This is a genomic window from Sandarakinorhabdus cyanobacteriorum (assembly GCF_002251755.1).
Taxonomy (GTDB): domain Bacteria; phylum Pseudomonadota; class Alphaproteobacteria; order Sphingomonadales; family Sphingomonadaceae; genus Sandarakinorhabdus; species Sandarakinorhabdus cyanobacteriorum.
Window position 1 is genome coordinate 1 of sequence record NZ_NOXT01000102.1, and the last position, 56,594, is coordinate 56,594.

Below are 56,594 nucleotides of genomic sequence, written 5' to 3' on the forward strand. Positions count from 1 at the left end.
AACCCGAAATCACCCGGCCGGTGAATAATCCGGGCTAAACGGCGCGGGCGGCCGCGGCCACGCTGGCAAAGCCGTCGCGGCGCAGACATGCAGCCAGATCGGCTTTGATGCGGGTGACAAGGCCGGGCCCTTCATAGACCAGCGCCGAATAAAGCTGCACGGCCGATGCCCCGGCGCGGATGCGATCATAGGCATCCTCGCCACTTGCGATGCCGCCCACGGCGATCAGTGGCAACTGGCCGCCGGTTTCGGCGCGGAAGCGCTTGAGCGCGGCCAGCGCCAGCGGCTTCAGCGGTGCGCCCGACAGGCCGCCGGTTTCGCCGGCATGGCGGCTGGCCAGCGCTGGCCGCGAAACCGTGGTGTTGGACACGATCAGGCCATCCACCCCGCCGTCGATGCAGGCCCGCGCGATGGTGGCCCAATCATCCGCCCCCTGATCGGGGGCGACCTTGACGAACAGCGGCACCCCAAGCCGGCCGCGCGCCTCCATCACCCTGGCGATCAGATCAGCCAACGCCGCACCATCCTGCAGGGCGCGCAGGCCCGGCGTGTTGGGGGAGGAGATGTTGACCGTCACATAGGACGCATGGGGGCCAAGCGCCCGCAGGCCGCTGACATAATCGGCGGTGCGGTCTTCACTGTCCTTGTTGGCGCCCAGGTTGATGCCAACCACACCCGGCCGGCCGGCACGGGCGGTCAGGCGGGCGTAGGCAAATTCCACCCCCTTCGAATTGAAGCCGAAGCGGTTGATGACCGCCTTGTCCTCCACCAGGCGGAACAGCCGCGGCTGCGGATTGCCCGGTTGCGGGCGCGGGCAGACGCTGCCGCATTCGACAAAGCCGAAGCCCAGACGCAGCATGGCATCGGGCACCTCGGCATCCTTGTCGAACCCGGCGGCAAGGCCAATCGGGTTGGGCAGGGCAAGGCCGGCGAGGCTGGTCGCAAGGATGGGATCATCGGCCGGCGCACGGGGGACGAGCCCGGTCTTCAGCGCCGCCAAAGTGAGATTGTGCGCCACCTCGGGATCGAGCGCGAACAGCCAGGGCTTGATGAGGGCAAACATGGCCATCGGCCATGGCAGGCACGGGCGGCCGGTTCAATCCCCCTCGTCATCGCGGCCGACGAGGGCGAGCGCGCGGGCGCGGCGCTGGTTCAGCGCGCACCAGTGCATCAGCGCCTCCTCGCGGCCGTGGGTGACCCAGACTTCGCCGGGGTTGAGATCGGCGATGGTGGTGGTCAACTCGTCCCAGTCGGCATGGTCGGAAATGATCAATGGCAGCTCGATGCCGCTCTGCACGGCGCGCTGGCGCACCCGCATCCAGCCGGAGGCCATGGCGGTGACGGGATCGGGCAGGCGGCGGCTCCACACATCGCGCAGGGCCGACGGCGGTGCGATGATGATGCTGCCCTTCAGCGCATCGCCCTTCAATGTGCCCACGGGCCTGAGATCGCCCAGCGCCACGCCATGGGCCTGGTAGAGCGCGCACAACGCCGTCATCGCGCCGTGCAGATAGATGGGCGCATCATGGCCGGCGCGGCGCAGCTCGGCGATCACCCGCTGCGCCTTTCCGAGGGCATAGGCACCCACCGCAACACAGCGATCAGGATTGGCGGCGAGCACGCCGAGCAGCTTGGCGATTTCGCTGGCCGTGTCGGGATGGCGGAGCACCGGCAGGCCGAAGGTGGCTTCGGTGATGAAGATATCGCATGGCAAGGGCTCGAACGGGGGGCAGGTGGGATCGGCCCGGCGCTTGTAATCACCCGAGACAATCAGGCGGGTGCCGGCCTTTTCCAGCACGATCTGTGCCGATCCCAGCACATGGCCGGCCGGCAGCAGATGCACGGTGATGCCATCGCCCAGCGCCAGGCGCTGCCCATAGGCCAGCGCCTGCCCGCCAGCCTGCGGGCCAAAGCGCTGCGCCATGATGGCCAGGGTCTCGGCCGTGGCCAGCACATGGGTGTGACCGGCGCGGGCGTGATCGGCATGGCCATGGGTGATGATGGCCCGATCGACGGCGCGGCCGGGATCGATCCAGGTGTCGATGCCTGGCAGATACAGGCCATGGCCGTGCGGGATGATCCAGTCAGGATTGGGCATCGAACGGGTTCACCAGCGGCACATCCAGCCCGTGGAAATCGCCGATGTTGCGGGTGACGATGCCCATGCCGTTGGCCAGGGCGATACCGGCGATCATGGTGTCGTGAATGCCGGCAGGCTTGCCGATGGCCGCACGCGCGGCCAGCAGCAATCCCGCCTGCTCGCCCGCTGCCTGGTCAAACGCCAGCACCCGCGCCGTGAACCGTTCGGCCAGCAGCCGGCCAAAGCCCCATTCCAAACCAGCCCGGCGCTGGCTATCGGGCAGGCGGGCCAGCCCATGGCGGATTTCCATGACGGTGATCGCAGTGGTGAACAGGCTCTGCCTCGGCTGCGCATCGATCCAATGCAGCACATTGGCGTCGCAGGGGACCCGCATCAGTTCGGACAGGATGTTGGTATCGAGCAGCCAGCCGGCAGCCGCGCGCAAACGAAAGTCAGTCAAAGCTGACCGGCCGCGCCGCCTGTCCCTTGAGTTCGGCAATCGGCTCATCAAGGCTGCAATCGGCAAACAGGCTCTGCATGTAACTGCCCAACCCCTGCTCGGGCGGCGCCACCGCTTCCGCCAAGATGGCGCGGGCTTCCGCTTCCAGGCTGCGGCCATGGCGGGCGGCGCGGCGGGCGAGGCCGGCCTTCACATGCTCATCCAGGTTGCGGACCAATATTTGTGCCATGTGGCTGTGATATCATGACAGCATTGCTGCAGCAAGGCTGGCCGCCGCGCGCCGCTGGGCTATAGGCTGGGCCGGTGAGCCTGCCGCCCATCACCGCCAACTGGTTCGCGCTGCGCGGCTGGCGGCCCCGCGCGCACCAGATGGCCATGCTGGATGTGGCCACGAAGGGCCGCCATGCATTGCTGACAGCGCCCACCGGCGCCGGCAAGACGCTGGCCGGATTCCTGCCCAGCCTCGCCGATCTGGCGACCACGCCGCACGACGGGCTGCACACGCTCTATATCTCGCCGCTGAAGGCGCTGGCGGTGGATGTGCAGCGCAATCTTCTCACCCCTATTGCCGAAATGGGGCTGGACATCACGGTTGAAACCCGCACCGGGGACACGCCGTCGGATCGCAAGGCCCGGCAGAAGGCGCGGCCGCCGCAGATCCTGCTGACCACGCCGGAAAGCCTGGCCATCCTGCTCTCCGCGCCCGAGTCCCTCTCCATGATGGCGGGCGTGCGGCGGGTGATCATCGATGAAATCCACGCCTTTGGCACCACCAAGCGTGGCGACCAGCTGAGCCTGTGTCTGGCCCGGCTGCAGAAACTGGCACCGGCCCTGCAGCGGGTTGGCCTGTCGGCCACCATTGCCGATCCGGAAAGCTGGGCCGGCTGGCTGGCGCCCGATGCCGATGCGGCGGCGGTGGAGATCGTCCGCGCCGAAGCCGGGGTGGACCCGGAGATCGATATTCTCGCCATTGATGACCGCATCCCCTGGGGCGGCCACAACGGCCGCTATGCCGCGCGCGCCGTGATGCAGCAGATTGCGCGCAGCCGGCTGGCGATCGTGTTCGTCAACACCCGCGCGGTGGCCGAACTGGTGTTCCGCGATCTGTGGGCCGAAAATGATGAGGCCCTGCCCATCGGCATTCACCACGGCAGCCTGGCGCCCGAAGCCCGGCGCAAGGTGGAGGCCGCCATGGCTGCCGGGCGGCTGCGGGCGATCGTGGCCACGGCCAGCCTCGATCTCGGTCTGGATTGGGGCGATGTCGATCTGGTCATCCAGATGGGCGCGCCCAAGGGGGCATCGCGCCTGTTGCAGCGCACCGGCCGCGCCAACCACCGCATGGACGAGGCGAGCCGCTGCCTGATCGTGCCGGGCAACCGCTTTGAATTTCTGGAGGCGCTGGCCGCCCGCGATGCGGTGGCGGCAGGCGAGCTTGATCCCGACGGCTTTCGCCCCGGCGGGCTGGATGTGCTGGCGCAGCATGTCGTCGGGCTGGTGGCAGCTGCACCCATTCATCCCGATGAACTTTATGCCGAAGTGCGCAGCGCTGCGCCCTTTGCCGGGCTGACCCGCGACGCCTTTGACCGGGTGCTCGATTATGCCGCCACAGGCGGATACGCCCTGAAAGCCTATGAGCGGTATCAGCGCATCGTGGCCGGGCGCGATGGCCTGCTGCGGCTGCGCAGCGCCGCGCTGGCCCGGCAATGGCGGATGAACAGCGGCACCATCGTGGAGGCCGTGGCCATGAACGTGGTGTTCGGGACCGGCAAGCCGGGGCGGCACGGGCGCAAACTGGGCCAGGTCGAGGAATATTTCGCCGGGCAGCTTCGGGTGGGGGACAGTTTCATGTTCGCCGGCCAGACGCTGGAGGTGACCGGCTTTGACGGCGCCGATATCCATGTGCGGCTGGGGCGCGGCAGCCCCAAGGTGCCGGTCTATGCTGGCGGGCGCATGCCGATGACGACGCGGCTGGCCGCCCGGGTGCGCGGCCTGATGAACGCCCGCGATCGCTGGGCCGCAATGCCCGATGATGTGCGCGAATGGCTGGAGCTGCAGGCGCGCGTCTCCCGCCTGCCCGGCCATGATGATGTGCTGGTCGAAACCTTCGCGCGCGATGGCCGCTGGTACATGGCGGTCTATGGCTTTGCCGGCCACCCGGCGCACCAGACGCTGGGCATGCTGGTGACCCAGCGGATGGAGCGCGCCGGGCTGATGCCGCTGGGCTTTGTCGCGTCGGATTATGCCATGGTGTGCTGGAGCCTGGAGCCGGTGGATGATCCACGGCCGCTGTTCGATCCCACCGTGCTGGAGGATGAGCTGGCCGACTGGCTCGCCGCCTCGCCCTTCCTGCGCCGGGCGTTCCGCGAAGTCGCCATCATCGGCGGGCTGATCGAGCGGGTGCAGCCCGGCGTGCAGAAATCAGGCAAGGCGATGAGCGTCTCGGCCGATCTCATCTATGACGTGCTCAGGAAGCATCAGCCCGACCATCTGCTCTTGACCGCCGCCTGGACGGATGCGCGCGGCAAGCTGACGGATGTGGCGCGCCTCGCCGATCTGCTGGAACAGGCGCACGGCCGCCTGACCCATGTTCGCGCCGCGCATGTGACGCCCTTGGCGGTGCCATCGATGCTGACCATCGGCCGCGAACGGGTGGGGGCGGAGGCGGATTCGGCGCTGCTGGCCGAGGCGGAAGCGCTGATTGCCGAAGCGCTGCGGCTGGATTGACCGCAGGCGGCCGAGCGGGCATCAGCCGGCCATGGATGTTGCCTTTTCGTTCGCCGGCGAAACGCTGGTGCCGCTGGCCAGCGGCGCGCTGTTCTGGCCGGCCGAGGCGACCTTGCTGGTCGCCGATCTGCATCTGGAAAAGGCCAGCCATTTCGCGAAGAAGGGCTGGCTGCTGCCGCCCCACGCCACGGCCGACACGCTGGCCGCCCTGATCGACGCGGTGGAGGCCAGCGGCGCCACGCGCCTGATCTGTCTGGGCGACAGTTTTCATGACCAGGGCGGGCCCGACCGGCTGCTGCCCGAAGCCCGCAGCGCCCTGCAGTTGATGACCCGCAATCTCGACTGGTGGTGGATCACCGGCAACCATGACGAGGACGCGGCGGCGGCATTGGGCGGGCGGGTGATGACGGAAACGCGGCTGGGCCCGTTCGTGCTGCGGCATGAGGCCGATGCCGCCGACCGTGCGCCGGAATTGTCGGGCCATTTCCACCCCAAGCTGGTGATCCGTGTGCGATCCCGCCACATCGCCCGCCGCTGCTTTGCGTTGAGCGCGACCAAGCTGATCCTGCCGGCCTTTGGTGCCTTCACCGGCGGGCTGGATGTCGCCGATCCGGCGCTCAAGTCTGCGCTGGCAGGCCCGGCCGAGGCGCTGGTGCTCGATGGCGGGCGCCTGCTGCGCTTTCCGGTAGTTTGACGGCGCGGGCGGAGCGCGAGACGCTTCGCGCCATGGACCATGATCTTGTCATCCGCGGCGGCACCATCATCGATGGCAGCGGCGGCGCGCCGTTTCAGGGCGATGTGGCTGTAAAGGCGGGCCGCATCACCGCCGTGGGCCAGGTGGCGGGGCGCGGCGCAGAGGAACTGGACGCCGGCGGCCTGGCGGTGACGCCGGGCTTTGTGGACATCCACACCCATTATGATGGCCAGGCGACATGGGAACATCGGCTGCAGCCATCGACCCTGCACGGCGTCACCACGGTGATTTCCGGCAATTGCGGCGTCGGCTTTGCGCCGTGCCGGCCCCAGGATCAGGACCGGCTGATCCGCCTGATGGAGGGGGTGGAGGATCTGCCCTTCCCGGTCTTGAAGGCCGGGCTGCCGTGGAACTGGCAGAGTTTCCCCGATTATCTCGACAGTCTTTCTGGCCGGGCCTTTGATGCCGATATCGGCCTGATGCTGCCGCACGCCGCCTTGCGGGTGTTCGTGATGGGCGAGCGCGGGGCCAATAGCGAGCCGGCGACGGCCGAGGATATTGCTGCCATGGCGGCGATTGCCGAAGCCGCCGTCCGCGCCGGGGCAATGGGCTTTTCCACGTCGCGCACGCTCAACCACCGCACCAGCGATGGCCAGCCGACGCCAACCCTGACCGCGGCCGAGGATGAACTGGCCGGCATTGCGGCAGCATTGGGCCGCGCCGGGGCCGGGGTGTTGCAGTTCGTGTCCGATTTTGGCGACCCGGTGGCCGAATTCGCCATGCTGCGCCGGCTGTGCGAAACCTCCGGCCGGCCGTTGAGCTTCAGCCTGGCGCAATCGCCGCGCGCGCCCGACGGCTGGCGGGTGCTGCTCGATCTGCTCAGCGAAGCCACCGCCGCCGGCCTGCCGATGAAGGCGCAGGTGGGCGCCCGGCCGGTCGTCGTGCTGCTGGGGCTGGATCTGACACTGAACCCGTTCAGCCTGCACCCCGACTGGCAACCGCTCAAAGGCGCAAGCCCGGCCGATCAGGCCCGGGCGCTCGCCGATCCGGCCTTTGTCGCCCGGCTGGTCGCCAATCCGCCGGAACCCGGCAATGCGCTGGGCACCGCCCTGTTGCACCGCTGGGGCGACATGTACCGGCTGGGCGATCCGCCCTGTTACGAACCGCTGCCCGAAACCAGCCTGGCGGCCGAGCCGATGCGGCGCGGCGTGGCATATGAACAGGTGGCGGCCGAATGGCTGTGCGGCGATGGTGGGAACGGGATGATCTATGTGCCCTTCCTCAACTTTGCCGATGGTGACCTGGATGCGGTGCACGCCATGCTGTCCCACCCCGATGCCATTCCCGGCCTGTCGGATGGCGGCGCGCATGTCGGCATGATTTGCGACGGCAGCTTCCCGACCACGCTGATGACGCACTGGGCGCGGGACCGGATGGGCGCGAAGCTGCCGCTGGAACGGCTGGTGAAGGCGCAGGCGCATGACACGGCGCGGGCGGTGGGCCTCCATGATCGCGGTCTGCTGGCGCCGGGCCTGCGCGCCGACATCAACCTGATCGACACGGCCGCCCTGCGCCTGCACGCCCCGCAGGTGGTGCATGATCTGCCGGCTGGCGGACGCCGCCAGATGCAGCGCGCCAGCGGCTATGTCGCCACCCTGGTGGCCGGGCAGGTCAGCTATCGCGATGGGGTCGCCACCGGGGCGCTGCCGGGCCGCCTGCTGCGCAGTTGAACGCATGTGGGGGGCGATCCATCAAAGTTTGACTTGACCGGCCGTATGCAATGGCAATGGATGCACCCCAATAGGACGGGGGTCTGAATGACGATCAAGCCAGTGAAAACCGCGGTGTTTCCCGTGGGCGGCCAGGGCACGCGCTTTCTGCCGGCCACCAAGGCGGTGCCCAAGGAAATGCTGCCGGTGGTGGACAAGCCGCTGCTGCAATATGCCGTCGATGAGGCCCTTTCGGCCGGGATCGAGCGGCTGGTGTTCGTGACGGCGCGCGGCAAGGGCGCGCTGGAGGATTATTTCGACATCGCCTGGGAATTGACGGAAAGCCTGAAGGCCAAGGGCAAGCAGGCCGAGCTGGCGACGCTGGAGAACACCCAGCTGGAGCCCGGCCGCATCACCTATGTGCGCCAGCAGGAACCGGCCGGCCTTGGCCATGCCGTGTGGTGCGCCCGGCATATGGTTGGCCAGGATGCCTTTGCCGTGCTGCTGCCCGACGAGCTGTTGTGGAACCCGGCCTATCCGGCGCTGAAGGAAATGCACGACGCCTATCAGACGCTGGGCGGCAACGTGATTTCGGTGCTGGAGGTGCCGGCCGAGCACACCCACCGCTATGGCATCGTCTCGCCCGGTTCGGCCGACGGCCTGGTGACCGAGGTGAAGGGCCTGGTGGAAAAGCCGCCGCAGGGCAGCGCCCCGTCGCGCCTTGCTGCCATCGGCCGGTATATCCTGCAGCCCGAGGTGATGGACGTGCTGGCCGCCGGCAAGCGCGGCGCCGGCGGCGAAATTCAGCTGACCGATGCCATGGCCGAGATGATCGGCGTGCAGCCGTTCCACGCCGTCACCTTCACCGGCACCCGCTTTGATTGCGGCGACAAGGCCGGCCATATCATGGCCAATGTCGCGCTGGCGCTGGAACGGGATGATATCGGCCCGGCGGTGCGCGACTGGCTGCGGGCGCAGACGTTCTGAGGGTCAACTCTCGATCCGGTCGAGCCGGTAGCCAAAGCCATAGACCGAGCTCAGCCGCCAGCCATCCTCCGGCCGCAATGACAGGCGCTTGCGCACCTGGGCGATGTGCGCATCCAACGTGCGGCTGCCCGGCAGATCGGCGCGGCCCCACACCGCGCCCATGATGGCATCGCGCGACAGCGCCACGCCGATATTGTCCACCAGCAGGCGGGCCAGGGCGAATTCCTTGGCGGTCAACTGCACGGCATGGCCGCGCACCACCACCTCGTGATTGACCCGGTTGAACTGCAGGCCATCAACCCGTTCGTTGTGATCAATCCGGCGGGGCCGGGCGCTGGTGATGGCTGCCACCGCGGCCACCACACCATCATCATCCAGCGGATCCGGCAGCAGCAGATCGGCCTGTTCGGCAATGCCGCCGGGCGCATCGGCCGACATCAGCATGATGATCACCGGCAGGCGATCATGGGCGGCGCGCAGCCGGTGCATCACCGCCACGCCGCACAGATCGGGGCCATCCCAGCGCATCACCAGCGCGTCAAACCGTTCATGCTGCACGGCTTCCACCACGGCATCGCCCGTTACCATCGCCATCGGCTTGTGGCCCAGGCGCGCGAACGCCACCGAAAGTCGTCCGGCTTCCTGGGCTTGGTGATGGAAAATCCCGATCTTCATGACAATTGGCGCAATGACCTCTACAATGTTGGCCACAATTTACGGAAGAGAAATGCTTCTGCAAGCACAACAGACGACATTCGTCCTGCCGATATCGCGCCTGCGCCCGCCGGGCCGGCAAAATCAGCGCAATTGTTCCACCCGCAAGGCCACCAACTGGCGGACCGAGCGCGCCGCGCGGGCTTCGCCGGGCACCACGAGGCGCAGTGGGCCGTCACCGGCGGCCATCGGTTTGCCATCACAGCGATCAGCGATCAGCACCGGCCGGTTGCCCAGCTTGCGGTCAAGCTCGGCGAGGGTGAAGACGACGCGGTAGCCATCGGCAGCCTCTGCCCGGATCAGGATCGACAGCGCCGACCCGCTCACCGCCTGGCCGGCCGGCAGGCCGCTGGCCGCCGCCAGATCCGTCAGCCACACGCCCTCGCAGGCCCTGGTTTCGCCATGAGCGGTCAGCGTGGCGGTGGCGCGCGGCAACGGCGCTAGGCTGGCGGCGTCCAGCGGCAGAGCGGCGGGCAGGGTTGCAAACATCAGGGCAAGGGCAGCGAGCATCAGCAATATCCTTCGCATGGGCGAACCGCCTGTGGCCGGCAGGCCGCAGCCGGCGGGCGATAACAGCGCATGGGGAATGCGCAACATTGACGGCACCGGGAATCACACTAGGGGACGCGGAATGACTGCTGCCACAACTTGTGCTCCCCGTCTTGCCACGGCGCCGTTCGAACCGCGCCTGCTGCGCGATGCCTTCGGCTGTTTTGCAACGGGCGTGACGGTGGTGACGGGGCAGACCGCCGGCGGTCAGCGCGTGGGCCTGACCGCCAACAGCTTCACCTCGGTCAGCCTTGATCCGCCGTTGCTGCTGTTCTGCCCGGCCAATGGTGCCTCCGCCCTGCCGGCGCTCAGGGAAACCGCGCGCTTTGCCATCAACATCCTTGATCTGGATGGCCAGGCCGTCGCCGATCGCTTTACCCGCAAGGATATCGACCGCTTTGCCGATCATGACTGGCAGGATTGGGATGGCGTGCCGGTGCTGGCGGCGGCCAAGGCGGCCTTTGCCTGCGAGTTGCACGCCGATCATGATGGTGGTGATCATCGCATCATCGTGGGCCGGGTGACGCGCCTGGCGCTGGACCAGTCGCGTGAGCCGCTGCTCTATCTGCACGGCCGCTATCGCCGGGTGCATGTTGGCTGATCCGGCGGCCTCGGCCCGGCCATCCGGTGACGCGGCGGAAACCGCGGCCCTGGCCAAGGGCGGGCGCACGAGTTTCTTTGGCTATGTGCTGCGGCTGGCCGCGCGCCTGCCCTTCCTGTTCATCGCCGGCCGGCTCTATGGCGCCGAGGCGCTGGGTCATTTCGCCTATGCCACCATGGTGGTGGAACTGGCGGCGATGCTGGCCACGCTGGGTCTGAAGCGCGGCCTGGCCGAAGACATGGCCCGCCGCCCGGATGACGAGGCCGGCGCCCTGTTCGATGCCCTGCTGCTGGCGCTGCTGGCCTCGCTGGCCGGATCGGCGCTGCTGCTGGCCATGCCCGAACTGATGTTCCCGGCCGCCCCGCTGCAACCGGTGGACCGCTGGTTTGCCTTGATCATCCCGTTCATCGCGCTGGCTGATGTGGCGCTGGCGGGCCTGGCCTATCACCATGATGTCGGCGCGCAGGTGCGGGCGCGGGCGATCATCGAACCCTGGATGCTGTCGATCGCGGCACTGGCGCTGGCCTTCACCGCCCTGAAGGGCAACGGCATGCTGATCGCCTATCTCCTGTCGATGGTGGCGGCCTGCGTGGCGGCGCTGATGCCGGCGTTCCGGCGCTTTGGCTGGCCGCAGGGCTGGCGGCCGCAACCGGCGCGGCTGTGGGCCATCGCCCGGGCCAATGTGCCGCTGGCCGGCGCCGATGTGGCGGAATGGGGCGCGCGCCGGCTCGATATCTTCATCCTGGGCCGCTTTGCCCCGGCCGAGGTGGTTGGCATTTATTATGTGGCCCAGCAGATCGCATCCCTGCCGCAGCGGCTGAAATCCAGTTTCGATCCGATCCTGGGCCCGGTGCTGGCGCGCAACCTGGCCGCCGGGCTGCTGGCCAAGGCCGCCGCCCATGTGCGGCAGATCAGTTTCTGGGTGGCATCGGTGCAGCTGGCCGTGGTGCTGGCGCTGGGCATTCCGGGGGCGGCGTTGATGGGCCTGTTTGGCCCGGCCTTTGCCGCCGGCGTCGTGGTGCTGGCCGTGCTGCTCACCGTGGAGCTGTTTGCCGCGCAGGCGGCGGTGGCCGAAGGCGCGCTGATCTATGTGGCGCGCGGGCCCAATCTCGTGTGGTCGCTCATCGGCCTTGCCGTCCAGCTGGGCTTGAGCCTGTGGCTGGTGCCGCTGGATGGGCCATTTGGCGGCGGCGTTGGCGCGGCTCTGGCGCTGGCGCTGGCCGCGCTGCTGCAATCGGTGGCCAAATCGCGGCTGCTGGCGGCGCGGCTGGGCCATGATGTGGCCGGCTGGCGGTTCAGCCTGGTGCTGGCCGGGGTGCCGGCGCTGGGCACCGGCCTCCTGGTGCTGCGCACGCCCGAACCGATCCAGCTGTCCATCGGGCTGATCGCCATCCTGGGCACCTTCGGCTTCATCATCTGGCGCTTCGGCTTCAAGGGCGCCGATCGCCTGTTGTTCAGCCGCGGCCTCAAGAAGATCGAGGCCGAGGCCGCCGCTATTCCGCTGGCCCCCACCCTGCCCGATCAGGCGAGCTGACGGCGCAGCAGCACCTTGAACAGCCACCAGCTGCCCACGGCATAAAGCACCGCGTTGACCGCCACCACCATCGTCCAGAAGCTGACCGGATCAAACCCGTCGACAATGCCGAAGCGGTGGTTGGTCAGCACCTGGCTGATGCCGGCCATCATCAGGCCCAGCCAGCTATAGGCCATCTGGATCTTGTGGGTTTTCAGCGCACCGGCATCGCGGCTGCGCAGCCATTTGCGCAGGGCCCACATGCCGCTGCCCAGCGACCAGAGACTGACAAAGGCCAGGATGTGAAAGGGCAGGAAGGGCGTGCCCGGCCGAAAGCTGGCCAGCGCGCCGATGTTGCACACCAGCATCGCCGGCACATAGAGCCGGCCAGCCAGCGCATGGCCCGGCGTGCCCTGGCGGGCGAGCAGCTGATACAGGCCCAGGGGCATGGCCAGGCAGGCGGCAGCAAGATGGGCGAGCAGCAGCGGCGAGAGATTGTCGAGCATGGGAAAATGGCTCCGTTGTGGGTGGCGGCCCCGCTGTGGCAAGCCGCCACCGCTTGCCGCAACGCCGCTTTCGCCTATCATGCCGGCCGCTTCGTCAACCCTGCAGCCGCCGGATTCACGCTTCGTGGAATCAACGCTTCGCCTTTCGGCCGATACGGCGCCGCCGCTGCGCCCGCTGCTGGCCGGCACGCTGTTTGCCATTGCCGTGTGCGTGCTGGCCGCGCCCTTCGACACCGGGCGGCTGCCGCTGCCCAGCCGGCTGGTGTTCTGGCTGGTGCTGATCGGCTGGAACAGCGCCAAATGGTGGATGTGGTATGCCTGGGTGGGTCCGCGCGCGGTGGGCCGGCGCGGCGCGCTGCTGCTGGCGCTGGCCGGCACGCTGCTGCTCAACGCGACGCTGCCGCTGGAGATTGACCTGATGTTCCGCGCCATCGGTCAGCCGGTGGCGCTGCGCTGGCTGGGCCTGTATCTGTCGGCGCTGGTCATCGCCGGATCGATTTCCGCCTTCATCGCCATCCTGCGCGGGGGGCGGCCCCTGGCCGCACCAGCCCCGGATGCGCAGCCGGTCGCCCCGCCTGCACCGCCACCCACGACATCGCTGCTGGCCCCCTCACTTCTGGCTCAACGCGCCGGCCTGCCGGATCTGGCCGATGTGCGGCACGTGGTGGCCGAGGATCATTATCTGCAGCTGGCCGATGGCAGCGAACAGGCGGTGAGCGAGACCCATCTGCCGGTGGTGCGCGCCGCCGGCTGGCTGCGGCGTGGGTGAAGGCGGCGTGCTGGCGCGGCCGGTGTGGCAATCGCTGCACGCCGGCTGGGCGGGGCGGGCGGTGCGCCATGGCAGCGCCGTGCGGCTGCACCGGGATTTCGGGCCCTTTGCCGCCGTCGATCCCGGCGGTGACCCGGCCGATCTGGCGGCGCTGGCCAATGCCGGCGAAGAATTGTGGCTGGTGGAGCCGGAGCCATTGCCGCCGCCGCCGGGCTTTGCCCTCACCCGGCAAGGGCAGTTGTTGCAGATGGCCTGTGACGGCCTGGCCGGCAGCGCCCGCAGCGTGACTGCCCGGGTGCTGGGCGATGCCGATGCGCTGGCCATGCAGGCGCTGGCGGCCGTGACCCGGCCCGGCCCGTTCCACGCCCACACCCACCGGCTGAGTGATTTCCTGGGCGTTGAGGACGGCGGCCGGCTGCTGGCGATGGCGGGTGAGCGCATGCAGCCGCCCGGCCATGCCGAGGTGAGCGGCGTGTGCACCCACCCCGATGCGCAAGGGCGCGGGCTGGCGGCGGCGCTGAGCTGGCAGATCGCCGCGCGCATCGTCGCGCGCGGGCAGCGGCCGTTCCTGCATGTCTGGCCCGACAATGCCCACGCCGTCGCGCTCTATCAGCGGTTGGGCTTTGCCGAGAGCGGGCGGCCCTGGCTCAGCCTCTACACAAAGCTGTAGGGATCGACATCCACCACCACGCGCACCGATGAGGGCAGCGCCACGCCGGCCAGCCAGCCGCGCAGGATGGCGGGCAGCGGCAGATCACGCCTCGCCTGCACCAGCAGGCGGTGGCGGTGGCGGCCGCGCAGCATGGCGAGTGGGGCGGGCGCCGGGCCGAGCACCATGAGGCCATCGGCACGCGGCGCGGCGTCGCCCAGCGTGTCGGCGGCGGCCTTGGCGGCGGCGGCATCCTCGGAACTGATCACCAGCGCCGCCAGCCGGCCGAACGGCGGCAGGCCCAGATCGCGGCGGGCGGCGATTTCGGCAGCGAAAAACCCGTCGGCGTCGCCCTTGGCCAGCGCCTGCATCAGCGCGGCGCCCGGCTGGTGCGTCTGGATCAGCACGCGCCCCGGCTTTTCGCCGCGCCCGGCCCGGCCCGATGCCTGCACGATCTGCTGCCAGCAACGCTCCCCGGCGCGCAGATCGCCGCCCGACAGGCCCAGATCGGCGTCGACAATGCCCACCAACGTCAGATCGGGGAAATGATAGCCCTTGGTCACCATCTGGGTGCCGATGATGATGTCCACCGCGCCCGCCGCCACCGCCTGCACCAGGGCGGCGGCGCGGGCCGGGCTGGTGATGGTGTCGCTGGTCACGATGGCGGTGCGCGCCGCCGGAAACAGCCGGCGCACCTCCTCGCCGATGCGCTCCACGCCCGGCCCGCAGGCGGCCAGGCTGTCGGCCGCGCCGCATTCGGGGCAGGCATCGGGCACCGGCATCTGATGGCCGCAATGGTGGCAGGCCAGCCGGCGCGACAGGCGATGTTCCACCATCCAGGCGGTGCAATTGGGGCACTGGATGCGGTGGCCGCAGGTGCGGCACAGGGTGAGCGGGGCGTAGCCGCGCCGGTTGAGAAACAGCAGCGACTGTTCGCCTTTCGCCAGCGTCTGGTCCAGCGCCGCCACCACCAGCGGGCTGAGGAACTGGCCACGCGCCGGGGGATGCCGCGTCATGTCCACCAGTTGCACATCGGGCAGCTCCGCCCCGCCAAAGCGGCCGGGCAGGTGGAGGTGGCGATAGGTGCCGCGGCTGGCCAGCACCTGGGTTTCAATGGCCGGAGTGGCGGTGGCCAGCACCACCGGCAGCGCTTCCATGCGGCCCCGCATCACCGCCACGTCGCGCGCGTGATAATGCACGCCCTCCTCTTGCTTGAAGCTGGCCTCGTGCGCTTCATCGACGATGATGGTTTTCAGGTTGGCATAGGGCAGAAACAGCGCCGATCGCGCCCCCACCACCACGCGCGCCCGGCCATCGGCAATCGCGGCCCAGGCGGCGCGGCGCTCGCTGGTCTTGAGGTCGCTGTGCCAGGCCAGCGGCTGACAGCCAAACCGCGCGGCAAAGCGCGCCAGCCACGGCGCGGTGAGCGCGATTTCCGGCACCATCACCAGCGCCTGGCCTTGCACCCGGATGGCCTCAGCCACCGCTTCGAAATAGACTTCGGTCTTGCCCGAACCGGTCACACCTTCCAGCAGCATCGGCGCAAACTGGCCGGCGCTGACGGCGGCGATCAGTTCATCGGCCACATCCCGCTGCTCGGCCGACAGCGCCGGCGGGGCGAAATCAGGATCGGGCACCGGCGGGCTGGCATCGCCCGAGACTTTTTCCGCAATCAGCGTGCCGGCGCCGACCAGCCCGCGAATCACCGCGTCTGACACGCCGGCCATGCGGGCCAAATCGCGGGCCGTCCCCTGCCGGCCCTCCAGCTTCTCCAGCGCCTGGGCGCGTTCCGGCGTCAGGCGTTTGGGCAGCGGGCCGCCCAGGCGATATTCGGTGAATTCGCGTGGGGACAGGAACGCCACCGACGGCCAGGCCATGCGCACCACCGATTGCAGCGGCGCGACATAATAATCCGCCGTCCAGTCGATCAGCCGGCGCAGGGGCTCGGCCAGCGGCGGCAGATCCAGCCGGGCGATGACGGGGCGCAGCCTTGCCGCCGGCACATCGGGGGCGGCCAGTCGCTCCGCATCCCACACCACCCCGATGATGCGGCGCGGGCCCAGCGGCACCTCCACCGCATCACCGGCCGCCAGCACCATGCCGGCCGGCACGGCATAATCCAGCGCCCCCAGCCCATGCTGGAAGGGGATGATGCGCACGCGTTGAAGGGGGTTACCGGTCACCACGCCACAGATAGGCAAGTCGGCCGCCGCGTGCTAGGCGGCGCGGCCATGATCCCGCGCTATTCCCGCCCCGCCATGGTTGCCATCTGGGAACCGGAAACCCGCTTCCGCATCTGGTTCGAGATCGAGGCGCACGCAACCCAGAAGCTCGCTGACCTTGGCGTCGTCCCGCAAAGCGCCGCGAAAGCGCTGTGGGACTGGTGGGCAACCAAGCCGGCCATTGATGTTGCCGCCATCGACGCGATCGAGGCGGTGACCAAGCATGACGTGATCGCCTTCCTCGATTGGGTGGCGAGCCAAGTTGGCCCCGAAGCCCGCTTCATGCACCAGGGCATGACCAGTTCGGATGTGCTCGACACCTGCCTGGCCGTGCAGCTCGCCCGCGCCGCCGATCTGCTGCTGGCCGACATGGATGCCCTGCTCGACGCCATCAAGCGCCGCGCCCATGAGCACAAATACACGCCCACCATGGGCCGCAGCCACGGCATCCATGCCGAGCCGACCAGCTTTGGCGTCAAGCTGGCCCAGGCCTATGCCGAGTTTGCGAGGCAACGCGACCGGCTGGTGGCGGCGCGCAAGGATATCGCCACCTGCGCCATTTCGGGCGCGGTCGGCACCTTTGCCAATGTCGATCCGCGTGTGGAGGAACATGTCGCCGAGCAGCTGGGCCTCGCGGTCGAGCCGGTGTCCACCCAGGTCATCCCGCGTGATCGCCACGCCATGTTCTTTGCGACGCTGGGCGTGATCGCCAGCAGCATCGAGCGGCTGGCCACCGAAATCCGCCACCTGCAGCGCACCGAAGTGCTGGAGGCGGAGGAATATTTCAGCCCGGGCCAGAAGGGTTCGAGCGCGATGCCGCACAAGCGCAACCCGGTGCTGACCGAGAATCTCACCGGCCTTGCCCGGCTGGTGCGCGGCTATGTCACCCCGGCGCTGGAGAATGTCGCGCTGTGGCACGAGCGGGACATTTCCCACTCCTCGGTGGAGCGGATGATCGGCCCGGATGCCACCGTCACGCTGGATTTCGCCCTCGTCCGCCTGACACAGGTGGTCGACAAGCTGCTGATCTATCCCGACCGGATGGACCGGAATCTCAACAAGATGGGCGGCCTCATCCATTCGCAGCGCGTGCTGCTCGCCCTCACCCAGGCCGGTGTCACCCGCGACGGCGCCTATCGGCTGGTGCAAAGGAACGCCATGAAGGTGTGGGAGGCCGATGGCGCCTTGAACCTGCTCGATCTTCTGAAGGCGGATGACGAGGTGACCGCGCATCTGCCGCCGGCCCAGCTGGAAAGCCTGTTCGATCTTGGCTACCACTTGAAGCATGTCGACACGATCTTTGCCCGCGTGTTCGGCTGAACTGCGAAAGGAATGCCCCCGATGAAGCTGATCCTTGCCCCCGCCCTCGCCTTCGCCCAAGCGGCCCTGCCGGCCGCCGCCTTCGCCCAAACCGCCGCGCCCGCCGCGCCTGCAGCGCCCGCCGCTCCGGCTGCGCCCGCCGCCCCGGCCGCGGTCAATCTCGACACGCCGATCGAGGTGCTGATCGCCAATGAAAAAACCAAGGCAGTCCTCGATGCCCGCATCCCCGGCCTGACCAGCCACCCGATGCTGGACCAGTTCAAGGCGATGAGCCTGAAGCAGCTGCAGCCGATGTCGGGCGGGCAGCTGACCGACGCCCAGATGGAAGCTGTGGCCGCCGATCTCGCCGCCGGCAAGTGATCCCGCCTCTTGCCCGGCCGGTGCCGATGGTGGCACCGTGCCGGGCATGAGCGACATTACCAAGATCTGGCTGACCGCCGACGCCTTGCTGGCCGACAGTTTCCGGCTGGCGCGCGCCGTGCTGGAATCGGGCTTCCGCCCCACCCACCTGGTTGGCATCTGGCGCGGCGGCGCGCCCATCGGCATCGCCGTGCAGGAATTTTTCGATGTGCACGGCGTGGAATGCGATCATATCGCCATCCGCACTGCCAGCTATTCCGGGATCGACCGGCAGGCCAGGAGCGTGAAGGTCTATGCGCTGGGCTATCTGATCGACACGCTGAACGCCGATGACCGGCTGTTGATCATCGATGATGTGTTCGACAGCGGCCGCAGCATCGAGGCGGTGCTGGCTGAGCTGAAGGCCCGTTGCCGCGCCAATCTGCCGGCCGATATCCGCATCGCCACCGTGTGGTACAAGCCGGCGCGCAACCAGACGGCGCTGACGCCGGATTATTTCATCCACGAAAGCAACGACTGGCTGGTGTTCCCGCACGAGATTGACGGACTGACCGCCGATGAGATCCGCGCCCACAAGCCGGCGGCCGACGTGATCCTGGCCCCGATCAAGGGATTGACCGCATGACCGGATTTGCCTCGGCGGCCGACCGCGCCGCCTTCATCGCCGCCCTGCCCAAGGCCGAGTTGCACCTGCACATCGAAGGCAGCCTGGAGCCGGAGATGATGTTCGCGCTGGCCCAGCGCAACGGCGTTCGCCTGGCGTTCGACAGTATCGAGGCCATCCGCGCCGCCTATGAATTTTCCAACCTGCAGGATTTCCTCGACATTTATTATCAGGGCATGGCGGTGCTGCGGTGCGAACAGGATTTCTATGACCTGACCGCCGCCTATCTGGCTCGCGCCGCCGCCGACAATGTGCGCCACGTCGAGATTTTCTTTGATCCCCAGGGCCATACCGAACGTGGGCTGGCCTTTGCCGATGTGGTGGGCGGCATTGCCCGCGCGCTTGCGGATGCCGGCGCCAGGGGCATCAGCAGCCGGCTCATCATGTGTTTCCTGCGCCATCTTTCGGAGGCCGACGCCGAAGCCACTCTCGATCAGGCGCTGCCGCATCTGCACCTCATCCACGGCGTTGGCCTTGATTCGAGCGAGGTCGGCCATCCGCCGGACAAGTTCGCCCGCGTCTTTGCCCGTGCGCGCGGCCTTGGCCTCAAGATCGTCGCCCATGCCGGCGAGGAGGGGCCGCCCGACTATGTCTGGCAGGCGCTGGATGTGCTGGGCGTGGACCGCATCGATCATGGCAACCGCGCGCTGGAGGATGACGCGCTGGTGCAGCGCATCGTGGCGGACGGCCTGACGCTCACCGTCTGCCCGCTGTCCAACCTCAAATTGTGCGTGGTGAAGCAACTTGCCGCCCACCCGCTGCGCCGCATGCTTGCGGCCGGGTTGAAGGCGACGGTGAACAGCGATGATCCGGCCTATTTCGGCGGCTATGTGAGCGCCAACTTCATCGCGGTGGCCGATGCGCTTGATCTGGAGCGCGACGAGATCATCACGCTCGCGCGCAACAGCTTCACCGGCAGCTTCCTTTCGCCCGCAGAACAGGCCCCGCATCTGGCCGCCATCGCCGCGCTTGGTTGACGGCGCGGCCGCGTGCCTCCACACAGGCCCCCTGCTCTGGGGAGGGTGACATCATGGTGAAGGCGGATATCGGGCTGGCCAACTGGTTCATGCGGCGCGTGGCACAGACGCCGCAACGCCCGGCGCTCAGCTTTGACGGCACCACGCGCAGCTATGCCGAGATGGGCGACGCCATCAGCCGGCTGGCCAGTGCGCTCCGGGCCGGCGGTGTCTGCCGGGGCGACCGGGTGGCCTATCTGGGCCTCAACAACCCGGTCTATTTCGAGGTGATGTTCGCGGCGGCGCGGCTGGGCGCCATCTTCGTGCCGCTGAACTTCCGCCTCACGGGTGCGGAGCTGGATTATATCATCAACGATGCCGGCGTGCACACGCTGGTGGTCGATGCCATGCACCGCCCGGTGATCGACAGCGTGCGCGAGCGCCTGTGCTGCCGCCGTTTCCTCAGCGCCGATGCCGCCGCCGATGGCTGGATGGCACTGGCCGATTTCGTCGGCGATGCGCCGCCCCTGGCCCAGGGCGAGGCGACGGACGAGGATGATGTCGCCGTCATCATGTACACATCGGGCACCACCGGCCGGCCCAAGGGCGCCATGCTCACCCACGGCAATTTCTGGTGGGCCAACATCAACGGCGCGCTGGGCGCCGATGTCAGCGAGAATGACATCACGCTGGTGATGGCGCCGCTGTTCCACATTGGCGGGCTGAACGTCACGCCCTTGAGCTGCTGGCAAAAGGGCGGCCATGTCGTGCTGCACCGCGCCTTTGATCCGGCGCGCTTCATCGCCGACGTGAAGTCCTATCGCGTCACCACCAGCTTTGCCGTGCCGGCCATGCTGCTGTTCATCGCCCAGCAGCCGGATTTTGCCGAGGCCGACCTGTCGTCCATCCGGGTGATCATGTGCGGTGGCGCCCCGGTGCCGGAGCCCTTGTTGCGCCTCTATGCGGCGCGCGGCATCCCGCTGAACCAGGGCTATGGCCTCACCGAAACCGCACCGTCGGGCAGCTATCTCGGCCCCGAATTCGCGCTGGCCAAGCTGGGTTCGGCCGGCAAGCCGATGTTCTTTGTCGATCTGAAGATCGTGGGCGATGATGGCCGCACGCCGCTGGGCCCCAATGAGCGCGGCGAAGTGCTGATGCGCGGCCCCAACATCATGCGCGGATATTGGAACAAGCCGGAGGCGACGGCGGCGGCCATCGATGCCGAGGGCTGGTTCCATTCGGGCGACATCGGCTATCTGGATGACGACGGTTTCCTCTACATCTGCGACCGGCTGAAGGACATGATCATCAGCGGCGGCGAGAATATCTACCCGGCCGAGGTGGAGGCCGTGCTCTATGACCACCCCGCCATTGCCGAGGTGGCGATCTTTGGCGAACCGTCGGAAAAATGGGGCGAAAGCGTCACGGCGGTGGCCGCGCTCAAGCCCGGCGCGTCGCTTGATCTTGAAACCCTGCGCGCCTGGGCGACGGAACGGCTGGCCCGTTACAAGTTGCCGACTCGGCTGGAAATCGTCACGGCGCTGCCGCGCAACCCGGCCGGCAAGGTGCTGAAATTCGAACTGCGCGACCGGTTCCGCTGATCCTGCCCAGCCGAAGGATGAGGAGGCGGAGGGGCGATCCTCCCCAAACTTGTTTGGGGAGGTGGCACGCGGCACGCGTGACGGAGGGGCCGGCGTTTGCACGGCCGCCCCGCGCACTGCCTTCAGGCCGCGCGCGATGCCACCACGCCGCTGCCGATGTGCAGCATCTCCTCCGCGCCGTCCCGGATGCGGAACACGGTGCCCTGCGGCGCCCGCGGGGCAACCGGCACGCCGTGCCAATCCTCGCCGCCAACCAGGATGCCGCGCAGCACGCTGGCGGTGATGCCGTGGCTGATCACCAGCGTCGGCCGCGCCGGGTCCAGCCCGGCCAGCCAGTCGTGCAACCGTGCAGCAATCTGGGGAAACCATTCGCCGTTCGGCGGCGGCACGCTGAACAGGCCGCGCTCCGCATCGACAATCGGCTGGCCCAGTTCGGCGATAATATCCTGATACCAGCGGCCTTCCCAATCGCCGACATCGATTTCCAGCAGGCGTGGATCCTGTTGCCAGTGGAAGAACCTGAGGCCGAGATGCTCGCCGATGATCGCCGCCGTCTGCTGGGTGCGGCCCGATGGTGACACCCACAGATCCAGATCGGGCGCTTCGCCCAGCACGCTGCGCAGCGCCGCGCCCATGGCTTCGGCCTGGGCGATGCCGGTGCGGGTGAGGGGGGTGTGCGCCATATGGCCCTGCATGCGGGCGGCGGCGTTGAACACGGTTTCGGCGTGGCGGGCGAGAATCATATCCATGCCCGGCTTTATCGGCGCTTTGGCTGCACTTCGCCACTACCACCCTGCGCCTGAATGGCTATAGTGGCCTTCGTGTAACAAAATTAGCAGGGACCGGAATGAAGGCCACCGTTGAACGCGCCACGCTGGTGAAGTGCCTGGGCCATATCCAGTCGGTGGTTGAACGTCGCAACACCATCCCGATCCTGTCCAACGTGCTGATCGAGGCGCGGGGCGATGGCCTGCGCCTGATGGCGACCGATCTGGATCTGCAGGTGGTGGAAACCATCCCGGCCGGCATCGACGTGCAGGGGGCGACCACGGTTTCGGCCCACACGCTGTTCGACATCGTGCGCAAGATCCCCGATGGTGCCCAGGTCGAACTGGCGGTGTCGGGCGACCGCATGAGCGTGGTGGCCGGCCGCAGCCGGTTCAGCCTGTCGACCCTGAAGCGCGATGATTTCCCGGTGATTGCCGAAACCGATCTGCCGGTGCGCTTCACTCTGTCGGCGGCCGACCTCAAGGAACTGATCGACGCGACGCGCTTTGCGATTTCCACCGAGGAGACGCGCTATTATCTGAATGGCATCTACATGCATGCCACCAGCGGCCCGTCGCCCAAGCTGCGCGGCGTGGCGACCGATGGCCACCGCCTGGCCCGGATCGAGCTGGAGCTGCCGGCCGGTGCCGCCGACATGCCGGGCGTGATCGTGCCCCGGAAGTGCGTGGCCGAAGTGCGCAAGCTGCTGGACGAGATGGCCGCCGATGCGCCGGTGGAAATCAGCCTGTCTGCCGCCAAGATCCGCTTCCGCTTCTCGGCAGACAGCACGCTCACCAGCAAGCTGATCGATGGCACCTTCCCGGATTACAGCCGGGTGATCCCGACCGCGAACGACAAGCTGCTGAAGATCGACGCCAAGACGCTGGCCGAAGGCGTGGACCGCGTGGCGGCGATTGCCACCACCGAAAAGACCCGCGCCGTGAAGCTGGCGCTGGGCCGGGACAAGGTGACCCTGTCGGTCACCAGCCCGGAAAACGGCACCGCTTCGGAAGATCTGGCCGCCGATTATGCCGCCAGCGAGCTGGAGGTGGGCTTCAACTATCGCTACCTGCTCGACATCCTGGGCCAGGTCCGCAGCGACAGCGTGGATGTGCATCTCTCCGATGCCTCGGCCCCCACGCTGATCCGCGAAGGCGACGATGCCCGCGCCCTCTATGTGCTGATGCCGATGCGGGTGTGAAGCCGTGATCCTCCCCAAACTTGTTTGGGGAGGCGGAGAGGCCGTCCGAGGCGGAGGTGCCGCTCGGCCGTTCAGAACACCGGCTGGTTGTGGATGCCGCACTCGGTCTTGTCCCAGTGGCGCCAGCGGCCGGCGCGGGGGTCTTCGCCGGGTTGCACCTGGGATGTGCAGGGCTGGCAGCCGATGCTGGCATAGCCCTGGGCTTCCAGCGGGTGGCGCGGCAGCTCACGCGCCGCGAACTGCGCGTCGATGCGGGCCTTGTCCCAATCGGCGAGCGGGTTGATCTTCAGCCGGCCGGCATCGAGCTCAAAGCGCGGCAGCCCGGCACGGCCAGCCTGAAAGCCCTTGCGGCCGGAAATCCAGGCATCAAACGGCGCCAGCGCCCGCGCCAGCGGCTCCACCTTTCTCAGATCGCAGCAGCCATCGGGATCATAGCCCCAGCGCATGCCCTTGGCATCGCGGGCGGCAAGTTGGTGGGTATCGGGGCGGAACACGCGCAAATCGGTGAAACCGAACTGTTCCACCAGCGCGTCGCCATAGGCCAGGGTTTCGCCAAACATCTTCTGGGTGTTGATGAAGATCAGCGGCACCGATTTGTCGATGCTGGCCACCAGATCGAGCAGCACCGCCGATTCGGTGCCGAACGAGCTGACCAGCGCCACCCGGCCGCGCAATTCGCCCAGCAACAGATCGGCCAGCATCGCCGCCGTGTCCTGCCCGGCCAGCCGCTCGGTCAACGCCGTCACATCGGCGGCGGTGAAAGCCGGCGCGGTCTCGATCCGGTCAGGCTGGCGGGCCGCGCTGCTCATCGGGCCGCCAGCGCCCGCTCCTCGCGCAACAGCCACACCGGCCGCGCGGTATCGGCCGCCTTCATATAGACATGCGGGAAGCGCGCCAGCGTCGCCCGCGCCACATCGGCATCAAAGGGTTTTTCCGGCAGCACCGCATCAAAGCCGGCACGGACCAGAAAGCCCAGCTGATCGACATAGAGCACGCCCACAGCGCGGATTTCGCCGGCAAAACCGGCTTCCCGCAGGATGCGCGCCGCCGAAAAGCCGCGGCCTTCGCGGAATTTCGGGAAGGCGATGTCGATGCGGCGCAGGCTGGCGAGATGCGGGATCAGCGCCCGCGCATCATCGCCGGGCTCCAGCCGCACAGCCGTGCCGCCGGCCTGATACGCATCCAGCGGCACGGCCGGGTCGCCATGCGCCCAAGAGCTATCCTGGGGGTCATCGCGCAGGCGAAACAGGGTGGACTCAGCCATAAACGGCCTCCTTGAAGGGCTCGGCGCCAACGCGGCGATAGGTGTCGAGGAAGCGCTCGCCCGGGCCGCTGCGCAGGCTCTGATAGCGGCCGATCACCTTCTCGACCGCCGTCACGATGCCATTTTCGTCAAAGCCTGGGCCCAGGATCTTGGCCAGGCTGGCATCTTCCGCCCCCGAACCGCCGAGCAGCAGCTGGTAATTTTCCTCGCCCTTGCGATCGACACCCAGGATGCCGATGTGGCCGGCATGATGGTGGCCGCAGCCGTTGATGCAGCCCGATATCTTGATCTTCAACTCGCCCAGATCGGCTTCCTGCGGGGCGAGGCGAACCGCCAGCTTCTGCGCGATCGGGATCGAACGGGCATTGGCCAGCGTGCAATAATCAAGGCCGGGGCAGGAAATGATGTCGCTCGCCCGGTCCAGATTGGCGGTTGCCAGGCCCGCGCCCTTCAGCGCCTGCCAGATGGTGAACAGCGCATCGCGGCGCACATGCGGCAGCACCAGATTCTGCGCATGGGTCACGCGGATCTCGTCCTGTGCATGGGCCTTGGCCAGATCGGCGATCAGGTCCATCTGATCGGCACTGGCATCGCCGGGGATCTCGCCCGGCGCCTTCAGGCTGATCGTCACGATGGCATGGCCCGGCACCTTGTGCGGATGCGTGTTCACTGCCACCCAATTGGCAAATTCCGGGTTGGAAAGATCAATCTCAACCGGCGCATCGGCATCGAGCACGGGCGGCTGGAAATGTGCCGCGATGCGCGCCAGTTCCGATGGCGGCGGATCAAGGCCCAGCGGCTTCAGCGCCGCCCACTCCTCCTCCACCTGCCGCGCAAACTCTGCGGGGCCCAGATCATTGACCAGGATCTTGATACGCGCCTTGTAGATATTGTCGCGCCGGCCGTGGCGGTTGTACACGCGCAGGATGGCTTCCATGTAGCTGAGATAGTCAGCGACCGGCAGAAATTCGCGGATCACATGGGCCAGCAGCGGCGTGCGCCCCATGCCGCCGCCCACCAGCACCTTCAGGCCAATTTCACCCTCGGCGCCGTGCACCAACTCCAACCCGATATCGTGCAGCTGGATGGCAGCGCGGTCGATCGTGCTGCCGGTCACGGCGATCTTGAACTTCCGTGGCAGGAAGGAAAATTCCGGATGCAGCGTCGACCATTGCCGCAGCAACTCGGCATAGGGGCGCGGATCGGCAATCTCGTCGGCCGCCGCCGCTGCAAACTGGTCGGAACTGATGTTGCGGATGCAGTTGCCGCTGGTCTGGAAGGCATGCATCTCCACACTGGCCAGATCGGCGAGCAGGTCGGGCATCTCCTCCAGCTTCATCCAGTTGTACTGGATGTTCTGGCGCGTGGTGAAATGGCCATAGCCGCGGTCATAACGGCGGGCGATATGCGCCAGCATGTGCAGCTGCCGGCTGTCCAGCGTGCCATAGGGAATGGCGACGCGCAGCATATAGGCGTGCAATTGCAGATAGATGCCGTTCATCAGCCGCAGCGGCTTGAAGGCTTCTTCGGAAATCTCGTTGTTCAGGCGGCGGGCAACCTGGTCGCGGAATTCGGCGACGCGGGCATCGACAATGGCCTGATCAAATTCGTCGTAACGATACATCAGATGGACTCGACCGGGATGGAGGGAAGGGCAAAATCGGGCCGCACGCTGGGCCCCACGGCGCGCACCCGTTCACGCGTCGTGCGCGGGCGCCAGCCGGCGTCGCTGGGATCGGCATCGATCAGCGCCAGATCGTTGATGCGCTCCTGGGGTGAGAATTGCGCGATCAGCGCCTCGCCGCTGTCGTCCACGGCGATCGCGTCCTTCAGGTGCAGGGACCAGCCATCGCCGGTCCACCAGATCACATCACCGGTTTCGACCCGGTTGCCAGTCAACAGGCGGGGCATGGGATTTCCTTGAGCGGGGCCAGGGCAGCAAGGCGCCCCGGCAGGGTGGCAACATCGCCCACGATGATGAGGGCGGGGGAAGCGATGGCCTCGCGCGCCACCAGCCCGGCCAGATCGGCGAGCAGCGAGGTGACGAGGCGTTGATCGGGCTGGGTGGCGCGCTCCACCACGGCGACCGGTGTGTCGGGCGCTAGGCCATCGGCCATCAATTTCTCGGCAATCGGCCCGGCACCGGCCAGCCCCATATAGATCACCAGCGTGCGGCCCTTGCCGGCCAGCCCGGCCCAGTTCTGCTGCGCCAGGCCCCGGCATTCGCCGGCCACGAAGCTGACCATGGAGGCATGATCGCGGTGGGTCAGCGGCATCAGCGTCGCCGCCGCCGCGCCATTGGCGGCCGAAATGCCGGGGATCACCTGCACCGGCACGCCGGCCGCAACACAGGCCTCCACCTCTTCACCGCCCCGGCCAAAGATGAACGGGTCACCGCCCTTCAGCCGCACTACCGTGTGGCCGGCGCGGGCTTCGGCCACCAGCAGATCGCCAATCTGCTCCTGCGGCAGCGTGTGGCGGGCGCGGCGCTTGGCCACCGAAATGCGGCGGGCGCGGGCCGGGATGAGATCGAGCACATCGGCACCGACCAGCCCATCCAGCACCACCACATCGGCCGCCGCCAGCGCGCGCACGGCACGCACGGTCAACAGATCGGCAGCGCCGGGGCCGGCGCCCACCAGAATCACCTGTGCGGAGTTGGGCCGAAAATCCATGCTCCACCCATGCGCCAATCGGCGTCACGGGTGGAGCAAGGCTTTCTTGGGTCGGGCCTAGCCCAGCTTTGGAATCAGTTGGCGCCGAAGGTGCGCTGCCACCAGCCCTTGCGCGGCGGCGGTGCCGGCTCGGGCGTCGGCTCGGAAGCGGCCTCGGTAACCGGCGCTTCCGGGGCGGCGGCCACCACCGGCTCCGCTTCCGGCGCGGCCACAGCCTCGGGTTCGGCCACGGCCTCCACCTTCTTCTTGCGGCTGCGCTTCGGCTTGGCAGGCTCGGCTTCCGGCGCGGCGGCCACCGGTGCTTCAGGCTCGGCTTCCACCGGAGCCTCCACCGCAGCTTCCACCGGGGCCTCGGCCTCCACCTTCTTCTTGCGGCTGCGCTTCGGCTTTTCGGCCGGGGCTTCAACCACCGGCTCCGGCGCGGCTTCAACCGGCGTCTCGGCCGCAGCCTCGGCCGCCACCTCAGCATCCGCCTTCTTGCGGCGGCTGCGCTTCGGCTTGGCCGGCGCTTCGGCCTCCGGCGCGGCCGGGGCTTCGGCCTCCATCGGCGCGGCCTCCTCGCTCACGGTCTCGGCAGCGCGGTCAGCGCCACCACGGCGGCTGCGGCGGCCACGGCGACGGCGCTTGCGCTTGCCGCCACCAGCCTCGCCTCCATCGGCTTCGGCGCCATCGCCGGCGCCCTCATCGGCGTCCTCGCCCTCGGCGGCGCCATCGTCACCCTCGGCCACGGCAGCGGCGTCGCTGCCCTGCTCGTCGCCTTCCTCGCGGCGGTCACGGCCCCGGCGGCGGCGGCCCCGGCCACGGCCCCGGCGGCCATCTCGGCCCTCCCCGCGCTCCTCGCCATCGTCCTGGCCCTCGCCATCCTCGGCCGCATCGGCCGCCTCCGGCTCTTCATCCACCACCTTCACCACCGGCGGCAGCGGGCCCATGTCCACCCGCTTCGACGGCGGCGGGCCACCGGCATCAATCTCGAAATTCGGCCCGATCAGGCTGTCATCCGGCCGCGTCACGATCGACACGCCATACAGCTCTTCCAACTCAGCCAGCTCGATGCGCTTGCGGTTCAGCAGATACACCGCCACCTCTTCGCCGGCGCGCAGCACCAGGTCGCTGTGCCGCCCGCGCAGCGCTTCGGCTTCCAGCGCGCGCAGTGCCGCCAGCGCGGCAGAGGCCACCGAACGCACCATGCCGGTGCCCTCGCACATCGGGCAGACATGGGTGGAGGCTTCCAGGATGCCGGTGCGCAGCCGCTGCCGGCTCATCTCCATCAGGCCAAAGCTGGAAATCCGGCCGATCTGCACGCGGGCGCGGTCGTTCTTCAGCGCCTCCTTCATCGCCTTTTCCACCTTGCGGGTGTTGGAGCTGTTCTCCATGTCGATGAAGTCGATCACCACCAGGCCGGCCATGTCGCGCAGCCGCAGCTGGCGGGCAATTTCCTCGGCGGCTTCCAGGTTGGTCTTGGTCGCGGTTTCCTCGATGCCATATTCGCGCGTCGAGCGGCCGGAGTTGATGTCGATCGACACCAGCGCTTCCGTCGGGTTGATCACCAGATAACCACCCGATTTCAGCTGCACCACCGGCTGGTACATATTCTCCAGCTGGCCCTCCACGCCAAAGCGCTGGAACAGCGGCACCGAGCCTTCATATTCCACCACCTTGGGCGCATGAGTGGGCATCAGCATCGACATGAAGCGGTGCGCCGCCTCAAAGCCGTCGCGGCCCTCCACCAGCACCTGCTCGATATCGCGGTTGTAGATGTCGCGGATTGCCCGCTTGATCAGGCTGGAATCCTCGTGGATCAGCGCCGGGGCCTGGCTGGCCAGCGTCTTCTCGCGGATCTCGTCCCACAGCCGGGTCAGATAATCGAAATCGCGGCGGATATCGGCGGCGCTGCGCTTCAGGCCGGCGGTGCGCACGATGGCGCCCATGCCGTTCGGCAGGTGCAGATCGGCCATGATCTGCTTCAGCCGCTTGCGATCGGCCGGGTTGGAAATCTTGCGGCTGATGCCGCCGCCGTGCGCCGTGTTGGGCATCAGCACGCAATAACGGCCGGCAAGGCTGAGATAGGTGGTCAGCGCCGCGCCCTTCGAACCACGCTCTTCCTTCACCACCTGGATCAGCATCACCTGGCGGCGGCGGATGACTTCCTGGATCTTGTAGCGGCGGCGCAGCGCCATGCGCTTGCGGCGCAGCGATTCCGACGGCTCGTCATGATGGCCGCCGGCTTCCTGCACCTCGTCGCCATCATCATGATCATCGTCATGGCCATGCTCTTCGGCGGCCAGCTCGGCCTCCTCGCGCAGCAGGGCGTCGCGATCCTCCTTGGGGATCTGATAATAATCCGGGTGGATTTCGCTGAAGGCCAGGAAGCCATGGCGGTTGCCGCCATATTCCACAAAGGCCGCCTGCAACGAGGGCTCAACCCGCGTCACCTTGGCCAGATAGATATTGCCTTTCAGCTGACGCTTGTCAGCCGATTCGAAATCAAATTCCTCGATGCGTTGGCCATTCACCACGGCCACCCGTGTTTCTTCCGGGTGGCGGGCGTCGATCAGCATGCGGTGTGACATGAATATGCTCCGTGGCGCGGGGCCGCCGGCTCGGTTGAGCACAAGGCGGTCGGCGCGAATAGAAAAGGCCGGCGCAAGGCCAGCCGAAGGGGTTTGAAACGAAAATCACCGGGGCGGCAGCCGCATCGGCCGGATGCCGCAATGCGGGCATCCCTCCGGCCATGGCGTGCAAACTGTTCATCCGCGTCCCATCAAATCGTTGGCCGGCAGCGCGCCGGCCCGGATTGTCGGCGCCATCCTGCCAAACACCGGCCTGCCCGCCATCAACATGGCAATTGGGCGGCGGCAGCGCAGAAATGCCGACAATGGCAACGGTTCTCACCGTTGTTGCCCTTCTGCTAGCAGGCACTTGGCGGAGCGGCAAGGGTGCGGCATTGACGCATTGTCGTAATAATGCAGCCAGAATTTCGAAGGGACACGAGCACATGAAGCGCATCCTGCTGGCAGGGCTGGCCATCACCACCATCATGTCGGCCGGCAGTGTCACGGCCGAACCCCTCAGCCTCGAACGCGTCTTCGCCTCGCCCGCCCTCACCGGCCCGCGCCCGCGCGTGCTCAAACTCTCCCCGGATGGCCGGTTGGCGACGCTGCTGAAAGGCCGGCCGCAGGATCGCGACCGCTTCGATCTGTGGGCCGTCGACACTGCCACCGGGCAAAGCCGCATGCTGGTCGATTCCCAGAAACTCGCCAGCGCCGGCTCCTTGTCGGAGGCCGAGCGCATGAACCGCGAGCGCCAGCGCATCGCCGATGTGAAGGGCATCACCCAATATGGCTGGGCCCCCGATGGCCAGCGCCTGCTGGTGCCGGTGGATGGCGATCTGTGGGTGGCTGGCGTGGATGGCAGCGTGCAGCGGCTGACGCAGACGCCGGAAACCGAAACCGATGCCCGCCTGTCCCCCAGGGGCCAGTTCGCCAGCTTCGTGCGCGATGGCCATCTCTATGTGCAGCCGCTGGCGGGCGGAGCCGCCCGCGACATCGCCGGTGAAGCCACAGCAAAGGTCGCCTGGGGCGTCGCCGAATTCATCGCCCAGGAAGAACTCGCCCGCTTCGACGGCCATTGGTGGTCGCCCGATGATGCCCGCATCGCGGTCGCCCGGGTGGATGAAACCCCGGTCAAGCAGGTCACCCGCGCTGCCATCGGCGCCGATGGCACAAGGCTGTTCACCCAGGCCTATCCGGCCGCCGGCACCGCCAACGCACTGGTCACCCTGTGGCTGGTCAATCCCGATGGCTCGGGGCGCACCGCCATCGATCTGGGCAACCCGGCCGATCATTATATCGCCCGCGTCGCCTGGGCCCAGGATGGCAAGACGCTTTATGTCCAACGGCTGACCCGCGATCAGACCCGGCTCGACATCATGGCCGTCGATGCCATCACCGGCGCCGCCCGCGTGTTGCACAGCGAAACCGCGAAGACCTGGATCAACCTGCACAATAGCTTCGAACCGCTGAAGGATGGCAGCATATTGTGGGCCAGCGAGGCCGATGGCTTTCGCCACCTCTATCGCCTCAATGGCGGCAAATCCGTGCAGCTCACCCGCGGCCGCTGGGCGGTGGATGAACTGGTCGGCGTCAACGAAAAGGATGGAAGGCTGTGGTTCACCGGCTTTGCCGATTCCACACTCGAAAAAAATGTCTATGCCCTTGATTGGCGCAAGCCCGGTGCCACCCCGCAACGGCTGACCGCGCCCGGCGGCTGGCACGAGGCCACCATGGACAAGGCCGGCCGCCGCCTGATCATCACCAGCACCACCCCCACCCAGCCGGCACAGGTGTGGCTGGCCGACGGCCAAGGCAAGCGGCTGACCTGGATCGAGGAAAACCGCCTCGACGCCAATCATCCCTATGCCCCCTATCTGGCCAGCCATGTCGTGCCGGAATTCGGCACGCTCACCGCCGCCGATGGCCAGACGGGGGATTGGCGTCTGCTCAAGCCCAGGGGCCCCGGCCCCTTCCCGGTGCTGGTGCAGGTCTATGGCGGGCCGCACGCCCACAATGTCCACAAGCGTTTCCCGGCGGTGATCGAACAATATCTCGTCCAGCAGGGCTGGGCGGTGTTCCAGCTCGACAACCGCGGCAGCAATGATCGCGGCAAGGCCTTTGAAGACCCGATCCACTTACGGCTGGGCGGCGTGGAGGTGCAGGACCAGCTGCAGGCCCTCGCCTGGATCAAGCAGCAACCCTGGGCCAGGCCCGACAAGATCGCCGTCAACGGCTGGTCCTACGGCGGCTACATGGTGCTGAAACTGCTGGAAGCCGCCCCCGGCCAGTTCGCCGCCGGCATCTCTGGCGCCCCCGTCACCCGCTGGGAGCTCTATGACACCGCTTATACCGAGCGTTATCTGGGCAACCCCAGCGTCGATGCCGGGCCCTACCAACGCTCCGGCGCGCTCGGCGATGCCGGCAAGATCAAGGACCCGCTGCTGCTGATCCACGGCATGGCGGACGACAATGTCGTGTTCGAAAACTCGCTGGCCATGATGACGGCCCTGCAACGCGCGAAAACGCCGTTTGACCTGATGGTCTACCCCGGCGCCACCCACGCCACCCCGGGGCTGGAGGTGCACACGTGGATCACCCGTCTGCAGTTCCTTGGGCGGACCGTGGCGCCAACCGGGTTTTGAGGGGGATCGACCCTCCCCCTCTGGGGGAGGTGCCCGACGGGCGGAGGGGGCCGGCGAAGCCTGGGCTGGTGTTGCGGCCCAAGCCCCCTCACGTGGCCCTCGCGCCCCAGGCCCCGACCCGCTCATGCTGAGCTTGTCGAAGCACCGCACAAGTTTGCCGGCTGGCCCCGGCGGTTGCGGCCGGCGGCAGAGCCGCCGAGTCCGCTTCTGGCGCAAGGACGGAAGAAGAAAGAGCGCGGCAAAGCCGCGCCGTCGGACGACTCACGAAAAAGGGCGACCTGCAAGGTCGCCTTTTTTGGTCGCCGGCCGGAGTGCGGCGAGTCTGGAAATAGCTGCGCTATTTCCAGCCGCCTTACTCGTAATCCCCACCCATGTTCTGGTTCCGGGGCGGCTGGGCGGCGGTGATCCGCAGCGCTTCCGCCGACGCCGACAGCGAGCCGATCACATCCGGCGTGTCGTCATCCTCGGCCTGCACCTTCTGCATGCCCACCACCATCGATTCCGTCAGATCAACCGGACGGATCGTCTGCTCGGCGATCTCACGCAGCGCCACCACCGGGTTTTTGTCGCGGTCGCGGTCGATGGTCAGCTCCGAACCCGACGAGATGTTGCGGGCGCGATGCGCGGCCAGCAGCACCAGGTCAAACCGGTTGGGGACCTTGTCAACGCAGTCTTCAACAGTCACGCGTGCCATGAAGCGGCTCCGAAAAATCCGATGTGGGAATGCCGCTCCCTGACGATTCGCCCCGGCAAAGTCAAGGAAATTGCCCCTCCACGCCGGTGCCACCGCTTGACTCGCGCGGCACCCCCCCCCTAACGCACCCGCTTCGCATCTGGCCCCGCACCCCGGTGAAGCGGTGGCCCACGCACATAACAGGTGTGCGCGGCGAGACCGGGACCAACGTTGATAGCAGAAGCCAAGGATATCACATGTCGAAGCGTTCCAACGCGAAGTACAAGCTTGACCGCCGCATGGGCGAGAATATCTGGGGCCGCCCCAAGAGCCCGGTGAACAAGCGTGAATATGGCCCCGGCCAGCACGGCCAGCGCCGCAAGGGCAAGATGAGCGATTTCGGCCTGCAGCTGCGCGCCAAGCAGAAGCTGAAGGGCTATTATGGTGACGTCACCGAAAAGCAGTTCCGCAAGGTCTATGCCGAAGCGGTGCGCATGAAGGGCGACACCTCGCAGAACCTCATCGGCCTGCTCGAACAGCGCCTGGACATCGTGGTCTATCGCGCCAAGTGGGCGCCGACCGTGTTCGCCGCCCGCCAGATCGTCAACCATGGCCACATCTGGGTGAACGGCGTGCGCTGCAACATCGGTTCGGCCCGCGTGAAGCCGGGCGACGTGGTCGAGCTCGGCCCGAAGGCCCGCGAAATGGCGCTGGTGCTCGAAGCCCAGAGCCTGTCGGAGCGTGACGTGCCGGAATATGTCTCGGTCGACGGCAACAAGGCCACCTATGTCCGCGTGCCGACGCTGGACGAAGTGCCGTACCCGGTGAAGATGGAACCGAACCTGGTCGTCGAATTCTACAGCCGTTAATGCGGCGTGTGGGCAACGCGCAGCGTTGTCCACCGACTCGCATCGGCACGGCCAGCGAACGAAAAGGGCGGCTCTCCAGCCGCCCTTTTTGATTCGTCTGACCCCGGATCAGGTCCGGGGCAGGCTCTGCGGCTTTGCCGCGGCGCTGCATAACCCCCCTTTTGGGTTGCGGCAGGGGCCAATCCCCCCCAAGATAGTCGGCTATGTTGCGCCAGTATGAATTGGTCGAGCGGGTCAAGGCCTATGACCCGGAAGCGGACGAGGATCTGCTCAACCGCGCCTATGTGTTTTCGGTGAAGGCCCACGGCAGCCAGCTGCGCGCCAGCGGTGACCCCTATTTCAGCCACCCGATCGAAGTCGCCGGCATCCTCACCGACCTGCAACTGGACGACAAGACCATCGCCACTGCCATCCTGCACGACACCATCGAGGACACGGTGGCCACGCAGGAGCAGATCGAGAAATTGTTCGGCCCCGACGTTGGCCGGCTGGTCGATGGCGTCACCAAGCTGTCCAAGATCGAAACCCAGACCGAAAGCGAGCGCCAGGCCGAAAATCTCAGGAAATTCCTGCTGGCGATGTCCAACGACATCCGCGTGCTGCTGGTCAAGCTGGCGGACCGGCTGCACAACATGCGCACCCTCCACCATATCGGCAAGGAGGAGAAGCGCCGCCGCATCGCCCGCGAAACCATGGACATCTATGCCCCGCTGGCCGAGCGGATCGGCATGTATGGCTTCATGGAGGAGATGCAGGAGCTGGCTTTCAAGCATCTGGAGCCCGAGGCCAGCGACATGATCGCCCAGCGCATGGCCCGCCTGCGCGACACCACTGGCGCCAATGTCCATCGCATCACCGGCGCGCTGGAATCACTGCTGCGTTCGAAGGGCCTGGCCGCCAAGGTCACGGGGCGCGAAAAGCGCCCCTACAGCATCTGGCGCAAGATGCAGGCGCGCCAGATGAGCTTCGAGCAATTGTCCGACGTGATGGCCTTCCGCGTCACCGTGGAGGATGTGTCCGAATGCTACCGCGCGCTGGGCATCGTCCACGGCCGCTGGCCGATGGTGCCCGGCCGCTTCAAGGATTTCATCTCCACGCCCAAGCCCAACGGCTATCGCTCGCTGCACACCTCGGTGCTGCTCGGCGGCGAACAGGCCCGCATCGAGGTGCAGATCCGCACGAAATTGATGCACGAGGAGGCCGAATATGGCCTCGCCGCCCACTGGGCCTACAAGCAGGGGGCCGAAGGCGCCTCCGCGCGCGAGGCCTATCCCTGGCTCGAGGATCTGCTCGACGTGCTGCAGGATGCCGCCAGCCCTGAGGAGCTGCTGGAAAACGCCCGCCTGGCGATGTTCCAGGATCAGGTTTTCGCCTTCACCCCCAAGGGCGAGCTGTATCAGCTGCCGCGCGACGCGACCCCGGTGGATTTCGCCTATGCCGTCCACTCCGACCTGGGCGATAGCTGCGTCGGTGCCAAGGTCAACGGCCGCGTCGTGCCGTTGCGCACCCGGCTGGTGAACGGCGACCAGGTCGAGATCCTGAAGGGCAAGGTCAAATCCCCCGATCCGGCCTGGGAGGCCTTTGTCGCCAGCGCCAAGGCCCGCGCCGCCATCCGCCGCCATGTCCGACAGAAGCGCCGCGAGGAATTGCAGGCCATGGGCCTGAAGCTGCTCGATGCGCTCGCCGCCCGCCTGCGCGTGACGCTGAACGACGAAATCCTCGGGCCCGCGCTGGGCCGGCTCAAGATCCACGACCGGGCCGCGCTGGAACTGGCCATGGCGGAAAACCGCCTGTCCGATGATCAGGTCGCCGAAGCCCTCGTGCCCGGTGCCAGTGCCGCCCGCCGCCCGCGCTCGGCCAAGGCCAAGGCCGCCGCCGCCATCTCCATCGAAGGTCTCACCCCCGGTGTCGGCTTCCTGCTCTGCGATCATTGCCGCCCGGTGCCGGGCGATCGCATCGTCGGCGTGCGCCACCCCGATGGCCCGATCAGCGTGCATGTCATCGATTGCGACCATCTGGCGGACGAAAGTGGCGAGTGGCTGGACGTTCGCTGGGGCGCCGAAACCGCCGGCGCGGCCGCCCGCATTTCCGTGGTGGTGCACAACCAGCCCGGCGCATTGGCCAGCCTGGCCGCCAGCATCGCCGCCCACAATGCCAACATCGTCGGCCTGGCGCTGAAACACCGCGACCGCGAATTCCACACCGACATCGTTGATATCGAAGTGGAAAGCGTTGCCCACCTCGCCACCATCCTCACCGCGCTGCGCCAGGTGAAGTCCGTGGTCTCGGCTGAACGCGTGCGATTATAGGCTTGCAGCCGCCGGCCCGGCGGTTACGCTCCCTCCTCCATTCCCGGGGGGGGGGGGGGGACCTGCAATGCGCCGCATCTTTGCCACCATCATCGCCGCCACACTGGCCACCAGTGCGCTTGCCGCGCCCGTGGCCAGCGACACACCGGGCAAGACCGCCGCCGGCACCGCCTTCACCCAGCCCACCGGCTTTGACCGGACCGGCACCGGTGCCCTCACCGAACTGATCGCGCCCGAAACCGATGCGCGCGTGGCGCTCGTTGATGTCGGAACTGCGGCCGATGCCACTGCCGCCGTGAAACAGGCCTGGGCGCAATGGGCCGGGCACGACGTGCCACCGCTGCATGTGGTCGCGCCATCCACCCCGCGCTTCGGTTGAGAGGAACGGGTCAATTTCACCTATGACACCCCGCCCAATGCAAAACGCTGGGTCGGGGCCTGGGCTTTCCGCCGTGGCACCGCCTGGACGGTCACCCTGTTCGACATGCCCGAAGCCATCGCCGACAAGCGCGGCGCCGCCATCAACCTTGTCATGCAAAGCCAGCGCCCTGCCGGCTATGCCCCCGAAAGCTTTGCCGGCCGCACGCCTCACAAGCTCACGCCCGAACGCGTCGCCATCCTGCGCCAGTTCATCGCCGACGGCATGAAGGCGCTGAATGTGCCGGGCGTTGGACTGGCCTTCATCCAGGATGGCCAGGTGGTGTGGGAAGGCGGGCTGGGCGTGCGCAAGCTCGGCGATCCCACGCCGGTTGATGCCCACACGCGCTTCATGATCGCATCCAACACCAAATCGATGGCCACCATGCTGCTGGCCGAACTGGTCGATGCCGGCAAGCTCAAGTGGGACCAGAAGGTCACCAGTCTCTATCCGGCATTCCGGCTGGGCAATGATGCCACCACGGCGCAGGTGGAAATCCGCCATCTGGTCTGCGCCTGCACCGGCCTGCCGCGCAAGGATCTGGAATGGCTGTTTTCCACCACCGCCCAAACCCCGGCGGCCGACACGTTCCGCCAGCTCGCTGCGACCCAGCCGACCAGCAAATTTGGTGAGGCGTTCCAATACAGCAATCTGATGGCATCGGCCGCCGGCTATGTTGCCGGCCATGTCTTCAACCCCGGCATGGAATTGGGCGCGGCGTTCGACAAGGCGGTGGCCGACCACATCTGGAAACCGCTGGGCATGGCCGATTCCACCTTCAGCTTTGCCGTCGCCGAAGCCGGCAACCACGCCACCCCGCACGCCACCGCACTGGATGGCCAAACCGTCATCACGTCGGTGGGCAGCGCCATCAACCGCACCGTCGCCCCCTTCCGCCCGGCCGGCGGTGCCTGGTCATCACCGCACGATATGATCCGTTATGTCGGGCTGGAACTGGCCGAAGGCAAATTGCCCAATGGCCAGCAGCTTGTTTCAAAAAATGCGCTGTTCGCCCGCCGGGCGCGCGGCGTGCCCACGGGCGAAAACCAATGGTATGGCATGGGCTTGTGGGACGACAGCCGCACCGGCGTGACGGTCATCGACCATGGCGGCGATCTGGTGGGCTTCCACAGCGACATGATGTGGGTGCCGTCGGCCGGGGCCGGTGCGGTGATCCTCACCAACAGCGACGATGGTGTGTATCTGCGCGGCCCGCTGATGCGCCGGCTGCTGGAACTGCTGTACGATGGCAAGCCAGAGGCCGAAGCGGAGATCAAGGCCGCCGCCGCGCGCAGCAAGGCCGAAACCACCGACATCCGCGGCCGCATAACCTTGCCAGCCGATGCCGCCGCCGTGGCCGCCCTGGCCAGCCGCTATACCAGTGCCGAACTCGGCTCGCTCACCGTGGTCCGCAATGGAGGCCGCCTCAGCTTCCGCTTTGCCGCCTAGGAAAGCGAAATGGGCACCCACCGCAACACCGACGGCAGCCTCAGCTTCGTCACCGCCGCGCCCGGCCTCACCGGCGTTGATCTCGTGGTCGGCAGCACCGCCGGCAAGCGCAGCCTGATCGTGCGCGATTCCCAGCACGAATATGTCTTCACCGAAGTGACACCGTGACACTTGCCGCTGTGGCCAAGCCCCATTAGGCGCTTGGCCAAAGGCAGGAGTGGCAAATGACTGATGATGACGTGCTGGCCGAATTCCGCGCGGCAGAAGCCCTGCTGGAAGGCCATTTCATCCTGTCATCGGGCTTGCGCAGCCCGCGTTATCTGCAATGCGCCCGCGTGCTGATGAACCCGGCCCGGGCGGAACGGCTGGCGCTGGCGCTGGCCGCGAAAATCCCGGCGGCCGTGAAGGCCAGCATCACGGCCGTCATCGCGCCCGCCATGGGCGGCCTCATCTGCGGCTATGAACTCGCCCGCGCGCTGGGCGTCGATTCGATGTTCGTCGAACGGCCCACCGGCACCTTCGAACTGCGCCGTGGCTTCCGCCTCGCGCCCGGCCAACAGGTGCTGCTGATGGAAGATGTTGTCACCACCGGGCTGTCGTCGCGCGAAGCCATCGCCGCCATATCGGCCGCCGGCGGCACGGTCATCCACGCCGCCTCGCTGGTTGATCGTTCCAACGGCACCGCCGATCTTGGCGTGCCCTTCACCCCGCTGATCCGGCTGGATGTGCCCAGCTACAGCGCCGATGCGCTGCCGCCCGAACTCGCTGCCATCCCGGCGGTCAAGCCCGGCAGCCGGGCGGCATGATCCCGCTCATCGCCCTGATCGCCGCCGTCACGCCGCCCGGCGCGCCGGGCCGGGTCGCCACGGTGGCAGAAGGCCAGGGCTTTGCCGGCATGATGCTGCTGTCGGAAGGCGGCAAGGTCACGCTGGAACAGGGTTTTGGCCTCAAAAACCCCAGGGCCCAGCGCCGGGCCCGCGAAAAATCGGATTTCCTGCCCACGGATCGCTGGCGCTGGGCATCGGTCACCAAGCAGATTGTCGCCACCATGGCGATGCAGGATGTCGCCGCCGGCCGGCTGGCGCTGGATGCGCCGATCACCCGCTATCTGCCCGGCTTTCGCGGCCCCACCGGCAACCGTGTCACCGTGCGCATGCTGCTCGGCCATGAATCGGGCCTGCCCGACAGCAATGCAAGCGATGGCGCCGCCTTCCGCCCCGGCTGGCGCGGCAGCCTCGATGCGCTCACCGGCTTGTGCGCCGGGCCGGTGCGGGATCAGCCGGGTGCGAGCTTCTACTATGACAATTGCGATTATATCGTCGCCGGCAAACTGCTGGAGGTGGTGAACCGCCAACCGCTGGCGCAATTGCTCACCACCCGCATCACCCGGCCGCTCGGCATGGCCAGCGTGGCCTGGGCCGGGCCGCATGTGGCCGGCGCCGGCGAAGCCCCGGTCAATCTCGCCGCCTATGGCAGCGCCGCCGCCCTCACCGGCACCGTGCGCGATCTGTGGCGCTTCGATCAGGCGCTGATGGATGGCAAGCTGCTGCCCAAGGCCCAGCGGGACATCATGTGGGCCGGCAAACCCGCCAACGGCTTTGCCGCCCTTGGCCAATGGTCATTCCGCACCGCCTTGCGCGGTTGCAAGGATGATGTGCTGCTCGTCGAGCGGCGCGGTGCCATTGGAAGCATCCAGGTGCGCAACTATATCCTGCCGGAAAGCAACATCGTGCTGATCGCCATGACCAACCGTGACACCACCGATTTCGGCGAACTCTGGCAGGCCAGTGGGCTGGGCTATGAACTGCTCAGCGCGGCGGCGTGCAAGGTGGATGCCTGATGCAGACGGCCCATCTGCGCCCATCCCACCTGCGGCTCGGCGTCAACATAGATCATGTCGCCACCATCCGCAACGCCCGCGGCGGCCTGCACCCGTGCCCGCTGCGCGCGGCCGAAATGGCGGCGGCGGCCGGGGCCGATGGCATCACCATCCACCTGCGCGAGGATCGCCGCCACATCACCGATGCCGACCTCGCCACATTGTCGGGCGCCATCCAGTTGCCGATTAACCTGGAAATGGCCGCCACCGATGAAATGCTGGCCATCGCATTGAAATTCCGGCCGCACGCGGCCTGCATCGTGCCCGAACGCCGGGCCGAACGCACCACCGAAGGCGGGCTGGATGCCGCCGGCCAGCACAACAGCCTGCAGCCGATCGTGGCCGCCTTGCGCGATGCCGGCATCCGCGTGTCCCTGTTCGTGGCACCCGAGGAACGCCAGCTGGAGGCCGCAGCCCGGCTGGGCGCGCCGGTGGTGGAACTGCACACCGGCCCCTATGCCCACGCCTTTGACGATGGCGATGCCAGCGCCGAACTGGCCCGGCTGGCCCGCGCTTCCGAACATGGCGCGGCGCTCGGCCTTGAACTCCACGCCGGCCATGGTCTCTCTTATGCCAATGTCGGCCCGGTGGCGGCGCTGCCGCAACTGGCCGAGCTCAACATCGGCCATTTCCTTGTGGGCGAAGCGCTGTTCGTCGGCCTTGACGCCGCCATCCGCGAGATGCGCCGCCTGATGGATGCGGCGCGGGCATGAACCTTCCCGCCGGCCTCGGAATCATCGGGCTCGGTTCCGATCTGTGCAACATTGATCGCATCGCGGGCAGCATCGAGCGCTTTGGCGACCGCTTCATCAATCGCATCTTTACCGATGTCGAACAGGCCAAGGCCAACCGCCGCCAGCTCACCCGCGCCGCCACCTATGCCAAGCGCTTCGCCGCCAAGGAGGCCTGCGCCAAGGCGCTGGGCACGGGCTTTCGTCAGGGCGTGTTCTGGCGTGACATGGCCGTGGTCAACCTGCCCAGCGGCCAGCCCACCCTGACGCTGTCTGGCGGGGCCGCGGCGAGGCTGGCGCAAATCACCCCGCCGGGGCATAAGGCCGCCATCCATCTGACGATGACCGACGACCATCCCTGGGCGCAGGCCATCGTGCTGATCACCGCGAGTATCGAATGACGCAAGCCATTGCCCCCAAGAAGAAGCTGAACCTCGCCGAGGAGGCCTGGCAGCTGTTCCTGCTCGCGCTGGCCGTGCTGGCCGTGCACACGCTGGTTGCCAAGCCTTTCTATATCCCGTCAGGCTCGATGCTGCCCGGCCTGCTGGTTGGCGACCGGCTGATCGTGTCGAAATTCCCCTATGGCTATTCCTATCTGTCGCCGTCGTTCAACGTGCTGCCCGAAATGCCGGGCCGGCTGTTCGGCAGCCTGCCGGAACGCGGCGACATCGTGGTGATCAAATCGCCGATCGCCAAGGATGACTGGATCAAGCGGGTGATCGGCCTGCCCGGCGACACGGTGCAGATGGTGAATGGCCAGCTGATCCTGAACGGGCAGCCGGTGCCCAAGGTGAAGGTGGCCGATACGGTGATGCAGGTGACGCCCAACAGCGACTGCGCAACCATGATCGATGCGCAATATCGCGTGATCCGCCCCGATGGCGGCGCCGAATGCCATCTGCCCACCTATCGCGAAACCCTGCCGGGCGGGCGCTCCTATCTCGTCCATGATCTTGCCAACACCCCGCAAGACAACACGGAAGCGGTGATCGTGCCGGAAGGCCATGTCTTCCTGATGGGCGACAACCGCGACAATTCGGAAGACAGCCGCTTTGCCCCGGAACTGGGCGGGCTGGGCCTGCTGCCGGTGGAAAATATCGTCGGCCGCGCCGAATTCACCACCTTCAGCCTGGATGGCAGCACCAGCTTCAACCCGGTGACCTGGGTGACGGCCCTGCGCAACCGCTGGTTCATCTCGCTCCGGGATTGAGCGCGGCCACCGCCGCCGGGGCTGCGGTCACCGGCGCGCGGCCTGCGGTCACCACGGCCCGAAACGCGGGCACCGGGCGGACACCGGGGGCCGGACTTTGCCACGCCTTGGGCACGCCAAACCCACCACGAATCCAGCATTCGGCAGGTTCAGCGGCGCCTCGGCATCAAAATATCATTAATATTCAGCTATTTGTGGCGACACCTGTCCTACAGCGCCGCAAAATGGCATAGTGGTGAGGCTGGTTGTTACGCCGCCGGCTTCACCGCCAGCAGCTCGATATCAAATTCCAGCACGGCACCCGGCGGGATCACGCCGCCGGCCCCTTGCGCGCCATAGGCCAGCTCGGGCGGCACGACGAAATGATATTTCGATCCCACCGGCATCAGCTGCACGCCTTCGGTCCAGCCCGGGATCACCTGGTCCAGCGGAAACGCCGCCGGCTGGCCCCGGCTGTAGGACGAATCAAACACGGTGCCGTCCACCAGCTTGCCCTCATAATGCACCAGCACCGTGTCCTTGGCGGCCGGGCGCGGGCCGTTGCCGGCGCGAATCACCTGATATTGCAGGCCGGAGCTGGTGGTGACGACGCCGGCCTTGGCCTTGTTGGCCTTCATGTAATCCATGTCGGCCTGGCGCACCGCCGCCACCTGGCCCTGGGTGCCGGTATAGACCAGCACGCCCACCACACCGATCACGACCGCAGCGGCGGCCAGCCACTTGCCGATGCCAACCCCGCCCGCCCCGACTCCTGCGTTGCCCGTTGCCTGACCTGACATAAGCCTGATTCCATTCCATGATGGCCGCACGGCGGCCCGATGATCGATGCGGGGCAAACATGACGAGAGCCGGGAAGAGGGTCAACCCCGCCCGGCCCCGGTGCATGCAGTCTGGGGCCAGTTTCCCAACCCCATCAACGGCTTACTTGATGCCGTCACGCTCCATGCGCTTGCGCTCCATCTTGCGGGCGCGGCGCACGGCAGCGGCCTTTTCACGGGCGCGCTTCTCGCTGGGCTTTTCATAATGGCGACGCAGCTTCATCTCGCGATAGACGCCTTCGCGCTGCAGCTTCTTCTTGAGAGCGCGCAGGGCCTGATCAACATTGTTGTCGCGAACCACGATTTGCATGAGCTGCCGTCACTCCATTCGTTGATGGGGCGGTGGCCCCGAAATCCGGTTGTCTGCAATAATTGACACCCATCGAGTCGCCCCGGTGGAAGAGCGCTGCGCAGTAGCAGAAGCCCCGAGGCCAAACAAGACCTATCCCCCGCCCCAACCCCCGCGACGCAAAAGCGACTGGGAAGCCGGGCGGCAAACGGGTAAAGCCATGGCCATGGCCGAAGATATCCCGCTTGCCGAACTCGCCCCGCGCCTGGTGGCCGCCATGCTGCCGCACGTGCCCTTCGATGGCTGGTCTGCCACCGCACTGGCCGCCGCCGCCCGCGACACCGGCACCGATCCCGATGTCGCCGCCCTGGCGGTGCCTGATGTCGCCACCATGCTCGGCCTGTGGGTCGCCCACGCCAATGCGCAGCTGGCAGAGGCGATGGCCGCCACCCACAACATGAAGGTGCGGGATCGCATCCGCACCGCGCTTGTCACAAGGCTGGAACAGGGTGACCGCGAGGTGACGCGCCGGGCGCTGGCGCTGCTGGCCCAGCCGCAGCACGCCGCCCTGTCAGCCAGGCTGTTGTGGCAGGCCGCCGATGCCATGTGGCGCGCGGCTGGGGATACCGCGACCGATTATAATCATTACACAAAACGGGCCATCCTGTCGGCCATCTATTCCGCCACGCTGCTGCACTGGACCCAGGATGACAGCGCGGATTTCGCCGCCACCCGCGCCTTCATCGATCGCCGCATCGATGGCGTGATGCGCTTTGAAAAGGCCAAGGCCCGGGTGACAGGCCTGTCGTCCCGGCTGCCCAATCCGGCCCGCATCCTCGGCCGTTTGCGCTATCCGGCGGTGTGACGCTTTTCGGGTGGCGCCGTCCGGCCAATCTTGATAACGGTTCGCAACTTCTCGCATCCTGCGGACCATCAGCTTGTCATCACCCGCCACCCCCCGCACCATCAATGCGCTTGCCGCTGGCGAGGTGGCGCTGATCGCTGCCATCGATCGGGCCGGCCTGGCGCCGGAAACCGCCCAGCGCCTGTGCGAGCTGGGCTTTGACGAGGGCGTGGATGTGGAAATCCTGCACCGCGCGCCCTTTGGCGGCGATCCGATCGCGGTCAGGGTTGGCAACATGGTGGTGGCGCTGCGCCGTGACATGGCCGCCCTGATCGAGGTGGCGGCATGAACGCCCCGGCGATGCTGTCGCGCACGCCGGTGGTGGCCCTGGTTGGCAATCCCAACGCCGGCAAGACCAGCCTGTTCAATGCCTTGACAGGCAGCCGCCAGAAGGTCGGCAACTATCCGGGCGTTACCGTGGAGCGCAAGGCCGGCCGCCTGGCTCTGCCCGATGGCCGGGTTTGCGATCTGATCGATCTACCCGGCACGTACAGCCTGACGCCACGCTCTCCCGACGAGGCAGTGACCCGCGATGCCATTTTCGGCCGCATCGCCGGCGAAAAGCCGCTGGATGCCATCGTCGCGGTGATCGATGCCACCAACCTCAGGAACCATCTGCGCTTCGTGCTGGAACTGAAGCCGCTGGGCCTGCCGTTGGTGGTGGCCCTGAACATGGTCGATCTGGCGGCGCGCGATGGCATCGTCATCGATGCCGCCCGCCTGTCTGCCCTGATTGGCCTGCCGGTGGTGGAAACCGTTGCGGTGCGCAAGCGCGGGCTGGACGCGCTGGGCAGAGCGCTGGCCGCCGACATCGGCGATACGCCGCCGGCCTTGCCTATAGCGGCTGCGAGTGATCTCAAGGCCTTGCAGAAACAGGCCCGCCAGATCTGCGCCGCGGTGGAAACCAGCACCGGCGCGGCCCGTCGCTGGTCGCAGCGCATCGATGCGGTGGCACTGCACCCTGTGGCCGGGCCGTTGTTGCTCGCCGCCATCCTGTTCTTCATGTTCCAGGCGGTATTCAGCTGGGCCGAAGCGCCGATGGGCTGGATCGAAGCCGGCATCGCCGCCCTGCAGGCCGATCTGGCGCAGCGCCTGCCCGATGGTGTGCTGCTGTCGTTGATCAACGATGGCGTGCTGGCAGGTGTCGGCGCCGTGGTGGTCTTCCTGCCGCAGATTCTGATCCTGTTCGCCTTCATCATCGCGCTCGAACAATCGGGTTACATGACCCGCGCCGCCTTCCTGATGGACCGGCTGATGGCGCGGGTTGGCCTCAACGGGCGCGCCTTCATTCCGCTCCTGTCCAGCTTCGCCTGCGCCATTCCCGGTATCATGGCCACCCGCACGATTGATTCCCCGCGCGATCGGCTCACCACCATCCTGATTGCCCCGCTGATGACCTGTTCGGCCCGTCTGCCGGTCTATGCCGTTGTGATTGGTGCCTTCATTCCCGCCCGCGATGTCGGACCATTTGGTCTGCAAGGTCTGGTGCTGTTCGCGCTGTATCTGGCCGGCATCCTGGGGGCGCTGGTGGCCGCCTTTGCCCTGCGCCGCACCGTCACCAAGGGCGCTGCCCCGCCCTTCCTGATGGAAATGCCGAAATATCAATGGCCAGCCGGCCGCGACATGGCGCTCGGCCTTTATGGCCGTGCCACCGCCTTCCTGCAGCGCGCCGGCACCATCATCCTGGCATCCACCATTGTCTTGTGGGGTCTGGCCAGCTGGCCGCAGCCACCCGCCGATGGCAACCGACCGGCCATCGAATATAGCCTGGCCGGCAAGATTGGCGAGGCTTTGGAGCCCATTTTTGCGCCCATCGGTTTCAACAAGGAAATTGTCTTCGCGCTGGTGCCCGGTATGGCGGCCCGCGAGGTTGCGGTGTCGGCGCTCGGCACGGTCTATGCTTTGCAAGGCGTGGATGAGGAACATGCCGACGGCCTGATCGCCCAACTGCGTGCCGCCTGGCCGCTGCCCACGGCGCTGGCGTTCCTGGCCTGGTTCGTGTTTGCCCCGCAGTGCATTTCCACCCTGGCCATCACCCGGCGCGAAACCGCCAGCTGGCGCTGGCCGATCTTCATGTTCTCCTATCTGTTCGCTGCCGCCTATGTCGCGGCCGGCCTCACCTATCACCTGGCGGTTGCGGCCGGGCTTTGAGCGCAAGGCGAACGATCAGGCCAAAGGCCAGCACACCAAAGCTGATGCCGGCACCGCGCCATCCCACATAGGCCAGGCTGGACTGCAGCACGAACAGGCAGCCGGCCGTGAAGGCCAATGGCACCAGCGGATAGAGTGGCACCTGGAAGGGCCGTTCTGCCGCCGGCAAGCGACGGCGCAGGATGATCAGCGCCGGGCCGGTGAGAGACAGGAACAGCCAGAACACCGGCGACAGGAAATCCACCATCTGGGCAAAACCGGTGGAGACAGACCCCCAGGCGATCAGCAGCAGGGACAGGGCGCACTGCACCCAGATGGCACCGCGCGGCACCCCGGCCGCTGCATCCCACACCGCCAGCCGGCCCAGCGCCGGCTCCTCGCTGGCCACGGCATAAAGCGTGCGCCCCCCCACGATCACCAGCGCATTGACGATGGCCAACGCCGCCAGGCCGACGAAGACCACCATCACCAGCTGTCCGGCCGGCCCAAAGGCGCGCGCCATCAATTGGGCGGCCGGCGCGGCGCTGGCGGCCAGGCCTTCGCCCCCCAACCCGGCGAGATAGGCCCAATTGGCAAGCAGATAGAGGGCTGTGACCAACCCCATGCCGCCGACGAGCGCCAGGGTCATGTCCCGCGGCCGCCGCACCTCGGCCGAAAGTGTGGCCGCATCGTTGAACCCCCCAAAGGCCAGCATGACGAACACCATGGCCTGGCCGAAGGCGGCTGCGGCAAAGGGCTGCGGCTGCGCGGTGGCTGCCACCACGGGGGTGCCACTGGCGATGAGGCTGGCCGCTGCGCCGCCCAGGGCGAGCAGGGCGACGACATCGCCCGCCACCAGCACAAGCTGGCCGCCGGTGGAGCGCTTGACCCCGGCGAGGTTGAGCGCGGTCAACGCCACCACCGCCAGCGCTGCAACCCCGCCACGGGCACTGGCAGACAACGGCACAAGTTCGGCCGCATAATCCGCCGCAACAAATGCCAGCATTGCAGCCGATGCCGAAAAAATCACCGAAAAGCGTGACCAGGCAAAGAGAAATGCCACCAGCGGACCATAGGCCAGCTTCAGGAAACGATAATCGCCACCCGGATGCGGAAAGGCGCTCGCCAACTCGGCATAGACGAGCGCGCCGGCCAGTGCGAACACCCCGCCCAGCCCCCAGGCCAGCAGCACCAGCACATCATTGTGCAATGTTGCCGCAACCAGGCTGGCAGAGCGGAAGATGCCGGCACCCACCACCATGCCCACCACCACGGAAGCCGCGGCGAACGGGCCCAATATGCGGCGCGGGGCGGGGTTCGTCATGGCCAGACGGTGGCGCAGGGCGGCCGTCACCGCAAGGGGCGGATCGCCCCGCTGTGCATCAAGGAAACCGGCGCGCCCTTGCAGCCCGGGAATCCCTCCCTATATCGCCCGTGCAAGCTCGTTTGGCCGGGGCACCGGCCGTTATCACAACCAGGATCGGCCGTGCCGCGCTGCCTTGATGGGGCGCCGGGGGCTGGATCCAGAGGCAAGGGAACAGGGCCGTCATGGCAAAGGTTATCGGGATCGATCTTGGCACCACCAACAGCTGTGTGGCCGTGATGGAAGGCAGCGCGCCCCGCGTGATCGAAAACGCCGAAGGCGCACGCACCACCCCCAGCCAGGTCGCCTTTACCAAGGATGGCGAACGTCTGGTCGGCCAGCCGGCCAAGCGCCAGGCCGTGACCAACCCGGCCAACACCGTGTTTGCCGTGAAGCGCCTGATCGGCCGCCGCTTTGATGATCCGTTGACCAGCAAGGATGCCGGCCTGGTGCCCTATGCCATTGCCCGCGGCCCCAACGGCGATGCCTGGGTCAATGCCGGCGGCCAGGATTACAGCCCGTCGCAGATTTCCGCCTTCATCCTGCAGAAGATGAAGGAAACGGCCGAAGCCTATCTGGGCGAAACCGTGACCCAGGCGGTGATCACCGTTCCGGCCTATTTCAACGACGCCCAGCGCCAGGCCACCAAGGATGCCGGCAAGATCGCCGGCCTGGAAGTGCTGCGCATCATCAACGAGCCGACCGCTGCCGCGCTGGCCTATGGTCTCGACAAGAAGAATGATGCCAAGACCGTGGCCGTCTATGACCTTGGCGGCGGCACCTTCGACATTTCCATCCTGGAACTGGGCGATGGCGTGTTCGAAGTGAAGTCGACCAGCGGCGACACCTTCCTGGGCGGCGAGGATTTCGATGCCAAGCTGGTGGAATTCCTGTCGGGCGATTTCAAGAAGGCCGAAGGCATTGACCTGACCAAGGACAAGCTGGCCCTGCAGCGCCTGAAGGAAGCCGCAGAAAAGGCCAAGATCGAACTGTCGTCATCGGCCGCGACCGAAGTGAACCTGCCGTTCATCACCGCCGACGCCAACGGGCCGAAGCACCTCGTCAAGACCATCACCCGCGCCGATCTGGAAAAGCTGGTGCTTGATCTGATCGAGCGCACCCGCCAGCCCTGCCTGGATGCGCTGAAGGAAGCCGGTGTGAAGCCGGGCGACCTGTCGGAAGTGATCCTGGTCGGCGGCATGACCCGCATGCCGCGCGTGCGCCAGTTCGTGAAGGATCTGTTTGGCAAGGAGCCGAACACCAGCGTGAACCCGGACGAAGTGGTGGCCATGGGCGCAGCCATCCAGGCCGGCGTGCTGCAGGGCGACGTGAAGGATGTGCTACTGCTCGACGTGACGCCGCTGAGCCTGGGCATCGAGACGCTGGGCGGCGTGTTCACCCGCATGATCGACCGCAACACCACCATCCCCACCAAGAAGAGCCAGGTGTTCTCCACGGCCGATGACAATCAGTCGGCCGTGACCATCCGGGTGTTCCAGGGTGAGCGCGAGATGGCGGCCGACAACAAGATCCTGGGCCAGTTTGATCTGGTCGGCATCCCGCCGGCCCCGCGTGGCGTGCCGCAGATCGAGGTGACGTTCGACATCGATGCCAACGGCCTGGTTTCGGTCAACGCCAAGGACAAGGGCACCGGCAAGGAACAGCAGATCCGCATCCAGCCGTCGGGTGGCCTGTCGAAGGATGATATCGAAAAGATGGTGAAGGACGCCGAAGCCTTTGCCGAGGAAGACAAGAAGCGTCGCGCCGCCGCCGAAGCCCGCAACCAGGCCGACAGCCTGGTGCATTCGACCGAGCGCCAGCTGGCCGAGCATGGTGACAAGGTGACGCCGGAGGTGAAGGCCAGCATCGAAACCGCCATCGCCGACGTGAAGGCGGTGCTGGATTCGGGCGACGCCGATGCCATCAACGCCAAGGTGCAAGCGCTGGGCCAGGTCGCCATGAAGCTGGGCGAGGCCATTTATCAGGCTGAACAGGCTGCCGCCGAACCGTCGGCCGCTGATTCGCCCAAGAGCGACGATGTGGTGGACGCCGAGTTCACCGACGTCGACGACAGCAAGAAGTAAGCCGTCGCGCAAGGCGCGCCGCAGGCATGCGGCGCGCCTTTGCCTGTTGAATATGGGGCGGCCGAACCATGGCGACCGAGATCGATTATTACGAACTGCTGGAGGTGGAGCGCGGGGCCGATGAGGCCGCGCTGAAATCCGCCTATCGCCGGCTGGCGATGAAATTCCATCCCGATCGCAATCCCGGTGATGCGGCGGCGGAGCAGAAGTTCAAGGCGATCAACGAAGCCTATGACGTGCTGAAGGACCCGCAAAAGCGGGCCGCCTATGATCGCTTTGGCCATGCTGCTTTCCGGCAGGGCGGCGGTGGCGGCGGCGCGCAGGATTTCGGCGGGTTCGCCGACATTTTTGAAAGCGTGTTCGGCGAATTCATGGGCGGTGGCGGCCGTGGCCAGCGCCGCGGCGGACCAGCGCGTGGCTCCGATTTGCGCTATGATCTTGAAATGTCGTTGGAAGAGGCGTTTGCCGGACGCCAGGCGACGATCAGCATTGAAGTGGCAGCCGCTTGCGACCCCTGTGGTGGCAGCGGCGCCAAGCCCGGCACGTCGGCCCGCACCTGCACCACCTGCAACGGCAGTGGGCGCGTGGCCATGCGCCAGGGCCTGTTCATGGTGGAGCGCACTTGCCCCGCCTGCCATGGCCAAGGCCAGATCATCGCGGATCCCTGCAACAGTTGCGGTGGCGCTGGCCGGGTGGAAAAGCGCAAGGATCTGAACGTCAACATCCCCAAGGGCGTCGATGATGGCACCCGCATTCGCGTCGCGGGTGAAGGCGAAGCCGGCGCGCGGGGCGGCCCTGCGGGCGATCTCTACATCTTCATCCACTTGAAATCGCACCCGGTTTTCAAGCGAGACGGCACAACCCTCTATGCCGAAGCGCCGCTGTCGATCACGCTGGCGGCGCTTGGTGGTGAGATTGATGTCCCAAGCCTGGATGGGGAGAAGACCGTCATCAAGATTCCGGCCGGGACCCAGACCTCCAAGCAGTTCCGGGTGCGCGGCAAGGGCATGCCCAGCCTGAATGGCGGCGGCGCCGGCGATCTGGTCATCCAGGTAGAGGTGGAAACCCCGGTGAAGCTGACGGCACGGCAGCGCGAGTTGCTGGAGGAGTTCCGGGCCATCGAACAAACGGAAGGCGGCCGCAACACCCCGAAAAGTCAGAGCTTTTTCGACCGGATAAAGGACGCTTGGAACGAATTGACCGAATAGCGCTGGCGGCGCGGCGGCCCTGTCGGCTAGGGTGGCGCCATGCAACGTCTTGCCAATCGCCGCTATCTCGTCACCGGTGCTGCGCGCGGCCTGGGGCTGGCGATCACCCGCCGGCTGGTGGCCGAAGGCGCCCGGGTGATGATGGCCGATATCGCCGAAATTTCGCCCGATATCGTGGCCGAACTGGGCCCCGCCGTGGCCGCAATCCGCTGCGACGTGGCCGCGCGTGCCGATCTGGTGACCGCAGTTGACGCGGCGGTGACCGCGTTCGGCGGCCTTGACGGATTGGTCAACAATGCCGGCATCGCGCCGCGTGGCGACATTTTTGACGAGACGCCGGAACAGTTCGACCGGGTCATTGCCACCAATCTCACCGCCGCCTTTCACGCCACCCAACTGGCGGTGCCGCACCTGATTGCCGCCGGCGGCGGGGTGATCATCAACATGTCGAGCGTCAATGCGCTGCTCACCATTCCGTCGCTGCTGGCCTATAATGTCGCCAAGGGCGGGTTGAACCAGCTCACGCGCAACACGGCCGTGGCGCTGGCACCGCACAACATCCGGGTGGTGGGCATCGGGCCGGGCACGATCCTGACCGAGCTGGCCAAGAACGCCGTGATGGCCGACGAGGCGGCGCGGCGGCAGATCCTGTCGCGCACGCCGCTGGGCCGGGCCGGCGCGCCGGAGGAAATTGCCGCGATCGCCGCCTTTCTGTTGAGCGATGACGCCAGTTACATTACCGGCGAGACACTTTATGCGGACGGTGGCCGGCTGGGCCTCAACTACACCGTGCCGGTTGGAGATGATTCGTGATTGATGCCGAGTGGTGGGAGTATGACAGCGCCGACGAGATGGCCGAGGCGGTGGCGGGCGACATTGCCTATATCATCGGCCAGGCGCTGGAAGCGCGCGGCCGGGCGCTGGTGGCCTTTCCCGGCGGTTCCACCCCGTTGCCGGCGCTGAAGCTGCTGGCGGAGACCAAGCTGGAATGGGCCGATGTCACCATCCTGCCCACCGATGACCGGCTGGTGCCGGTGACCGACAAATTGTCCAACGCCGGCATGCTGGCGCGGCTGTTCCTGCCGAAGAAGGCCCGGGTGCTGCCGTTGACCGCCGGCGAAAGCGACCCCGTGGCGGCCGGCCGCGCTGCCGATGAGCGCATCGCCGATCTCGACTGGCCGCTGGATGTGGCCTGGCTGGGCGTGGGGGAGGATGGCCACACCGCCTCCATCTTCCCAGGCCCGGATTTCGAAGCCGCCATCGCTGGCCCCAAGGCGCGCCGTGCCATCGGCGTGCGCCCCGATCCGCTGCCCGAAAATGCCCCGGTGCCGCGCGTGACGCTGACCGGGCCGACCCTGATTTCGGCGCGCACCGTCACGCTGACCGTGTCGGGCAAGGCCAAGCGCAAGGTGGTGGAACAGGCGCTGAAGCAGGGTTCGTCAAGCAAGCTGCCGATCGGCCGGCTGCTGGCCGAGCTGGACATGGACATCGATATCCACTGGCATCCGTGAGGCTGTAAAATCCTCCCCCATGGGGGAGGATGTTTTACCGGACTGTCACCCGCACACGGTCATAGGTGGTGCGGCCGTCGCTGAGTGCGATTTCGTGGCGGCCGGGCACCGGGGCCCAGCGGGCGGGCAGGCCGGGCAGGCGGCGGCCGTCCACGCTGATGAACAGGCCGGGGCGGCTGCCCTGGCTGCGGATCACCAGCAGCTGGCGGCTGGCAGGAATATCAGGATCAAGCGCCAATATGGTGCCATCGCTGGGAGCGGTCAGCCGTGGGGCGATTTCAGCCGTCTCGGCCAGCGCGAAGACCGGCTGCCAGGTGCCGGCCAGGAACAATTCTGTGCGGGGTGGCTCCACCGCCGGCAGGAAGGCCACCGGCCGGCGTTCCACCCCGGCTGGCAGGGCAAAGCCCGGCGGCGGCGCGGCATGCAGCGCCAACATGATTGCTGCCCAGGCCGGCGCGGCGCCACTGGTGCCCGACACGCCGATCATGGCATCGCCTTCGAAATTGCCGACCCACACCGCCACCGTGTAGGCCCGCGAGAAGCCCACCGCCCAATTGTCGCGCATTGCCTTTGAGGTGCCGGTTTTTACCGCCGCGGCGAAGGGCAAGGACAGGCCCGATGCCTCGCCAAAGCTGGCGGCGCGGGCGGCGGGATCGGCCATCAGGGCGGTGATGATGGCCGCCGCGCCGGGATCGATCACCGGGCGCGTCGCCGGCCGCTCATCCGGTTTCAGCGTGAGCGGGCCGCTGCGCCCGCCCAGCGCCAGGCTGCGATAGGCGGCGGCCTGTTCCAGCAGTGTCACCTCGGCCGAACCCAGCGCCAGCGCATAGCCATAATGGTCCCCCGGCCGGTTGATGCCGCGATAGCCAACATCGAACAGGCGCTGGCGGAAGGGTTCCAGCCCGGTGAGCAGCAACGTGCGCACCGCCGGCACGTTCAGGCTGTTGCCGAGCGCGCTGCGCAAGGACACCGGGCCGCGAAAGCTGCGGTCATAATTCTGCGGGATATACAGCCCGGTGGCGGTTTCCAGATCAACCGGCGCATCATTGAGCAGCGAGGCGGCGGTGAGGAGCCGGCGTTCGATGGCCAGCGCATAAAGCTGCGGCTTCAGCGTCGATCCGGCCTGGCGGGGCGCGGTGACGCCATCCACCTGCCCGGCCCGGCTGGCGCTGCCGGCAGCCCCCACCCAGGCCAGGATACGTCCCGTGTCATTTTCCACCACGATCGCGGCACCGTCGCGGACATTGCGGCTGGCCAGCGCGCTGAGCTGGCGATCCAGCGCGGCCTGCACCAGGGCCTGCACATCGGCATCAAGGCTGGTGGCCACCCGGCCGCGCACGCCCGGCCCCAGCAGCCGGCTGGCCAGATGCGGGGCCGCGTCGCGGTTGGCCACGGCCTGGCGCGGCCCCAGCAGGCGGGCGGCGGCCATGGCAATGGCACTGCACGCCAGATCGGGGGCGGCGCGGCAGGCGCGGGCCAGCACGGCGGCGGGCGGGGCGGACGGGCGGCGGGCCAGCGCCACCAGCACCGCATTGTCCTCTGGGGCCAGCGCGGCGGCCGGGCGGCCGGCCATACGGGCAGCGGCGGCGCCAATGCCAATGATGTCACCGCGCAGCGGCAAGAGGTTGAGCCAGGCTTCGAGGATCTGCCGCTTGGCCCATTGCGCCTCGATGGCGCGGGCGGCGCGGGCCTGTTGCAGCTTGGCGCGCCAGTCGCGCTGGCCAGCCCGGGCAAGGCCGGGATCGATCAGCGCGGCGACCTGCATGGAAATGGTGGAGGCGCCGCGCGGTGGCTCGCCCCGCAACCGGCCGAGCGCCGCGCCGCCAACACTGCGCCAATCAATGCCATGATGCTGCCAGAAGCGCCGATCTTCGGCGGCCACCAGCCGGCGCACCAGATCGGGGCTGATCGCGGCCAGCGGCAGCCAGTCCCCACGATCGGTGGCGGCATCGGTGCGGCGGCGGGCCAGTTCGCGGCCCTGCCGGTCGGTGAGGATGGCGATGCTGCCGGGCTGGCCGGCGAGGCTGCGGAAGGCCGGCACCGGTGCGGGCTGGGTGCGCCAGAGCAAGACGGCCAGCAGGGCGAGCAGCAGCAGCGGCAGGGTGCGGGCCTGTTTCAGGGGCGCGGGCATGACGGGAATTTGCGGTGAGACTCGACTGCTGTTTGATTGAACCGCTCATGCCGAGCTTGTCGAGGCACGCTCCAAGTGCGGTCGGTGCCTCGACAAGCTCGGCATGAGCGGGACACAATTGGGTCTGGCGCGACGCCTCATTTCCCGGCGGCGACGGTCAGGCCGGTGGCGGGCAGGGCGGCGCGGATATCGGGGGCGTACATGGCCTCGGCCCGGGCCGGCGGCAGGGTGAAGCGGCCTTCGCTGCCCAGCCGCAGGCGATATTCAAAGCTGGCCGTGCCGCTGAGCGCCCGCCAATAGGCCTGGACGGCGCCGGTGCGGCGGTCAATCCAGTCGGGCGCCATGCCGCTGCCGGCGGTGCCGGCATCGAGCAGTTCTGAAAAATTGGCCAGCCCGTTGCCGAGGATGGTGGCCCCGGCCGGAACCGGATCGATCAGCGCCACCCAGGGCGTGAGCGCGGCGGCCTTGAGGGTGAGGCGCACGGCGATGACATCGCCGCGGCTCCAGCGGCCGGGCACGGCCTGCGCCACTGGCCGGACCGTGCGGGAGAGGGTGAGGCCGGCAGCGAGGCTGCGGGTTTGCGGCACGGTGGCAGCCATGGTCACCTGCGCCCATGGCGTGCCGCCGCCCTGGTGGGTGATCGCCAGTTGGCCGGCGGCGAGCCGCAGCCGCGCTGGCGCCGGATCGCCGTTGGCCGGCCAGGCGATGCTGGCGGCCTGATCGGCGAGGGTGACGCGGCTGGTGCCCGAAACCGCCCCGCCTTCGAAACGGCCGGCAAAGCCCTGCAGGGCCAGCGTGCCGAGCGCGTTGGCCGGGGTGGAGCGCCAATGGCCGCGCTGCTGCGCCTGGGTGAGGGCGCGGGCGAGACGCGGGGCATCGGCCGCCCAATTGGCATCGGCGCTAGCGATCAGCAGCAGCCGGGCGAGCGCCGCATCGGGATCGGCCATCAGCGACCAATCATCGGCCACGCCGGCGAAGCGCATGACGGTGCCGCGATCATCGAGCCGGGCGCGCAGGCGGGTGAGGGTGGCGGCGGTGTCGCGGGCATTGCCGCTGGCCCGCGCGATCGCCAGCCAGTCCATCAGGGCGGCCGGGCCCCAGCGATCGGGCGCGATGTTGAGGCCGGCAAGCATGCGGGCCACAGGCACCCCTTCCCCGGCCAGGGCGGCGATCGCGGCGAGGCGGGTGGAATCGGCGACGGCGCGGCGGCCATCGGCAATGGGGGTGAGGCCGGAAATCAGGCGGGCGCGGGCGGCATCGGGCAGCGGCCAGCCAGCCAGGCGCGACAAGCGCAGCACATAGGCGGTGAGGTCGGGGTCGCCGGGCAGGCTGGCGGTGGGGAAATAGCGCAGCAGGCCCGTGCTGTCGGCATAGGTGAGGATGCCGGCCGCTTCGGCATCCCAGCGGGCGCGGTCTCCCATCGCGACGGCGCGCGACAGGCGCTGTTCGATGCAATCATGGGGATAGGCTGCCATATAGGCGCGCACGCCGGGCAGGCTGGCCAGGCTGCGGAGCAGGGCGACATCGACATGCCCGGACGGCGCGCCAGCCTGGGCCCCTGGCGGCAGCTGCAGCATCAGCGGCTGGCCGGGGCGGATCAGGCTGGCGGCGACCACCTGTTCGGGGATGGCCGGCTCGATGGTCTGGGCGATGGTCACGGCGTCTTTCGCGGTGCCGGCGCTGGCGCGGATGGCAATGCGCTGGCTGCCGGGCGGGCCGGCGACAAGCGGCCAGCGCAGGTTGGCAGCGCCGCCGGCCGGCAGTGCGACTCGCTGGGCCGGCAGGCTGGCGGTGCCATTGGTGAGCGTGACGGTGGCGGTCATCGCGGCGGCGCTGGTGTTGCGCAGCGTGGCGGTGGCGACAAATTCGTCCCCCTGGCGCACGAGCGGGGGGATACCGGGCAGGATCTGCAGATCCTGGGTGGTGCGCAAGGATGCGCTGCCGGTGCCGAACAGGCCGGGGCCGGCGCTGGCGATGGCGACGAGGCGGAAGCCCGACAGGCTGTCGTTCAGGCGGAAGGGCACCAGGGCTTCGCCACGCGGGTTCAGCTTCACGCGGCCGGCCCAGGCGATGATGGGCGTGAATTCGCGCCGGGCCATGCCGGCGGTGGCGCCGCCGCCGCCGCCGGCTGCCACCGCCTTGGCACCATAATGGCGCTTGCCGACCACCTGGCCCTGGGCACTGGCCATGACGACGCCCAGCGGCCGGGGTTCCATCATGGTATTGAGCAGGTTCCAGCTGTCGTTGGATTTCAGCGCCAACAGTGCCTCATCGACCACGGCGAAGGCCACTTCGGCATCGGCGGGCAAGGCCGTGCCCCTGGGCGGGGTGACGCGGATGCGGGCGCTGGCGGCTTCGCGCACCGCATGGGTGGGGCGGTCGGGGGTGACGGTGACGGCGAGGCGGTGGGCATCATGGCCGACCTTCAACTGGGCCAT

At 67.6% G+C, this 56,594-nt stretch carries 53 protein-coding genes (1 of these 53 running past the window's edge); 32 read left to right on the plus strand and 21 right to left on the minus strand.

What is annotated here, in order from left to right; genetic code table 11:
* Window positions 1-34 precede the first annotated feature (34 nt).
* From CHU93_RS06955 to CHU93_RS06970, 4 genes are read right to left on the minus strand one after another with little or no spacing between them, the layout of a single operon-like run.
* Window positions 35-1,069, minus strand: coding sequence for a quinone-dependent dihydroorotate dehydrogenase (locus CHU93_RS06955; protein WP_094473382.1), 1,035 nt, complete (start codon window positions 1,067-1,069; stop codon window positions 35-37).
* A gap of 27 nt (window positions 1,070-1,096) precedes the next feature.
* A complete protein-coding gene (locus CHU93_RS06960) occupies window positions 1,097-2,098 on the minus strand; it encodes a ligase-associated DNA damage response exonuclease (RefSeq protein WP_094473383.1) in 1,002 nt (333 codons plus the stop codon).
* A complete protein-coding gene (locus tag CHU93_RS06965; protein ID WP_165768639.1) occupies window positions 2,085-2,525 on the minus strand; it encodes a type II toxin-antitoxin system VapC family toxin in 441 nt (146 codons plus the stop codon). Before CHU93_RS06965 ends, CHU93_RS06960 begins: the two co-directional genes overlap by 14 nt.
* Before the next feature lie 7 nt (window positions 2,526-2,532).
* Window positions 2,533-2,769, minus strand: coding sequence for a FitA-like ribbon-helix-helix domain-containing protein (locus CHU93_RS06970; RefSeq protein ID WP_094473385.1), 237 nt, complete (start codon window positions 2,767-2,769; stop codon window positions 2,533-2,535).
* A 74-nt stretch (window positions 2,770-2,843) separates the two neighbouring features.
* Between CHU93_RS06970 and CHU93_RS06975 the strand changes: the two genes are divergently transcribed.
* The 4 genes from CHU93_RS06975 (at window position 2,844) to CHU93_RS06990 (ending at window position 8,654) form a co-directional block, all read left to right on the plus strand.
* Window positions 2,844-5,264, plus strand: a complete 2,421-nt coding sequence (locus CHU93_RS06975; protein WP_094473386.1) for a ligase-associated DNA damage response DEXH box helicase — start codon at window positions 2,844-2,846, stop codon at window positions 5,262-5,264.
* A gap of 31 nt (window positions 5,265-5,295) precedes the next feature.
* On the plus strand, window positions 5,296-5,958 hold the full coding sequence (pdeM, locus tag CHU93_RS06980) for a ligase-associated DNA damage response endonuclease PdeM (protein ID WP_094473387.1): 663 nt from the start codon (window positions 5,296-5,298) through the stop codon (window positions 5,956-5,958).
* A gap of 32 nt (window positions 5,959-5,990) precedes the next feature.
* A complete protein-coding gene (locus tag CHU93_RS06985) occupies window positions 5,991-7,688 on the plus strand; it encodes an N-acyl-D-amino-acid deacylase family protein (RefSeq protein ID WP_094473388.1) in 1,698 nt (565 codons plus the stop codon).
* Between the two features lie 87 nt (window positions 7,689-7,775).
* Window positions 7,776-8,654 carry a UTP--glucose-1-phosphate uridylyltransferase gene (locus CHU93_RS06990; protein ID WP_207759246.1) on the plus strand — a complete coding sequence of 293 codons (879 nt, stop codon included), beginning with the start codon at window positions 7,776-7,778 and terminating at the stop codon, window positions 8,652-8,654.
* Window positions 8,655-8,657: 3 nt separating this feature from the next.
* Here CHU93_RS06990 and CHU93_RS06995 read toward each other — a convergent pair whose 3' ends face one another.
* Window positions 8,658-9,329 (minus strand): winged helix-turn-helix transcriptional regulator, encoded by a 672-nt coding sequence (locus CHU93_RS06995; protein WP_086115565.1) that lies wholly within the window; start codon window positions 9,327-9,329, stop codon window positions 8,658-8,660.
* A gap of 123 nt (window positions 9,330-9,452) precedes the next feature.
* Window positions 9,453-9,878: a molybdopterin-binding protein gene (locus CHU93_RS07000; protein ID WP_133064345.1), complete on the minus strand. Its 426-nt coding sequence runs from the start codon at window positions 9,876-9,878 to the stop codon at window positions 9,453-9,455.
* 121 nt (window positions 9,879-9,999) lie between these two features.
* Between CHU93_RS07000 and CHU93_RS07005 the strand changes: the two genes are divergently transcribed.
* Together CHU93_RS07005 and CHU93_RS07010 are read left to right on the plus strand one after the other, a co-directional pair.
* A complete protein-coding gene (locus tag CHU93_RS07005) occupies window positions 10,000-10,518 on the plus strand; it encodes a flavin reductase family protein (protein ID WP_094473390.1) in 519 nt (172 codons plus the stop codon).
* Window positions 10,508-12,052: a lipopolysaccharide biosynthesis protein gene (locus CHU93_RS07010; RefSeq protein WP_094473391.1), complete on the plus strand. Its 1,545-nt coding sequence runs from the start codon at window positions 10,508-10,510 to the stop codon at window positions 12,050-12,052. Before CHU93_RS07005 ends, CHU93_RS07010 begins: the two co-directional genes overlap by 11 nt.
* On the opposite strand, the gene CHU93_RS17505 is transcribed toward CHU93_RS07010, so the two are convergent.
* Entirely contained in the window at window positions 12,040-12,537 is a 498-nt protein-coding gene (locus CHU93_RS17505; protein ID WP_165768640.1) for a DUF2306 domain-containing protein, read from the minus strand. The genes CHU93_RS07010 and CHU93_RS17505 overlap by 13 nt on opposite strands.
* Window positions 12,538-12,616: 79 nt before the next feature.
* Between CHU93_RS17505 and CHU93_RS17510 the strand changes: the two genes are divergently transcribed.
* On the plus strand, window positions 12,617-13,306 hold the full coding sequence (locus CHU93_RS17510) for a hypothetical protein (protein ID WP_165768641.1): 690 nt from the start codon (window positions 12,617-12,619) through the stop codon (window positions 13,304-13,306).
* Window positions 13,299-13,976 (plus strand): GNAT family N-acetyltransferase, encoded by a 678-nt coding sequence (locus tag CHU93_RS07025; protein ID WP_243375358.1) that lies wholly within the window; start codon window positions 13,299-13,301, stop codon window positions 13,974-13,976. The genes CHU93_RS17510 and CHU93_RS07025 overlap by 8 nt, the downstream gene beginning before the upstream one ends.
* On the opposite strand, the gene CHU93_RS07030 is transcribed toward CHU93_RS07025, so the two are convergent.
* The gene (locus CHU93_RS07030; RefSeq protein WP_243375361.1) at window positions 13,961-16,138 is read right to left on the minus strand and encodes a primosomal protein N'; all 2,178 of its coding nucleotides are present in this window, start codon (window positions 16,136-16,138) and stop codon (window positions 13,961-13,963) included. The two genes, CHU93_RS07025 and CHU93_RS07030, sit on opposite strands and share 16 nt — an antisense overlap.
* Window positions 16,139-16,186: 48 nt before the next feature.
* On the opposite strand from CHU93_RS07030, the gene purB reads away from it, so the two are divergent.
* Genes purB through CHU93_RS07055 form a run of 5 tightly spaced genes read left to right on the plus strand, consistent with a single transcriptional unit; the run spans window position 16,187 to window position 21,078 of the window.
* Complete coding sequence (gene purB, locus CHU93_RS07035; RefSeq protein WP_094473395.1) at window positions 16,187-17,497, plus strand: adenylosuccinate lyase; 1,311 nt, start codon at window positions 16,187-16,189, stop codon at window positions 17,495-17,497.
* A 21-nt stretch (window positions 17,498-17,518) separates the two neighbouring features.
* Entirely contained in the window at window positions 17,519-17,857 is a 339-nt protein-coding gene (locus CHU93_RS07040) for a hypothetical protein (protein WP_094473396.1), read from the plus strand.
* 46 nt (window positions 17,858-17,903) lie between these two features.
* The gene (locus tag CHU93_RS07045) at window positions 17,904-18,482 is read left to right on the plus strand and encodes a phosphoribosyltransferase (RefSeq protein ID WP_094473397.1); all 579 of its coding nucleotides are present in this window, start codon (window positions 17,904-17,906) and stop codon (window positions 18,480-18,482) included.
* Window positions 18,479-19,498: an adenosine deaminase gene (locus CHU93_RS07050; RefSeq protein ID WP_094473398.1), complete on the plus strand. Its 1,020-nt coding sequence runs from the start codon at window positions 18,479-18,481 to the stop codon at window positions 19,496-19,498. Before CHU93_RS07045 ends, CHU93_RS07050 begins: the two co-directional genes overlap by 4 nt.
* A gap of 53 nt (window positions 19,499-19,551) precedes the next feature.
* Window positions 19,552-21,078: an acyl-CoA synthetase gene (locus CHU93_RS07055; protein WP_094473399.1), complete on the plus strand. Its 1,527-nt coding sequence runs from the start codon at window positions 19,552-19,554 to the stop codon at window positions 21,076-21,078.
* A gap of 122 nt (window positions 21,079-21,200) precedes the next feature.
* On the opposite strand, the gene CHU93_RS07060 is transcribed toward CHU93_RS07055, so the two are convergent.
* Window positions 21,201-21,827, minus strand: coding sequence for a histidine phosphatase family protein (locus tag CHU93_RS07060; protein WP_094473400.1), 627 nt, complete (start codon window positions 21,825-21,827; stop codon window positions 21,201-21,203).
* Between the two features lie 98 nt (window positions 21,828-21,925).
* Here CHU93_RS07060 and dnaN point away from each other — a divergent pair, with 98 nt between their 5' ends.
* Window positions 21,926-23,047: a DNA polymerase III subunit beta gene (gene dnaN, locus CHU93_RS07065; RefSeq protein ID WP_094473401.1), complete on the plus strand. Its 1,122-nt coding sequence runs from the start codon at window positions 21,926-21,928 to the stop codon at window positions 23,045-23,047.
* 71 nt (window positions 23,048-23,118) lie between these two features.
* On the opposite strand, the gene CHU93_RS07070 is transcribed toward dnaN, so the two are convergent.
* From CHU93_RS07070 to CHU93_RS07095, 6 genes are all read right to left on the minus strand, one after another.
* Complete coding sequence (locus CHU93_RS07070; protein ID WP_094473402.1) at window positions 23,119-23,856, minus strand: phosphoadenylyl-sulfate reductase; 738 nt, start codon at window positions 23,854-23,856, stop codon at window positions 23,119-23,121.
* On the minus strand, window positions 23,853-24,311 hold the full coding sequence (locus CHU93_RS07075) for a DUF934 domain-containing protein (RefSeq protein ID WP_094473403.1): 459 nt from the start codon (window positions 24,309-24,311) through the stop codon (window positions 23,853-23,855). Before CHU93_RS07075 ends, CHU93_RS07070 begins: the two co-directional genes overlap by 4 nt.
* Entirely contained in the window at window positions 24,304-25,935 is a 1,632-nt protein-coding gene (locus CHU93_RS07080; protein WP_094473404.1) for a nitrite/sulfite reductase, read from the minus strand. The genes CHU93_RS07075 and CHU93_RS07080 overlap by 8 nt, the downstream gene beginning before the upstream one ends.
* Entirely contained in the window at window positions 25,935-26,222 is a 288-nt protein-coding gene (locus CHU93_RS07085; protein ID WP_086115579.1) for a DUF2849 domain-containing protein, read from the minus strand. The genes CHU93_RS07080 and CHU93_RS07085 overlap by 1 nt, the downstream gene beginning before the upstream one ends.
* Window positions 26,207-26,986: a uroporphyrinogen-III C-methyltransferase gene (gene cobA / locus CHU93_RS07090; RefSeq protein ID WP_094473405.1), complete on the minus strand. Its 780-nt coding sequence runs from the start codon at window positions 26,984-26,986 to the stop codon at window positions 26,207-26,209. Before cobA ends, CHU93_RS07085 begins: the two co-directional genes overlap by 16 nt.
* A 74-nt stretch (window positions 26,987-27,060) precedes the next feature.
* Window positions 27,061-29,556 (minus strand): Rne/Rng family ribonuclease, encoded by a 2,496-nt coding sequence (locus CHU93_RS07095; RefSeq protein WP_165768642.1) that lies wholly within the window; start codon window positions 29,554-29,556, stop codon window positions 27,061-27,063.
* A gap of 425 nt (window positions 29,557-29,981) precedes the next feature.
* Here CHU93_RS07095 and CHU93_RS07100 point away from each other — a divergent pair, with 425 nt between their 5' ends.
* Complete coding sequence (locus CHU93_RS07100; RefSeq protein WP_094473407.1) at window positions 29,982-32,180, plus strand: S9 family peptidase; 2,199 nt, start codon at window positions 29,982-29,984, stop codon at window positions 32,178-32,180.
* A 352-nt stretch (window positions 32,181-32,532) separates the two neighbouring features.
* Here CHU93_RS07100 and rpoZ read toward each other — a convergent pair whose 3' ends face one another.
* On the minus strand, window positions 32,533-32,874 hold the full coding sequence (gene rpoZ / locus CHU93_RS07105; protein WP_094473408.1) for a DNA-directed RNA polymerase subunit omega: 342 nt from the start codon (window positions 32,872-32,874) through the stop codon (window positions 32,533-32,535).
* A gap of 236 nt (window positions 32,875-33,110) precedes the next feature.
* Between rpoZ and rpsD the strand changes: the two genes are divergently transcribed.
* From rpsD to lepB, 10 genes are all read left to right on the plus strand, one after another.
* Complete coding sequence (gene rpsD / locus CHU93_RS07110) at window positions 33,111-33,722, plus strand: 30S ribosomal protein S4 (RefSeq protein WP_086115585.1); 612 nt, start codon at window positions 33,111-33,113, stop codon at window positions 33,720-33,722.
* Between the two features lie 203 nt (window positions 33,723-33,925).
* Window positions 33,926-36,031 carry a RelA/SpoT family protein gene (locus tag CHU93_RS07115; protein WP_094473409.1) on the plus strand — a complete coding sequence of 702 codons (2,106 nt, stop codon included), beginning with the start codon at window positions 33,926-33,928 and terminating at the stop codon, window positions 36,029-36,031.
* Between the two features lie 67 nt (window positions 36,032-36,098).
* Window positions 36,099-36,410, plus strand: a complete 312-nt coding sequence (locus CHU93_RS07120) for a hypothetical protein (protein WP_094473410.1) — start codon at window positions 36,099-36,101, stop codon at window positions 36,408-36,410.
* A gap of 105 nt (window positions 36,411-36,515) precedes the next feature.
* Window positions 36,516-37,898 (plus strand): serine hydrolase domain-containing protein, encoded by a 1,383-nt coding sequence (locus tag CHU93_RS07125; protein ID WP_094473411.1) that lies wholly within the window; start codon window positions 36,516-36,518, stop codon window positions 37,896-37,898.
* Between the two features lie 9 nt (window positions 37,899-37,907).
* On the plus strand, window positions 37,908-38,066 hold the full coding sequence (locus tag CHU93_RS17515) for a hypothetical protein (RefSeq protein WP_165768643.1): 159 nt from the start codon (window positions 37,908-37,910) through the stop codon (window positions 38,064-38,066).
* Window positions 38,067-38,122: 56 nt separating this feature from the next.
* Complete coding sequence (pyrE, locus tag CHU93_RS07130) at window positions 38,123-38,704, plus strand: orotate phosphoribosyltransferase (RefSeq protein WP_094473412.1); 582 nt, start codon at window positions 38,123-38,125, stop codon at window positions 38,702-38,704.
* A complete protein-coding gene (locus CHU93_RS07135) occupies window positions 38,701-39,738 on the plus strand; it encodes a serine hydrolase domain-containing protein (protein WP_094473413.1) in 1,038 nt (345 codons plus the stop codon). Before pyrE ends, CHU93_RS07135 begins: the two co-directional genes overlap by 4 nt.
* Window positions 39,738-40,490: a pyridoxine 5'-phosphate synthase gene (locus CHU93_RS07140; protein WP_094473414.1), complete on the plus strand. Its 753-nt coding sequence runs from the start codon at window positions 39,738-39,740 to the stop codon at window positions 40,488-40,490. The genes CHU93_RS07135 and CHU93_RS07140 overlap by 1 nt, the downstream gene beginning before the upstream one ends.
* Complete coding sequence (gene acpS, locus CHU93_RS07145) at window positions 40,487-40,909, plus strand: holo-ACP synthase (protein ID WP_094473415.1); 423 nt, start codon at window positions 40,487-40,489, stop codon at window positions 40,907-40,909. The genes CHU93_RS07140 and acpS overlap by 4 nt, the downstream gene beginning before the upstream one ends.
* Complete coding sequence (gene lepB, locus CHU93_RS07150) at window positions 40,906-41,718, plus strand: signal peptidase I (protein ID WP_094473416.1); 813 nt, start codon at window positions 40,906-40,908, stop codon at window positions 41,716-41,718. The genes acpS and lepB overlap by 4 nt, the downstream gene beginning before the upstream one ends.
* 248 nt (window positions 41,719-41,966) lie before the next feature.
* On the opposite strand, the gene CHU93_RS07155 is transcribed toward lepB, so the two are convergent.
* The gene (locus tag CHU93_RS07155; RefSeq protein ID WP_086116167.1) at window positions 41,967-42,497 is read right to left on the minus strand and encodes an FKBP-type peptidyl-prolyl cis-trans isomerase; all 531 of its coding nucleotides are present in this window, start codon (window positions 42,495-42,497) and stop codon (window positions 41,967-41,969) included.
* Between the two features lie 142 nt (window positions 42,498-42,639).
* Window positions 42,640-42,846: a 30S ribosomal protein S21 gene (gene rpsU / locus CHU93_RS07160; protein ID WP_086115593.1), complete on the minus strand. Its 207-nt coding sequence runs from the start codon at window positions 42,844-42,846 to the stop codon at window positions 42,640-42,642.
* Between the two features lie 205 nt (window positions 42,847-43,051).
* Here rpsU and CHU93_RS07165 point away from each other — a divergent pair, with 205 nt between their 5' ends.
* From CHU93_RS07165 to feoB, 3 genes are all read left to right on the plus strand, one after another.
* Entirely contained in the window at window positions 43,052-43,690 is a 639-nt protein-coding gene (locus CHU93_RS07165; RefSeq protein ID WP_094473417.1) for a COQ9 family protein, read from the plus strand.
* Window positions 43,691-43,763: 73 nt separating this feature from the next.
* Entirely contained in the window at window positions 43,764-44,018 is a 255-nt protein-coding gene (locus CHU93_RS07170; RefSeq protein ID WP_094473418.1) for a FeoA family protein, read from the plus strand.
* A 14-nt stretch (window positions 44,019-44,032) separates the two neighbouring features.
* The gene (gene feoB, locus CHU93_RS07175; RefSeq protein ID WP_094473429.1) at window positions 44,033-45,880 is read left to right on the plus strand and encodes a ferrous iron transporter B; all 1,848 of its coding nucleotides are present in this window, start codon (window positions 44,033-44,035) and stop codon (window positions 45,878-45,880) included.
* Here the strand turns inward: feoB and CHU93_RS07180 are convergent.
* Window positions 45,846-47,183, minus strand: a complete 1,338-nt coding sequence (locus tag CHU93_RS07180) for an APC family permease (protein ID WP_133064346.1) — start codon at window positions 47,181-47,183, stop codon at window positions 45,846-45,848. The two genes, feoB and CHU93_RS07180, sit on opposite strands and share 35 nt — an antisense overlap.
* Before the next feature lie 224 nt (window positions 47,184-47,407).
* On the opposite strand from CHU93_RS07180, the gene dnaK reads away from it, so the two are divergent.
* From dnaK to pgl, 4 genes are all read left to right on the plus strand, one after another.
* Window positions 47,408-49,306, plus strand: coding sequence for a molecular chaperone DnaK (gene dnaK, locus CHU93_RS07185; RefSeq protein ID WP_086115597.1), 1,899 nt, complete (start codon window positions 47,408-47,410; stop codon window positions 49,304-49,306).
* A 68-nt stretch (window positions 49,307-49,374) separates the two neighbouring features.
* Window positions 49,375-50,514 (plus strand): molecular chaperone DnaJ, encoded by a 1,140-nt coding sequence (gene dnaJ / locus CHU93_RS07190; RefSeq protein WP_094473420.1) that lies wholly within the window; start codon window positions 49,375-49,377, stop codon window positions 50,512-50,514.
* 39 nt (window positions 50,515-50,553) lie between these two features.
* On the plus strand, window positions 50,554-51,327 hold the full coding sequence (locus CHU93_RS07195) for an SDR family NAD(P)-dependent oxidoreductase (RefSeq protein WP_094473421.1): 774 nt from the start codon (window positions 50,554-50,556) through the stop codon (window positions 51,325-51,327).
* The gene (gene pgl, locus CHU93_RS07200) at window positions 51,324-52,025 is read left to right on the plus strand and encodes a 6-phosphogluconolactonase (protein WP_094473422.1); all 702 of its coding nucleotides are present in this window, start codon (window positions 51,324-51,326) and stop codon (window positions 52,023-52,025) included. Before CHU93_RS07195 ends, pgl begins: the two co-directional genes overlap by 4 nt.
* Window positions 52,026-52,059: 34 nt before the next feature.
* On the opposite strand, the gene CHU93_RS07205 is transcribed toward pgl, so the two are convergent.
* Together CHU93_RS07205 and CHU93_RS07210 are read right to left on the minus strand one after the other, a co-directional pair.
* Window positions 52,060-54,156, minus strand: a complete 2,097-nt coding sequence (locus CHU93_RS07205) for a transglycosylase domain-containing protein (protein WP_094473423.1) — start codon at window positions 54,154-54,156, stop codon at window positions 52,060-52,062.
* Window positions 54,157-54,293: 137 nt separating this feature from the next.
* On the minus strand, window positions 54,294-56,594 hold the final stretch of the coding sequence (locus tag CHU93_RS07210) for an alpha-2-macroglobulin family protein (RefSeq protein WP_133064347.1). Its footprint extends 3,351 nt past the window's final position; 2,301 of the gene's 5,652 nt are visible here — the last part of the coding sequence; its start codon lies beyond the right edge, outside the window — the gene reads right to left on this strand; the stop codon is at window positions 54,294-54,296.

Coding starts and splice junctions, on each gene's coding strand:
- pyrE (WP_094473412.1), top strand. CDS start 38,123: ATGACTGATGATGACGTGCTGGCCGAATTCCGCGCGGCAGAAGCCCTG.
- CHU93_RS17510 (WP_165768641.1), top strand. CDS start 12,617: ATGCCGGCCGCTTCGTCAACCCTGCAGCCGCCGGATTCACGCTTCGTG.
- CHU93_RS07195 (WP_094473421.1), top strand. CDS start 50,554: ATGCAACGTCTTGCCAATCGCCGCTATCTCGTCACCGGTGCTGCGCGC.
- pdeM (WP_094473387.1), top strand. CDS start 5,296: ATGGATGTTGCCTTTTCGTTCGCCGGCGAAACGCTGGTGCCGCTGGCC.
- CHU93_RS07060 (WP_094473400.1), bottom strand. CDS start 21,827: ATGGATATGATTCTCGCCCGCCACGCCGAAACCGTGTTCAACGCCGCC.
- CHU93_RS06990 (WP_207759246.1), top strand. CDS start 7,776: ATGACGATCAAGCCAGTGAAAACCGCGGTGTTTCCCGTGGGCGGCCAG.
- lepB (WP_094473416.1), top strand. CDS start 40,906: ATGACGCAAGCCATTGCCCCCAAGAAGAAGCTGAACCTCGCCGAGGAG.
- dnaN (WP_094473401.1), top strand. CDS start 21,926: ATGAAGGCCACCGTTGAACGCGCCACGCTGGTGAAGTGCCTGGGCCAT.
- CHU93_RS06995 (WP_086115565.1), bottom strand. CDS start 9,329: ATGAAGATCGGGATTTTCCATCACCAAGCCCAGGAAGCCGGACGACTT.
- CHU93_RS07165 (WP_094473417.1), top strand. CDS start 43,052: ATGGCCGAAGATATCCCGCTTGCCGAACTCGCCCCGCGCCTGGTGGCC.
- CHU93_RS07005 (WP_094473390.1), top strand. CDS start 10,000: ATGACTGCTGCCACAACTTGTGCTCCCCGTCTTGCCACGGCGCCGTTC.
- CHU93_RS07040 (WP_094473396.1), top strand. CDS start 17,519: ATGAAGCTGATCCTTGCCCCCGCCCTCGCCTTCGCCCAAGCGGCCCTG.
- CHU93_RS07115 (WP_094473409.1), top strand. CDS start 33,926: ATGTTGCGCCAGTATGAATTGGTCGAGCGGGTCAAGGCCTATGACCCG.
- CHU93_RS07135 (WP_094473413.1), top strand. CDS start 38,701: ATGATCCCGCTCATCGCCCTGATCGCCGCCGTCACGCCGCCCGGCGCG.
- CHU93_RS07205 (WP_094473423.1), bottom strand. CDS start 54,156: ATGCCCGCGCCCCTGAAACAGGCCCGCACCCTGCCGCTGCTGCTGCTC.
- CHU93_RS07080 (WP_094473404.1), bottom strand. CDS start 25,935: ATGTATCGTTACGACGAATTTGATCAGGCCATTGTCGATGCCCGCGTC.
- CHU93_RS06960 (WP_094473383.1), bottom strand. CDS start 2,098: ATGCCCAATCCTGACTGGATCATCCCGCACGGCCATGGCCTGTATCTG.
- CHU93_RS07070 (WP_094473402.1), bottom strand. CDS start 23,856: ATGAGCAGCGCGGCCCGCCAGCCTGACCGGATCGAGACCGCGCCGGCT.
- cobA (WP_094473405.1), bottom strand. CDS start 26,986: ATGGATTTTCGGCCCAACTCCGCACAGGTGATTCTGGTGGGCGCCGGC.
- CHU93_RS07055 (WP_094473399.1), top strand. CDS start 19,552: ATGGTGAAGGCGGATATCGGGCTGGCCAACTGGTTCATGCGGCGCGTG.
- acpS (WP_094473415.1), top strand. CDS start 40,487: ATGAACCTTCCCGCCGGCCTCGGAATCATCGGGCTCGGTTCCGATCTG.
- CHU93_RS07140 (WP_094473414.1), top strand. CDS start 39,738: ATGCAGACGGCCCATCTGCGCCCATCCCACCTGCGGCTCGGCGTCAAC.
- CHU93_RS07120 (WP_094473410.1), top strand. CDS start 36,099: ATGCGCCGCATCTTTGCCACCATCATCGCCGCCACACTGGCCACCAGT.
- CHU93_RS07050 (WP_094473398.1), top strand. CDS start 18,479: ATGACCGGATTTGCCTCGGCGGCCGACCGCGCCGCCTTCATCGCCGCC.
- CHU93_RS07085 (WP_086115579.1), bottom strand. CDS start 26,222: ATGCCCCGCCTGTTGACTGGCAACCGGGTCGAAACCGGTGATGTGATC.
- CHU93_RS07155 (WP_086116167.1), bottom strand. CDS start 42,497: ATGTCAGGTCAGGCAACGGGCAACGCAGGAGTCGGGGCGGGCGGGGTT.
- CHU93_RS07125 (WP_094473411.1), top strand. CDS start 36,516: ATGCCCGAAGCCATCGCCGACAAGCGCGGCGCCGCCATCAACCTTGTC.
- CHU93_RS07075 (WP_094473403.1), bottom strand. CDS start 24,311: ATGGCTGAGTCCACCCTGTTTCGCCTGCGCGATGACCCCCAGGATAGC.
- CHU93_RS07180 (WP_133064346.1), bottom strand. CDS start 47,183: ATGACGAACCCCGCCCCGCGCCGCATATTGGGCCCGTTCGCCGCGGCT.
- rpsU (WP_086115593.1), bottom strand. CDS start 42,846: ATGCAAATCGTGGTTCGCGACAACAATGTTGATCAGGCCCTGCGCGCT.
- CHU93_RS07000 (WP_133064345.1), bottom strand. CDS start 9,878: ATGCTCGCTGCCCTTGCCCTGATGTTTGCAACCCTGCCCGCCGCTCTG.
- CHU93_RS07100 (WP_094473407.1), top strand. CDS start 29,982: ATGAAGCGCATCCTGCTGGCAGGGCTGGCCATCACCACCATCATGTCG.
- dnaK (WP_086115597.1), top strand. CDS start 47,408: ATGGCAAAGGTTATCGGGATCGATCTTGGCACCACCAACAGCTGTGTG.
- CHU93_RS06970 (WP_094473385.1), bottom strand. CDS start 2,769: ATGGCACAAATATTGGTCCGCAACCTGGATGAGCATGTGAAGGCCGGC.
- rpsD (WP_086115585.1), top strand. CDS start 33,111: ATGTCGAAGCGTTCCAACGCGAAGTACAAGCTTGACCGCCGCATGGGC.
- CHU93_RS17515 (WP_165768643.1), top strand. CDS start 37,908: ATGGGCACCCACCGCAACACCGACGGCAGCCTCAGCTTCGTCACCGCC.
- rpoZ (WP_094473408.1), bottom strand. CDS start 32,874: ATGGCACGCGTGACTGTTGAAGACTGCGTTGACAAGGTCCCCAACCGG.
- dnaJ (WP_094473420.1), top strand. CDS start 49,375: ATGGCGACCGAGATCGATTATTACGAACTGCTGGAGGTGGAGCGCGGG.
- CHU93_RS07010 (WP_094473391.1), top strand. CDS start 10,508: ATGTTGGCTGATCCGGCGGCCTCGGCCCGGCCATCCGGTGACGCGGCG.
- CHU93_RS06955 (WP_094473382.1), bottom strand. CDS start 1,069: ATGGCCATGTTTGCCCTCATCAAGCCCTGGCTGTTCGCGCTCGATCCC.
- CHU93_RS17505 (WP_165768640.1), bottom strand. CDS start 12,537: ATGCTCGACAATCTCTCGCCGCTGCTGCTCGCCCATCTTGCTGCCGCC.
- CHU93_RS07045 (WP_094473397.1), top strand. CDS start 17,904: ATGAGCGACATTACCAAGATCTGGCTGACCGCCGACGCCTTGCTGGCC.
- purB (WP_094473395.1), top strand. CDS start 16,187: ATGATCCCGCGCTATTCCCGCCCCGCCATGGTTGCCATCTGGGAACCG.
- CHU93_RS07095 (WP_165768642.1), bottom strand. CDS start 29,556: ATGTCACACCGCATGCTGATCGACGCCCGCCACCCGGAAGAAACACGG.
- CHU93_RS06985 (WP_094473388.1), top strand. CDS start 5,991: ATGGACCATGATCTTGTCATCCGCGGCGGCACCATCATCGATGGCAGC.